This is a genomic window from Acetobacter estunensis (genome assembly GCF_019083805.1).
In the GTDB taxonomy this organism is placed as follows: domain Bacteria; phylum Pseudomonadota; class Alphaproteobacteria; order Acetobacterales; family Acetobacteraceae; genus Acetobacter; species Acetobacter estunensis_A.
Genome location: NZ_JAHRDV010000002.1, coordinates 1 through 57,671, shown reverse-complemented (window position 1 = coordinate 57,671; position 57,671 = coordinate 1). Strand labels below are relative to the sequence as shown.

Sequence of the window (57,671 nt, the reverse complement as noted above, 5' to 3'; positions counted from 1 at the left end):
AGCGCCCGTGCCCGCACCGAGCAGACCACCAGCCACCGCACCGATGGCCGCGCCACGTCCACCACCGGCCAGTGCACCGATGGCCGCGCCGCCGCCGCCGCCGATCAACGCGCCGTTGGCGGCCCGAATACCGGGGCTATAGGGGTCGCCGCAGCCAGACAGCAAGCTGGCAAGCGCAAGGGCGGCAACAGTGGTTGTAGTCTTCAGCCTCATCATATTCCTGATATCCGACGTTGCGGTGCATACGACACATAGACGAGAGTCGCAGTCTTGTCCTGCTCCCCGCCCATGGCGCGAATATGGCGCAAATGTATCGATCAACGACTACGATAGCCACCGCTGTTGGGACGATTCGGTGTCGTTGCCGCTCCCACAGCGGCTCCCGTGGCTCCACCGGCCAGCGCACCGATCGCAGCCCCGCCGCCCCCACCTGCCACCCCACCGATCAGTGCGCCACCACCCGCTCCGATTAATGCGCCCGAACCAGCCCGGGCTCCAGGACTATAAGGACTCCCGCAGCCGCCCAATAACAGCAGTGGCAACAGAACCAGCAGGATGCTCCAGCCGCCGCGTTTCCGTTCATCTGTCGATGCACAGTCCATATAATATCACCTCTGAATTCCTCTCATGCCCACGTCCTGAAAACTGCGGCACGAAATTGTCTTGGCAGAGCAGAAACGAAAGGAAGGTGAGGCAGTTGCCGATAGACACACGTCAAAAGATGAACACTCTCAGCACAGCACTTCGTCTCCCATCCTGAAACCGGAAATTTTTTCTTCCGCCTCTTTTCTCAATTTCCATGAAGCTTTCTCGATCATGGACCTTGCGGGAACGGGGCGGCCTCGCTAAGCCACCTTCGGCCCAGCGCGTGGCCAGAAATGACGCACGACACCATCGGGTCTTTAACCGGATGCCTGAGTGCCCGTCGGCAGGCCATGCGGGGGTTTCGGGAATGTCCGTCCGCGCAACGGGGCGCGTGACGCACTTGCTGGCCAGGAGTTGTGGATGTTCGCTCGCCTGCTGGGTCTCATGTCCGCTGACATGGCAATCGACCTCGGCACCGCCAATACGCTCGTATATGTCAAGGGCCGAGGCATTGTCCTCAATGAGCCCTCTGTTGTGGCGATTGCGGAATCTCGCGGCAAGAAACAGGTGCTCGCCGTTGGCGAAGAAGCCAAACAGATGGTGGGCCGCACGCCCGGCAACATCACCGCCATCCGTCCTATGCGCGATGGCGTGATTGCGGATTTCGAAGTCGCTGAGGAAATGATCAAGCATTTCATCCGGCGCGTTCACAACCGCAGCATTTTCACCAGTCCGCAGGTCATCATCTGCGTGCCCTCCGGCTCCACGGCCGTGGAACGTCGGGCCATTCAGGAAAGCGCCGAAAGCGCGGGTGCCCGTCGGGTGTTCCTGATCGAGGAGCCTATGGCCGCCGCCATCGGAGCGGGACTACCCGTGACCGAACCTTCAGGCAGCATGATCGTCGATATCGGCGGCGGCACGACCGAAGTGGCCGTGATCTCGCTCGGTGGCATTGTCTATGCCCGTTCAGTACGCGTGGGCGGCGACAAGATGGATGAGGCGATCATTTCCTATATCCGCCGCATGCACAGCCTGTTGATCGGCGAGAGTTCGGCCGAGCGGATCAAGATGTCCATCGGTTCCGCCATGATGCCCGATGATCCGAACGATCCCGGTCCCCTTCAACACGTAAAAGGTCGCGATCTCATCAGCGGCGCCCCACGCGAAGTCGTGGTCTCGCAGGCCCAGATCGCGGAGAGTCTGGCTGAGCCCATCACTCAGATCATTGAAGCCGTAAAGCTGACGCTGGAAAACACACCGCCCGAACTTGCGGCCGACATTGTGGACAAGGGCATCGTCCTGACCGGCGGTGGAGCGCTTCTTTATCGTCTGGATGAAGTTCTGCGGCTGTCCACAGGCCTGCCTGTAACGGTTGCGGAAGACCCGCTTTCCTGCGTGGCGCTGGGCACCGGCCGCACACTGGAAGAGATGAAGCGTCTGCGCGACGTCCTGACAACGATGTATTGACGAAAAATGTCCATGCATTGCCCGCAACTTTTTGCCAATATGTGGATTGAGACCGCCAGCCTGCCCATGCGGGCGGCGTAGGCCGGGGACCAAAAGCCTCGGAAGGCGGGAGGTTCCTTGGCTGAGAAAGAGGCAATGAAGCGGGCATATCCCTGCGTGACGAACTCGGCTCGTGAGCACGAGGACTGGATGTCGAAACGGTGATTCCCGTCTCCATCCAGATACGTCAGGCACTGGACCGGCTCTGGTTCCCTGCGATGCTGCTGCTGTCGATTGCCACCATACTGCTCGGCTGGGCTGACCAACGGGCAACGGTGGCCGCCCGCATGGCTGTGGCGGATGTGCTGTCTCCCTTGTGGTCGCTGGTGGCCACGCCCGGAGACGAGATGTCAGCGGCGCTGTCCGAGCTGCGCGGCATCGGGCATCTGGCACAGGAAAACGCGCGTCTACGTTCAGAGAATGAAACCCTGCGAGGATGGTATGACGTCGCCATTTCCCTCACGCAGGAAAATGCCACGCTCAAGGAAAACCTCCACTGGATGCCCGATCCTGTGCCGTCCTTCGTAACCGCACGGGTGGTTGGCGATATAGGAGGGCTGTATTCTCACGCCGTTCTCATCAATGCCGGGCCGGACAGTGGCGTGCGTGTCGGTAATATTGCGCTGGCCGCTGATGGCTTTGCGGGACGTGTCACCGAAACCGGGCATCATTCAGCACGTGTCCTGCTGATCAATGACGTGGCAAGTCGTATTCCGGTCATGCTCGAAAGCAGCCACGGTACCGCCATCATGGCAGGGGATAATTCCCCTATGCCCCGCCTGATGTTTTACGCTCAGGATAATCATCCCGTGGAAGGCGAGCGCGTGGTTACGTCTGGACAGGGCGATCTTCTGCCGGGAGGTCTGCCTGTGGGAACGGTACATTACATCCGTGCGGCAACCCCCATCGTCATGCCCTATGCCCGACTGGATCATCTGCACATTCTGCGCGTGTTCGATTTCGAGACAGAAACCATCGATGCGCCAGATGCACCGGGCCGCGTGCCGGTGGCTCCCCAGCGCGGCCACATGGCCAAACACAGCAATCCCATGGAAGGCATGACTCTTGATGGCGTGGTCGGCGGCATGACGGGACATCAGGATGATCGTCCTGTCCAAACACCCGTTCCCCACCACGAAGAGACGCCCACTCCTGCGGATACGGCTCCCGCCACCTCCCCGGAAGATCAGGGTGAGGCCACCCCTGTCATGCCGGCGTCCCCTCTTCCTTCCGGGCGCGGATAAGAGTCCGGATCATGACAGCCAACCCGGGTTCATCATGGCATCGCAATCAGGATTCCAGCGTCGCATTGGCCCAGCGGCTGGACCGGTTGGCGCGGCGTCTTTTGCCGGGTGGCATTACGGCGCTCGTCATCGTTCTGCTGGCCGCACCAACGGGTTTTCCGGCGGCGACAGCCCTGTTGCCGGGCCTTGTCATGGCCTCGGTCTTTTTCTGGTCCGTCTGGCGCCCTGCCTCGATGTCCGCGCTGATCGTGTTCGGGCTCGGCCTTCTGATGGATCTCGTGGGATTTGCCTCTCCCGGTGTGGACGCCTTCGTGTTTCTGCTGCTGCATGGAATTGCCGTGCATGCCCGCTTTGGCCTGATGCGCCTGAACTTTCTCGGGATGTGGTGTATCTTCGCCGTGCTGGGGTCCGCGGCCTGCTGGCTGCTGTGGTTCCTGATTTCGCTTTTGGCCTTCCGGCCCATGCCTCTGGCCCCCGTCATCTTCGAATGTCTCCTCGCCATCGGCGTCTATCCCCTGCTGGCAGCCGCAGGGACATGGGCACATCATCGGCTTGCCAACCCGGAACCGCAGTCATGAGGGAATGGAGCATGACTTTCCGCCACGGGGAGATGTTTCCATGATGTGGAAACCTCGCCGGAGAAAGCGCGACGGGCTTCGCAGGCTTCTGCCCATCCGTGAGCAGAAAGACTCCGGACGTGGCGTCTTCACCCGTCGTGCTCTTCTGATAATGGCCGTGCAGACAGCCGCGTTGGGTGAGTTGGGACGACGCCTGTACGATCTCCAGATCAACAGCGGCGATCACTTCGCAAAACTGGCCGACCGCAACCGCACCAGCACCCGGCTGCTCGCACCGCCCCGCGGCCTGATTTCCGATCGTTTCGGCACAGTCGTCGCCGCCAATCGCACGAACTGGCGCGCGCTGCTGCTGCCGGAAGAAACCACGGACGTCGAAGGTACCATCGAGCGTTTCTCATCCTTCATCCCTCTGGAAGAGCGCGACAGCACACGTATCGCCCGTGAATTGCGACACAAGCGCAAATTTGTGCCCGTCATGCTGCGCGAGTTCCTGTCATGGGACGAGATGGCGCGGATCGAACTGAACTCCCCTTCTCTCCCCGGCGTCATGATCGATGTCGGCACCACACGTTCTTATCCGCTCGGTCCGCTGCTGGCGCATACGGTCGGATATGTCGGGCCACCCAACGAACAGGACGTGGCGAAATCCACCCTGCTGGCGCTTCCCGGCATGCGTGTCGGACGCGCAGGCATCGAGCAGAGTCAGGACCAGCTTCTGCGCGGACAGGCCGGTTCCGTGCAGATGGAGGTCAACTCCGTTGGGCGCGTGATGAGCGAATTGGACCGGCAGGACGGCACGCCAGGCGACGAACTGGCGCTCACGCTCGACGTAGGGCTGCATCAGGCCGTGCAGAACCGCATTGGTGACATGGCGGCCTCCGCCGTGGTGATGGATTGCCGCAACGGCGAAGTGCTGGCCATGTGCAGCACGCCCTCCTTCGACCCGTCCCTGTTCGACAGTGGTGTCAGTCGCGCCCAGTGGGCCGAGTGGACGTCCGACCAGCGCACCCCGCTGATCGACAAGACCGTGGCAGGTGTCTATCCGCCCGGCTCCACCTTCAAGCCCGCCGTGGCGCTGGCCGCCCTGAAAGCGGAGGTCATCACTCCCACCGACCGTTTTTTCTGTCCCGGTCACTACGACCTCGGAGGGGCGCGCTTCCATTGCTGGGCAAAGCATGGACACGGCTCGGTCGATCTTCATCTCGCACTGAAATATTCCTGCGACGTGTATTTTTACGAAGTCGCGCACCGGCTCGGCATGGAGCGGCTGGCGGACACTTCGCATGCGCTCGGGCTCGGCACGAAACTCGATATCGAACTGCCGCATCAACGCGCGGGACTGATCCCTACGCCTGCATGGCGGCAAAAGCACAAGCATCACTGGAACGGGGGTGACACCATCGTCAGCGGCATTGGACAGGGCTTCGTACAGGTCACACCGCTCCAGCTTGCCACTTACACCTCTCGCATCGCCACGGGTCGGGCGGTACAGCCTCATCTGGTGCGAGCCGTGAACGGAGAGATCGGTGCGCAGATCGACCCACAGCACTGGCCGGAGATGGATCTCAATCCTCACATGCTCAAGGCCGTGCGCGAAGGCATGTACGCCGTGGTCAACGAACAGCACGGCACCGCTCCCAAGGCGCGCCTCAACCTTCCCGGCATCACGATGGCAGGCAAGACCGGTTCCGCGCAGGTCCGGCGTGTGTCGCGGGCCATGCGCGAGAGTGGCCACTTCAATTCCGCCAACCTGCCGTGGGAATATCGTCCGCACGCCCTGTTCATCTGCTTTGCGCCCTACGATGACCCGCGCTATGCGGTTTCCGTGGTGATCGAGCATGGCAACGCGGGCGCTGAAGTCGCCGCACCTCTGGCCCGCGACATCATGACCGACACGCTCCTGCGCGATCCCGTCAATCACAAGACGGCTCCAGGACAGACTGTGGCAAACGCAGACTGACCCCTTCATCCGCACCACGAGTTCCATCCTCGGGAGGACCGCCTTGACCACGCCCGCCCCGGCAGGACGCTTTCGCAAACGCCTCCTGCGTGCCGAGCCGAGCTTTCGCATCTTCTCCAAGCTCTGGCAGGTCAGCTGGCTTTATGTGTTGCTCATCTGCGCGCTGGCGGGGGTGGGCTATGTCGCCCTGTATTCCGCAGGTGGCGGTTCTGCGCGTCCGTTCGCGGGACCGCAGGCCATGCGCTTCGGGTTCGGCGTGGTGACGATGATCACGCTGGCCATGCTGCCGCCGCGCATCCTCACCAAGCTGGCAATCCCCCTCTATGGAATGTCCATCATTCTGCTTGTGGCCGTGCTGCGCATGGGACATGTGGGAAAAGGCGCCGAACGCTGGATCATGCTCGCGGGCACGCAGGTGCAGCCTTCCGAATACGCCAAGGTAGCGCTGGCGCTCATGCTCGCCACGTGGTTCGCACGCGTGCCTTACGCGAAAATGGGGAACCCGCTGCGGCTGATCGTCCCTGCCATACTGGTGCTGATTCCTGTCGGACTGGTTCTCAAGGAGCCCAACCTCGGCACAGCGGTCATCATCGGTGGCATCGGCGCATCCATGTTTTTCGCTGCCGGGATGCGGCTGTGGCAGATCGCTCTATTGGCCATTCCCGTGCCGTTTCTGCTGAAGCTCGCCTACGCCCATCTGCACGACTACCAGAAAGCCCGCATCACCACCTTCCTTCACCCCGAGAACGATCCTCTCGGCGCAGGTTATAATATCATCCAGTCCAAGATCGCGCTGGGTTCGGGCGGTATGTGGGGACAGGGCTACCTGCACGGCACTCAGGGGCAACTCAACTTCCTGCCTGAAAAACAAACCGACTTCATTTTCACCACCATCGCCGAAGAGTGGGGCTATGCCGGAGGCGTGGCTGTCATTGGATTGCTGCTGGTGCTTATTCTCGGCGGCATGATGATGGCCATTCGGAGCCGCAACCGCTTCGGACGGCTTCTTGCGCTGGGTATATCGGTCAACTTCTTTCTCTACTGCCTTGTGAACCTCTCCATGGTCATGGGGGCGATCCCGGTCGGGGGCGTGCCGTTACCGCTCGTGTCCTATGGCGGGTCCGCCATGCTCAACGTCATGATCGGGTTCGGGCTGCTGATGTCGGTGTGGGTGCACCGCAATTCCCGCTATGGCGAGGAAACGGACGAGGACGCATGACCGCCCGCATCCGGCCTCTCACACCAGCCCTGCTTCGTGCCTATCGGCTGACCATTTACCGCGCGGGGCCGCTGGAAGTGAGGATCGGGCAACGTACATCCGGGCTGAAAGGACAAACATTCATCTTCCTTGGTGCTGCCAATCCCGGTGGACGACGCTACCCAGACGCGTGGAATGTCCGCATGACTCAACGGCTGTGTCGCCACCTGCGCCATGTCACATTTTTCATCGGGGAGGGACGCCTGGGTCAGTGGTGCGAACCCATGATCGCCGCCGCCCTGCCTCTTGCGCGCGCCTTCAGACTGGCGCGGCTGTTCCGACAGAACGCCGTGGTCGTGGCTGCGCCCGACAGGCCCGCCCGACTTGTACCCATCAGTCCACACAGCCCCTGAAACCTCAGACGTCCCGGCGGATCGTCATCGGGATTCCCGCGACACACAGCACAACCCGGTCCGCCCTTGCCGCCACGCGCTGATGCAGTCGTCCTGCTTCGTCACGAAACCGCCGCGCCAACGCGTTATCCGGTACGATTCCCAGCCCGACCTCGTTGCCCACCAGCACCAGCGGCGCCACGCGACGTTCCATGACCTGCATGAGCGCGTCCGTGGCCGTTGCGATGTCCTGGTTCTCCAGAAGAAGATTGGTCAGCCAGAGAGTGAGGCAATCCACCAGAACGGGCTGACCCTCCACTTTCTCCAACGCACCCGGCAGATCCACCGGCTCCTCCACCGTCACCCAGCCGTCTCCGCGGTCGGCCCGATGCAGGGCAATGCGCTCGGCCATCTCCGCGTCCCATGCGCGGCCCGTGGCTATGTAGGTCCATGGCCCCGGACAGGAACGGATGACCGATTCCGCGTGGCGACTTTTGCCCGAGCGTGCGCCGCCCAGCACAAGTTCGATCATTGCTCTCCCTCTCCGAAAACGGCATGGAAATACCCCATGACCGCCATCACATTTTCTGACATCTCCGCCCTCCGCAGCGCCTGCCTCACTCCATCCCATGCGGACATGGCCGTCATTGAACGGATTACCGCACGGGACGCGACACTTACCAAACCGCCCGGAAGTCTGGGCCGTCTGGAGGAACTGACACGCTGGCTTGGAGGCTGGCAACGCCGACCGACGCCAACGCTTGAGAGCGTGCAATGTATCGTCTTCGCCGGAAACCACGGCATTGTCGCACGCGGTGTGTCCGCGTGGCCGCCTGAGGTGACGACGCTCATGGTGCGTAATTTCCACAATGGCGGGGCTGCCATCAATCAGCTTTCCGCCTGCGCTGGCGCCAGCCTCTCCGTCGTAGAAATGGAAAATCTCCAGCCAACTGCCGATTTTACACAGGCTTCCGCAATGGATGAGGCCACGTTTCTGCGCTGCGTGAATACAGGTGCCGCTGCGGTCGATCCTAAAAGCGATCTGCTGTGCGTGGGCGAAATGGGAATCGGCAACACCACCGTCGCGGCCGCTCTTGCCGCTGGTCTGTTTGGCGGCACCGGGCGCGAATGGGCCGGACCGGGGGCCGGTAGCGACGATGCTTCAATGGTCCGCAAGATCGACGTCATCAATGACGGCCTGAACACGCACCGTGCCGTGCTGGACGATCCACTGGCGGTGGCACAGTGTCTCGGCGGGCATGAAATGGCCGCCATGCTGGGGGCCGTGATCGCTGCTCGACACCTGAACATTCCGGTCATGCTGGATGGTTACGTTAGCACGGCGGCCGTGGCTCCCCTTTATGCATTGCACGCGGAGGGGCTTGATCATTGTCGCATCGGCCACAATTCAGCCGAACCGGGACATACGCGTCTGACAGCAAAGCTGGGCCAGAAGGCATTGCTCGATTTCGGACTGCGGCTGGGAGAAGGATCGGGAGCCGCGTTGGTCGTGCCCCTGCTGCGAGCAGCGATTGCCTGCCACAACGGGATGCACACCTTCAACGATGCCGGTATTGGCAATTAGACCATGCGCGCCCTTGCCGCTGATCTTCTCGCCTCGCTGGGACTGTTCACCCGGCTGCCCCTGAGTTGGCTGGAGCGCTGGGCGGGGCCTGTCGATCTGCGGCGCTCGATCCGCCTATGGCCCCTTGTCGGTGCCGGTATCGGCGCCCTGACGGCGCTCATCATGCAACTGGCGCTGATGGCGGGACTTCCCCCACTCGTCTCAGCGCTCCTCGCTGTAAGCGCGCAGCTTATCGTCACCGGGGCTTTGCATGAGGACGGACTGGCCGACAGCGCCGATGGGCTGGCGGCGGGGCGCACGCTCGCACGTCGTCTGGAGATCATGCGTGACAGCCGTATCGGTTCCTATGGTGCCGCAGCTCTCATCATGGCGCTCGCCCTGCGGACTGGCTGCATCGCCGCTCTTCCGTCCGCACATCTGCTTGCCTATCTTACGGTGGCAGGGGCATGCGCCCGCGCCTCCGTGCTCATAATTGCGGGCTGGACGTCAGCGGCACGGCAAGACGGCTTGGCGGCAGCGCTCCTTCCGCTTCCGGTCGGTCCGCTCAGACTGGCTTTGCTGACGCTCCTGCTTCTCACCGCTTTTCTGTTGCCCGACCGCGTCATGGTCATGAGCCTTCTGGCCAGCATGGGAGCGACACTTGTTGTCCGACGCATCGCATTACGCGCCATGGGCGGATTTACCGGTGATCTTCTGGGGGCGACGGCGGTTCTGTCGGAACTGGCTGTATTGCTGGTGCTGGTGGCGACATACGCCCAAAGGTGACGATATCTCCCAAGGGAGGTGCCGGCTGTGTCAGATCGGGTTTTTGTCCTTGTGCAAGAGCCATCAGAACCCGCAATGGACCGCCATGCGAAAGAATGGCGATGGGTCCGTCTGAGAGACGTTCACGCCAGAACTCCGTTACTCGCGCGATCAGACTGTCGCCACTCTCACCGCCCGGTGGGGTGAAACCCGCAAGGTCTCCGGCCCATTCATCCAACTTGTCGCGGGGAACAAGAGACCACGGCTGTTCCTCCCACTCTCCGAAATCCAACTCCATCAGCCTGTCGTCGGGAAAGACCTTCACAGCGCCCTGTGTCGCGATCCATTCCGCAGGCAGGCGACACCGTGTCAACGGAGAGACAAACATCCTCTGCACGCCCGTTGCAGCCAGTTCCCCGGCAAGGCGGGCGGCGAACGATTCCCAGCCTTCGGCCAGCGGCACATCGGTCTGCCCGTAGCACGTTTCGGCGGCCACACGGACGGCCGGATGGCGGGCAAGAACGCAGAGCGGTCCCTGCCCCACTTTCCGCCTCAGAAACGCGAGAACGGCATCTCGAAGTGATGGTCCGGCTTGTCGCCCGTCATGGTCAGTTCAGCAAAATTGTCGGACTTCAGCTCGAACGTGAGAGTCGCGTGATGATCGTCCTGACCCACCCACAGATTGCCGCTCTTGTGCGCAAGCGTGAAGCGGGCTGTTCCCGATTTCTGAAGCATGTGCGGCAGTTCGATCATGATCCGACTGGCCGGACCGGCGGCGCGATTGGCCATGACCGTTATCTCATTGCCCATGGACGTCCATTTGCCGGACAAAAAGCTGGCGGGCCGCTCGGGGATCTTCTCCTCCGCCACAGGTGCGGCCTGCGCCACAGCGGGAAGAAGTGGCGCGCAGGTCGCAGCCACAAGAGCAAGAGCGGAAAGACGTGCGCGCATGGAGAGATCCTTCATGGGTGTCAGACAAGTCCCGCATGGTGTGCCGGACACCTCGTGCCGCGTCCAGACCCACCCATGCGAACCGGCTCTGCGTTCCTACTGCGGAATGGGATGAAAAAAGCCCGGACTTCCCTGATCGGTTTCCACCCGTTGAGCTGGACGGTCCACCCGCAGGGTAAAGAGCTTGGGCAGCGAACCATCGGGCACCGGACATGAGCCGGAATGTTTTTCCATAACGTCGATCAGGGTCGCTTGCGGCGGTGTGTCGCCATTGACGATGAACAGAAGGCAGTCAGCCCGGTCGCCCGTCATGCCGTTATGGGTGACTGTCACACGCAGATGCTGGACGAGCGCGTTGTTATCGAACCAACTCATGGGCTTGAAGGTGTAACGATCCAGCATCCGGTCCAGCGCGCCGGTCTTGGCCAGCACAATCATCAGCACAGTCAACGGAAGGACCAGCACAAGGCGCCGGCCAATGTGCTGCTTGAGCGAGCGTCCTTTAAACGGTCCGCTGCCAAAGCGACGCGGGCCGCTTGTGTTGTCGTCCGTCATATCGCCGATTCCTTCCATGCAAACCCGTCCCGTGCCAGCAGGGCATCCGAAGATGCCGGCCCCTGCGTCCCGGCGGCATAGGTTTCCATCGGGCGCACATCCGCCGCCCATCCTTTGAGAATGGGCTCCACCCATTGCCACGCAGCCGTCACCTCGTCACGGCGGATAAAGAGCACCTGATCGCCCGCGACGGCCGCCATCAGCAGATCTTCATAGGAATCCGGATAACGCACGCCGAAAGCCTGAGGATATGAGACATCAAGCTGTGCCTCACGCAGGCGGAAGCCTGGAGCGGTGGGATCCTTGGACGAGAGCGACAGGGAAACACCCTCATCGGGCTGGATGCGCAAAATCAAAAATCCGGGCTCGGGCGTGTCCTGAAAAACCGGCCAAGGTTGCGGACGGAACTGGATGACGATTTCGGTTTCCTTGCGCGCCATCCGCTTGCCTGTGCGAATGTAGAACGGGACACCCGCCCAACGGGGCGTGCGGATTTCAGTCCGCAGAGCCAACCAGGTTTCCGTGTGACTGGCCGGCGCCCCCAGATCCTCCAGATAACCCGGGATCTGTTCGCCGTTCACCGCCGCCGCAACATATTGCCCACGTACTGTGTCCCGCGCGACGCCTGCAGATGTCATGGGTTTGAGGGCGCGCAGAATCTTGAGCTTTTCGTCGCGAAGATCGGTGGCCGAGAGCGCCGTTGGTGGCTCCATGGCGACAAGACAGAGCACCTGAAGCAGATGGTTCTGCACCATGTCCCGCAAAGCGCCCGCCGTGTCGTAATACGGACCGCGCTTGCCCACTCCTACCGTCTCGGCCGCCGTGATCTGGACGCAGGCAATCGAATCGGCGTCCCAGATACGTTCCAGCACGGGATTGGCGAAGCGCAGGGCGAGGATGTTCTGCACCGTCTGCTTGCCCAGATAATGGTCGATCCGGAAAACCTGCTCCTCACGGAAATGCTTCCCCACCCCGTCATTGATCGCATCGGCGCTGGCCAGATCCGTGCCGATCGGTTTCTCCAGCACGAGACGGGTGGTGTCCGTAATGAGACCGTTATGCGCGATGGCTTCCGCTGTCGGCACATACAGACGCGGAGCCGTTGCGACATAAAAGACGCGCGACCGCTCCGCACCCGGATCGAGAAGCGATGTCAGTCGGGTCCAGTCCGCGTGACGGTCGGACATGTCGAGAGAGACGTAGTGCAGAAACGGCAGGAACGCCTCGATTTTCTCGGGGGCGCTCTTTGCCGAGGCGGCGAACTGTTGCAGCCCTTCTTTCGCCCGCTGCCGATATGCCTCGTCGGTCAGATCGGAGCGGGCCGCACCGATGATCTTCGTGCCGCCCGCAATGCGACCGCGACAGAACTGCTCGAAAAAAGCGGGCAGCAGCTTGCGCATCGTCAGGTCGCCCGTGGCGCCCACAATAACAAAATCGAAAGGTGCTATAGGAGGCTGCACGCTGGAAGCATCCCGTGTGGAACCGGTCGTCATGTCGTTGGTCGTGGTGTCGATCATCGCTCCCGCCTCCCTGAACGCCGATCAGGTATGACACTCCGTCCCCCTTGACCAGATAGAAAGCTGGAAGGGGATGGCTTCATTCATTTGACCGCAAGGGTTCTGACAGGATAATCCCGCGCCTTCGCACCGGCCTTAGCGTCGGCAGAACAGACAAACTCCCGAGGAGGAAGACGTGATGTCTCAAGAGGATGATCCCGCCGTTGGCGGCATTGCGGCAGACCGTCTGCGCAGCATCATCGAGCGCGTCGAACGCCTTGAAGAAGAACGTAAGGCGCTCGCGGGCGATATCAAGGATATCTTCGCTGAGGCGAAATCCGCTGGTTTCGACGTGAAGGTGATCCGCCAGATCATCAAGCTCCGCAAGCAGGAGCCTGCCGAGGTAGAAGAACAGGAAACACTTCTCGACATCTATCGTCGCGCACTGGGCATGTAAGCCTGCCCGGATGGCGTCTCCTTCAATGGCAGTTGCGGGAGATCGACGCCATCCGGCATCATGAGCCGGACTTCACAACCGTAAGACCGTGGATGTCGAGCCGTCATTGGGGAGCATTCGTCCTATAATGTCTATTGTCCTTCCCGACTGGCTGCCGATATGGGCGCTGGTTCTCCTCGCGGGACTGGCTGCGGTCCTCGCAATCGCTTTCCTGCTCATGCCTTTTGCCGTTTTCGGCGTAAAAGGGCGCTTGGCGGAAATCGAACTGCAGCTTGAGGACGTGCGTGCAGATCTACGCGTGATCGCCATGCGGGTTGGCTCTCTCGTACCGGAAACCTCCGCTACGAACCGTGAAGCCGCTGTCGCACCACGCCGGGAAGAATGGGTGCCACCACCTTCGGCTCCCGCGCCCGCAGACCCAGAATTCCGTCCTGCGGCTCCCCGCACCCGTACGGCCGGAATGGCGCCTTCTCCCCTTCTCCCACCGGATATTCTGGAAACGAAAGAACCTCCCTTCTCGAAGGCCAATGAATCGACTTCTGAAGATCCTTCGGAGCAGGCGTTCCCGCGCACAGAAACACCACATCCCGCCCAACGGGCAACTCCTTCGCCAGCCACCAGTCCCGTTCCCCGGGTATCCGACGCTTATGAACCCCGCGTCACGCGCCCACATGAACCGAGAATGTCGGCAGAAGAACCGCTGATCGGTCTCCGCACGCCACTCGGGCGCATGCCGTGGCATGAAACGGAGCCTCGCCCTGAACCCCGTCGTCCCGCTCCTCGACCAGAAAACGAAGCAGACGGTGGCCGCACCGAACCCGTCCTGCGCTGGCCATCACGTCGCAACGAACAGGATCCCGCATAAACGCACACCGGCATCAGAAATGCGCAGCCGCCTTTCCCTGCACGCGGTGGTCACGCCTGTCCCCATCCAGTAACAGATTACAGTTTCATGACCGTTGGCTGGACGTCCGGCCAATGCGTCCCCACTGAGGAGCCATCCTGACTTCATGTCCGTTTCCAGTCCCATTATCGCTCTCGTCGGTTCGGATGGGAGTGGCAAAACCACGGTCGGCACAGAACTTCTGGCCTGGATGCGTGAGAGCCGCCCTACTGAGATGTGTCATCTGGGCAAACAGACGGGCAACTGGGGACGCGCCATCGCAAAGCTGCCGCTCATTGGACAAAAGATGGACCGCAGCGTGCTGCACACCACGCGCAAGGCACGCAAGGAAAAGGAAATCCATTTCCCACAGGCCGTCATAATATTCGCGCTGTCCATGCGGCGGGTCATCCGCTTCCGCCGCATGCTCCAATTGCATCGGCAGGGGCTATGCATTCTGACGGATCGCTATCCGCAGACTGCCGTGCCGGGACCGATGGATGGTCCATCGCTTACTTTTTCGAGACGCAACAGCTCTATCGTGCAGGCGCTGGCCATGGTGGAATTCGGCCTCTATGGCTGGATGGCCAGTTATGTGCCCGATCTTGTGATCCGACTGAACGTCGATCTGGAAACGGCCGTCAAGCGCAAACCCGATCACCGCGTAGAATCTCTTGAACGTAAGGTCGCGGACGTTCCGAAGCTCAGTTTCAATGGCGCGCCCATACTGGATATCGACGCGACCCAGCCACTGGACACTGTACTGGCTCAGGCCAAGGCCGGGATCGAGAACGTATTCCATCAGTATGACGCCCGCTCCGCAGAGACACCTGCAGCATGTTGAGCATGACCGGCTCGTCTTCGCCTGTCCCGACGCTTGGTCCTCTGATCGCGCTCATCGGCTGTGACGGAACGGGAAAATCGACCCTTGCGAATGAACTGGCGGAACGCCTAAACCAGTATCGCCCGGCCCGCACCTGCTATCTGGGACTTGGCAGCGGTGACCTTGGTCGGCGCATCGGCAAGTTGCCGCTGATCGGTCCCGTTCTGGAAGATCGCCTCACCCGCAAGGCGAAGAAAACACGCTCGCCCGGCGAAAAGATTCCCGGCCCGCTGACAGCGCTTGTGGTGTACGTTTTTTCACTGCTGCGCTATCGCCGGTTTCTTCAGATGCAGCACGCCCGCAAGCTTGGCATTGCCGTCATCACGGATCGGTATCCCCAGACAGAGATGGCGGGCTTCTACGATGGCCCCGGTCTGTCCGCCGCGCGGCCCGGCAGTCGGTTCGTGGCATTTCTCGCACGGAGCGAATTGCGTCTTTACAGGAAAATGGCGGCCGTAAAGCCGGATCTGGTGATCAAACTGGATGTTGATCCGGAGATTGCCCTCAGCCGCAAGCCAGACCATGACCTAGCCGCCCTGAAAAAGAAGGCCGCCGCCACATTAAAGCTGACATTCGGCGGCGCGCGCACCGTCACGGTCGATGCGCGTCCGTCCTATCCGGTGGTGCGCGATGAAGTGATCCGCCTGTGCAAGCCCATCCTTCTGGCTGAGCCTGCGACGTCCTAAACTCTGTTTCGGACGGCCGAGACCCCAAAGCCTCGGCCGCCAAAGATTTTTCTCAGACTTCTTCCTTTCCAGCGTCTCCTTTTGCGGTCGCCTCGCCGTGCGTGCTCAGGAACTCGCGCAGCGCGTCATCGGCCTTGCCCACATGCACTTCCAGCGTGACATACAAATTACCTGCGGGATGCTTGCCATGCTCCTTCACCCCTCGTCCACGCAGGCGCAGAACCGTGCCCGTATCCGAGTTGGCTGGCACGTTCATCTTCACCGCGCCGGAAGGCGTCGGTACGGTAATTGGGCCACCAAGAACAGCCGTGCGCAGATCCACTGGCAGACGCTGCCGCAGATCCTGGCCTTCCCGCGTGTAACGCGCGTCGGGTGTCACAGTGATGGTAATCAGCGCATCACCCGGCGGACCACCCTGAACGCCCGCACCGCCTTTGCTGCGCAGTCTCAGAACCTGTCCATTCTCAATTCCGGGTGGGATTTTCACATCCAGCGTGGCGCCACCGGGAAGCGAAACCCGTGATGTCGTGCCCTGCACCGAATCAAGAAAGGACACGGTCAGATTATAGGTCCGGTCCTGCCCCGCTCGCGGCCCAGCCGACCGGCGTCCTCCGCCGCCCCGATTGCCAAACATGCCGCCGAACAGATCACTCAGATCTTCAGGGGAAAAACCCTGCGCTCCGCCCGCGTGCTGGAACCCACCAGCACCTTCACCGAAGTCCCGGTAGCCTCCATGCGCTCCGTACCCCGGCGGTGCGCGCTCCTGCCCGTTCTCATCGATCTCGCCCCGGTCGAACCGCGCACGTTTGGCTTCGTCCGAGAGGATATCGTTGGCGATTCCGATCGCCTTGAACTTTTCCTCCGCCTCCTTGTTATCGGGGTTGAGGTCCGGATGGTACTTTCGCGCCAGCTTGCGATAGGCCTTGCGGATTTCGTCCTGACTCGCGGTTCGCGCGACTCCCAGTACCTTGTATGGATCGCCTGCGCTCACTCGTCTCCTCCTTCTGGCGTTGTCACGCCAAAGCTTTCCGTATCAAGCAGATCGAGCAGGACAGCCACACTCACATCCGGCGTAATGCCATTTTTCGACGCCTCAGCCACAAGTGCTTCCAGCCTTGGTCTGAGAAACTGTGCCGCCGGACCTTCCTGTGCCATATGTCCCTGCGCTCCCCACCTGCGCGGTGTATCTCACCGCGAAATTTCATTCTCTGCCGGCAGGGAAAACCCGCACAGGCCTCCAGACCGACCGTCAATCGCAGAACACAGGCAACGGCTGCTCACGCAACGCGCGCTGTCACTACAATCTCTTAATGAAAATAATGGGAACGCCCACTTGCGGGGTCAATGGGAGAGCCTGACAAACCATCAAGGGGCTGGTCTGCAAACGCTTTCCTGTCCATTGAGAACATACTGCACAACTCTGCCCAACCGTACGGTCACCCGTGCTGCGAGACCCGATGTATCCCACTCTCATTGCCATGACGCTGCTCACCATGACGGCCCTGAGCGCCATCGTCGGCCGCGTGCTCCCACGTATTGTCCCGCTTCCCCTGATCCAGATAGCAGCCGGGATGATCGCCAGCCTGCTGGGCTTTCATCTGCCGCTCTCCTCCGAGCTTTTCCTGCTTCTGCTCATTCCTCCCCTGCTGTTCATGGACGCCTACAGCATTCCGCTGCGCGAATTCGGTGAACTGCGGACGATCATTCTCTCGCTGGCCATCGGTCTTGTCGTCTTCAGTACGATCGGCGGCGGTTACGCCGCCCACTGGATCATGCCCGCCATAACCCCTGCCGCCGGCATGGCTCTTGCCGGTGCCCTCTCGCCCACGGACGCTGTTTCGGTGGGCAGCATTCTCGCCACGTCGCAGGCGCCCGCCCGCATCGTGCAGATCCTCACGGGAGAAGCGCTTCTCAACGACGCCTCGGGTCTCGTGTGTTTCCGGGTGGCCGTAGCAGCCGCCACGACGGGGCTTTTTTCGCTCAAGGCGGCGTCGAGCAACTTCGTTTATGTCGCAGTGGGCGGTCTGATTGTCGGCATCACATTGGGATGGCTGTTCGCACAGATCGAACTGCGCTTTATCCGTCGCGGTTACGACGATGCACCAAGCCACATCCTGATGTCGCTGATGATGCCTTATCTCATCTATCTCGCTGCGGAAGAGATAGAATGTTCAGGCATTCTCGCGGCCGTCGCGGGTGGCATCACCATCCGTATCTCGGGTGTCATGAGCGAGACACGGATCGAGACACGGCTCAGAGCGTCGATGACATGGGAGGAAGTCGGGTTCACGCTCAACGGGCTGGTGTTCGTCGTGCTCGGGCTTCAGCTTCCCCAGCAGATTGGCGAAGCTGTAGACATCGTGAAGTCCGAAGGGCTGTCACCATGGCTGCTTCTGCTGACCATTCTGGGGCTTCAAGCCGCGTTATGCGTGCTGCGCGCCGTCTGGATCACGGCCAACGCCACGATCCTTCATTTCATCGGCCGTTTCACGCACAGGGCGCAGGCCATGCCGTCATGGCGTGGTGTGCTTGTGCTGACCCTCGCCGGGACACGAGGCGCGGTGACTCTGGCCGCCATTGTCTCACTCCCTCCTGAAAACGAATTTCCGGGACGTACCGTTCTTGTCGTTCTGGCAACAGGCGTCATCGTGGTGTCCCTGCTGATGGCGACCTTTCTGCTTCCTAGCGTGCTACGCCTTCTGCCCCAGCAGGAAGGCGAGACTCCTGCTCAGCATGAACTGAACGAAACACGCATCGCCCTCACCCGCTCGGCCATTGCCGCCCTGCAGGCCGAGCAGGCACGCAGGCCACCCAACGCCGCGCGCGGCAACGACGCCGTCACCCTGCTGATGGCGGAATATACGGACCGCCTGCGTCGCCTCGACACCTCAGCGGCCGACCCCGATGGCAGTCGCATGGCCAGCGTGAAGAACAAGCGCGAGGAAATCGCCCTGCGCCTGCGTATTCTGCGGCTTCAACGTCGCGTGCTGAATTCTTTGCTGAACGACAACTCCATCAACGACGTGACAGAGCGCACCATCGGGCGACAGCTTGATTTTCAGGAACAGGAACTTCTGATGGAAGCAGCCGACCTGCCGCGCCCCGGAACCGCTGCGGTCGATCTGTCTCCGCCTGAGGATGTCGAAGACGAGGAAGACGATGTCTCCCTGCTTCCGCTCCCTCCACTAACGGAAAAAGTACCAGCGGAAAAAGAAAAGGCGACCGGAAAGGCCGCCTCTTCCTGATGAACTCAGCCCTTGGGCTCTTCGGGCTTTTTGACGACCGCTGGCTTCGGCTTTGGAAGAGCCAGTGCAAGCGACAGTTCCTTCAGCCGTGATGCCTCGACCGTGGACGGCGCGCCCATCATCAGATCCTCGCCCTGCTGGTTGAGCGGGAAGAGGATCACCTCACGGATGTTCGGCTCATCGGCCAACAGCATGACCATACGGTCCACGCCCGGCGCAGCGCCACCATGCGGCGGCGCACCGAAGCGGAACGCATTGAGCATGCCGCCGAACTGCTCTTCCACCACACTAGCCGGATAGCCCGCGATCTCGAAGGCGCGGATCATCACGCCCGGAAGATGGTTACGGATCGCGCCGGAAGACAGTTCAATACCGTTGCAGACGATGTCGTATTGATACGCCTTGATCTCCAGCGGGTTCTGCATGTTCAGCGCCTCAAGACCACCCTGAGGCATGGAGAACGGGTTGTGGGAGAAGTCGATCTGCCCGCTTTCCTCGTTCATCTCATACATCGGGAAATCGACGATCCAGCAGAAGCGGAACTCACCTTCCTCAATCAGTTCCAACTCGGTCGCGATTTTCGTCCGCACAAGACCGGAGAACTTCGTCACCTCATCGCCCTTGCCAGCGGCGAAGAACACGGCGTCACCGGCTTTCAGACCGAGCTTGTCCTGAATGGCCTTCACACGATCGGCTTCGAGGTTCTTGGCAATCGGCCCCTTGCCGCCTTCCTCATCGAACTGGATGTAGCCCAGACCACCGGCACCGTTATCACGCGCCCAGGCGTTGAGCTTGTCGAAAAAGCCACGCGGCTTGGGACCGGCGCCGGGTGCCGGGATGGCGCGGATCTCGCCCCCACCGGCCGCGATCTTGGCGAACAGACCGAAGGACGATCCTGCGAACTGCTCCGTCACGTTGGCAATCTTGAGCGGGTTACGCAGATCGGGCTTGTCGGAGCCGTAAACCGCCATCGCCTCGGCATACGGGATGCGGGGGAACGGCGCCGGGGTCACGGCACGGCCATTGCCGAACTCACGGAATACACCTTCCATGACCGGTTCCAGCGTGGCGAAGACTTCTTCCTGTGTGGCGAATGCCATCTCGAAATCGAGCTGATAGAACTCGCCGGGGCTGCGGTCCGCACGGGCAGCTTCGTCACGGAAACACGGCGCGATCTGGAAATAGCGGTCAAAGCCCGCGACCATGGCCAACTGCTTGAACTGCTGCGGCGCCTGCGGCAGCGCGTAGAACTTGCCCGGATGCAGGCGTGACGGCACGAGGAAGTCACGCGCGCCTTCGGGCGAGGACGCCGTGAGGATCGGCGTCTGGAACTCGGTGAAGCCCTGCTTGATCATGCGACGGCGCAGACTGGCGATGATCTTGGAACGCAGCAGGATGTTGTTGTGAATCTTCTCGCGGCGCAGATCGAGGTAGCGGTATTTCAGCCGCAGTTCCTCACCGTAATGCTCGTTGCCCGCCACCTGAAACGGCAGCACGGCAGCCTCGGACTGGACCGTGAACTCCTTGACCTGAAGCTCGATGTCACCTGTGGGCAGGTTGGGATTGCGCGTGGACGGCTCGCGCAGCACCACTTCGCCCGTGATGGTGACAACGCTTTCGACGCGCGTGTTTTCGGCCAGTTCAAGGAACGGAGAGCCAGCGGGAATGACGATCTGCGTCAGACCGTCCTGATCGCGCAGATCAATGAACAGCAGGCCGCCGTGATCGCGCTTGCTGTGAACCCAACCGGACAGACGCACGGTTTTCCCGGCGTCTTCGGCCCGAAGGGCGGCGCAGCTATGGGTGCGATACGGATGCATGATGTCGTCCTGTCCGGATGAAAGCGGGGCGCACGCGGTTCGCGGTCGTTCCCGCTTACCGGTACGTGGTGGAAATCAGGGGTCGGAGGAAGCCGCCCACGGCCCGTCCTGTCAAGCCCGGAACGCCTTTCCAGAGCGTGAAGATACCTTTGCTCCCCATTGATTGCCACATGTGATGGCAGCCTCGTTGCGACCTCAATGGCCTCATGCGTTCGTGGCCGATAAGAGAGGTATCAATCTGTCTCACTTTATCTCACCGGATTGTCCGCGATGCCCGACGCTTCCATTGCCTCTCCCGCCGCCCGTGTCGAAAAGGTGCTGAGCGCCCTGCGCAAGACACTCCCCCAACAGGTGAGCACCGTCACCTCCGTGCGGGAAGAACATAGCCATGGTGAGGCGATGGATGCCGCACGGCTCCCCGAAGCCGTCGTGTTCGCCCAGAGCACCGACGATGTCTCTCGCGTGCTGTCCCTGTGCCACGAGCACCGTCTCCCCGTGGTGGCGTTCGGTGCCGGCACATCCGTCGAAGGGCACGTCACTCCGCCGGAACACGCCATCAGCCTCGATCTGTCGCGCATGACGGACATCGTGCAGTTCAACCCCGAGGATCTCGACTGCCGCGTGCAGGCGGGTCTCACACGGCAGGAGTTGAACAGTCGCATCCGGGATTCCGGCCTATTTTTTCCCGTCGATCCGGGCGGAGAAGCTACGCTGGGCGGCATGTGCGCCACCCGTGCGTCCGGCACGGCAGCGGTGAAATACGGCACCATGAAGGAAAACGTGCTGGGTCTGACCGTGGTGCTGGCCAGCGGCGAGATCATCCGCACCGGTGGCCGCGTGCGCAAATCCTCCACGGGGTATGACCTAACCTCCCTGTTCATCGGCTCCGAAGGCACGCTGGGCATCATCACGGAAGTGCAACTGCGGCTCTACGGTCTGCCCGAAGCCGTAGCCGCGGCCGTTTGCCAGTTCGAAACCGTGGACGAAGCCGTGCGCACGGCGGTCGAGGTGATTCAATACGGTATCCCTGTCGCCCGTGTGGAACTGGCCGATGAAGTGCAGATGGCCGCCTGCATCGCGTATTCTCATCTGGATGAACTGCGCCCGTTGCCGACCCTATTCTTCGAGTTCACGGGAGGCCCCGCCGCCGTGCGCGAGCAGGTGGAAGCGACCGAAAGCCTTGCCCGAGAAAACGGTGGTCTTGGCTTCGACTGGGCGGATACACCTGAAGAACGCACGCGGTTGTGGAAGGCGCGTCACAATGCCTACTGGGCCGCACGCGCCATTGAGCCCACGGCACTCGTCATCTCGACCGATTGCATCGTGCCGATCTCACGTCTGGCGGAACTGATCGACGGTGTGCGTCACGACATCAGGGAATCAGGACTGCGCGCCGCCATGGTGGGCCATGTGGGCGACGGCAATTTTCACACGCTCATTCTCACAGAGAACACGCCGGAAGGCCGCAAAAGACTTCTGGACCTTGACCGCAAGATCGTGGCACGCGCGCTGGCGCTGGATGGCTCATGCAGTGGCGAACATGGTGTTGGACTTGGCAAACTGGAGTTTCTGGAAACCGAGCATGGCGCGGGCGCCCTAAACGTGATGCGGGCGATAAAGAAAGCGATGGACCCGCTGAACATCCTCAATCCCGGCAAGCTGATTCCGCAGGAAAAAGGAACGTACGCCTGAAACGGACGGTCTCCGTCACAGCACGCGGCAAGGGCTGAGGAACCGTCTTGTGCCTTGACACTGTCCGCTCAGCGCGCAACAGCAGACGGCATTGTGCGCAGGCGTTTCCTCGACATTCCCACGACGGGGTTCCCGCCCAGAGATTTCCAGTGACCTGAAAGCCTGCATGTCCGGGAATTCCTCCGTCTTCCGCTCCATCTTCCGTAATGTCAGCCTGCTGACGGTGGGGCGCATCCTTAGCGCATTGTGCAGTTTCGTTCATACGGCTTTTGCCGTACGGGCGCTGGGGCTTGCCGATTTCGGACTGCTGATCCTCATCCACTCGCTGGCCATGACGGGCTCGACGCTTTCGCGTCTGCAAACATGGCAAACCCTCATCCGCTTCGGCAGCGATGCCTTTTTCAACAAGGATGCTGACCGGCTGAACCGCGTCACGTCCTTCTGTGTGCGTCTCGACACAATGTCAGCCGGCGCAGCCTTCGTGTTCAGTCTTGTGGCCGTGCAGATCTATGCCGGCATAGCTCACTGGACGCCTCACACACGCCTGTTGGCCACGCTTTACGCATGTGTCGCACCATTCATGTACACGGGCTGGGCGCAAGGCGTGCTGCGCATGGCCAGCCGCTTTCACTACGTGCCCATCACCGAAGGGCTGACAGCGCTGGGAAAAATGATCGGCGTTCTGCTCGCCTATGCACTACACCTGTCACTGGGATGGTTCCTGCTCATCTGGGCAGCGTCCATCCTGTTCGATCATGCCTTTTACAGCCGTGTGGCGCTGTCTATCCTGAAAAAACGGATCGGATTTCGCTATCTTCATGCGTTCCGTAACTGGCAATGGGCTGGCGATGGGATGTGGTCCTTCACGCGTGCCGTCAGCGCCAACCAGACACTCGGGAACGCTTCGGCGCCAATCGCAACATTGCTTGTCGGCAAGGGGCTGGGGGCAGCGGAAGCCGCCGTTTTCCGCGTTTGCCGCCAGATAGCCTCAGGGATTGTCACGCCTGCCCAGCTCATTTCGCCCGTGCTTTATCCCGAACTGGTCAAGATGCGTGACCGGCAGGACTGGGACGGTCTGAAGAAAGTCACGCTCCGTATCTTCGCCATTCTGACGGCGCTCTCGGCTCTGCTGCTGTTCCTGACGGGCACGGTTGGCTCGAAGATTTTCCGCTACATGCTCGACGTGCATGTGTCACACACGTCCTTCTACATCACGATCATGCTGCTGGCCGCGATCTTCAGCCTCCTGATCGTCCCGCTCGAGCCTCTTCTGATTGTGGCAGGACACCTCAAACTTCTGGTCCGCTCACGCATTCTGGTGACGCTGCTTTATTTCCCAGCGGTCTATTTCCTCACACTGCGCTTTCACCTGACGGGCGCATGCCTCGCCACGGCCGCTGCCAGCATTGCGATCTTCCTCACCTGTCTGGTGGGAACGCGCCGGTTCGCCAGAAAGGTTCGCGTCCTCAAGAAACAGGCCGCGTCAGGACAACCCGGCGCGGATAGCCCGTCCGATAAGGCGAAAGCGACGGACAAAGACAGGGGCTGAACGGAAACGCCGTGCCATGGCACCAAGATTGGCGCCGATCACCTTAACACCCAGATAGAGCGCCATGTTCACCATATGGAGGCCCCGTGAACGCGCCACCGGACGTTCCAGCCACAGACGATTGCGGATCGTGCAGAAGATACGACGCTCTTCCGTGGCAGGCTCCAGCCATGGGTGGATTTCATCGCGGTTTGCCTGCCACGATATGTCGATGTCATTGAGGCGGCTGTCCGGACACAGCCATATACGACCGCCATGTTCGGGAATCTGGTGGGAAAAAGCATAATCGTCGAAATAGAGATGAAAGCGTTCCGGCGGCAGGGCAATCCGATCCAGCCATGACCGCGCAAACCACAAACCACCATAAGCCGCCACACCCAACTCGATGCAGCCTTTTTCAATGTGCGCCTGGCGCTTCCCGCCATTCCACAGATGCGCAAGATTGAAGTCGAAAAACGCATCTGGTTCGACCCAATGCAGCGTTTTTCGGGCCAGCACCTTGCGGTAGGCCCGCTTTTCCTTTCGAAAACACATCATGGCGTCCGTCTCATGCGCGCCAAGCTGGGTCCATTTGTCCATCAATACGGAAAGAGCATTTTCTTCCGGAAGATTATCGTCATCGAGAACCCACACAAAGCGCATGTCGCGTAACTGTGCCGCTCTGCGCAATCCCGCGTGAAACCCGCCCGCCGACCCCTCATTGCGGGGGAGCGCGATAATCTCCATCGCCTCGCGGCCCAATTCGTTTTGCAGGTCAACCAAAGCTTTTTTCGAAGTCGCGGGCGTCCCGTTGTCCACGACCACGGCATAGCGCGCCCCACATTGAAAAGCCGCTCGCAGCACGCGTGCCAACAGCGGCACGCGCTCGCCATAGGTTACTGTCACCACACAAGTGGCGATTTCCTCAGGATGAGACATCAGCCCATCGTTCTCCTGTAAGTCCTGCTGACCGTGGACCTGTTTCCGGCGCAAGGAAAGACACTCTCCAAACGTGTCCGCTCACCCGGTCGTCGTTGCAGAACCCATATATCCTGCGGCACCTCGTTCGGTCAGAATACGAAGCACCCTGTCCCGACACACGGCCAGATCCCGATCGTGGACCGCATGCATCATCCGCCATCTCGGCCTCGATAGCCCCTGCTCCGTCAGCGGACGTATCCAGCCTCTATGCACAATCGTCCGATACCATCTCAGGAAATCCGTTCCTCCTGCCAGCCAACCACGACGGATCAGAGAATGACGCACTTCCGGCGAAAGGCGATCTGCCATCATTTTCAGTCGTTGCACCGGAGGAAGACGCGGTTTGAGGGGATAAAGCCATGTAGGACACCCGCTCCGCCACGCATCCGCCACAAGAGAAGCGCTGTCCGCTGTCACGACAAGCCGTGAACTACGGGCAAGAATATCGGGCAAAGGACAACGCTGAATAACGTCTGGCGTCTTTTCGTAACGCTGCTCAAGATATCTCTGAATATTCTGAGGGGTGCGCGGTCCGGGCACCACATACAACCGCTCACCGTTAGCCTCGGCAAGTCTGTGCGCTCGGTCCAGAAGAACGGAAATATCCTTGTCTTCAGAGAAAAAATGCCGCGTTGGACCACCAAGAAGGACAGAAACCACGCCATCTTCGCGCGGCCCGCGGGGAGAGACGATCCCCTCTGTCATATCCGCGCCATTCAGTGGCATGGACAGACGGACGACATTCGGGCCTGACGGGAAATCATCCTGCGGCATCAAGATGATCAGATCCAGCCGATGGGGAGCCATGAGACGCGGACGACCGAGTTGGACAATCGCTGGTCTGCCGCCAAAAACTCCCTTGATACGGCAAGCAGCTTTCAGGGCGCGACCGAAGGACAAAATAGCCGTCGGCTCCATGGCTGGGACGCCCTCCGGCGCCACAAACGCCCATGACACTCCACAGGCATGCGCCAAGGCTTCACATTGCCTCGTCTCTCCCTTTCGCCCTGTATCGACAATGCACAGGAACGGCCTCTTTCCCCGGGCCGACAGGACAGCATGTCCAGAATGCGTCATGCCGGAAGGAAAATCAGAATGAGATAACAAAGAATTATCTTATGCGAGCCGAAGATACACAATGTCCTGCACCGCCGGAACATGTTCCCAGATCAGATTGCTGTATAACTGCCTGTAAGCATTTTCCATGACATGATCGGGCGTAATCCCAGCTTCACACTCACGTGTGAAGGCACAGGGTCGCCAATGCACGACCGAAGCTGAAGGACGCATCGTCCGCAATCTTTCACCCCGTACAGCCCGGAACAGGCGACGCACATCCCCTGTGTCAAAGGCGCAGATCATCTGAGGCGGGCATATTTCGACGTCTGGAAAAGTGTTGAGGGCCAGAAGAGAGGAAAGAAGACACGAAGGACTGTCCTTTCCCGTCCCGTCATGCGCAATCAGCCCGCGCAACCATGTCGCAAGAAAAGGCGCATGCTGCACAGCGCCAAAAACGGCCGTGCTGGGAACGGTGCCAGTAAAAGCGGGTCGAGCAGCCGGGACTGGTGAACTGCTTTTTCTACGTGAAGAAAACGAGACGCCGTCCTTCACTCGCGAAAGGAAGTTCGCAATGGGCGTATGGCTCGCTATCCGCTCACATCCGAAAAACGTCTGACATGATGAAGAAAGATGCAATTCCCCGATCATCATGGAGTCGAATGACAGAGAAATGCCGCCAAAACGGTAGAGAAGCGCGGCACGCAGGATGCTATCGCGAATAACGGGATCCGTCGTCAGCCTATACAGTTCCGCAAAACCGGGTATTTCCAATGCGCGTCCAACCCGACGCAGCGTATCGCCCACATCCAGTCTGCAAATTGAGACGGTCGATTGCCCCAGAAGAAACACACATTGCGGAGAGTCCTCCAACGAACCGGCATGATGCACGATAACTTTTTTCATGCCGTGCCGTGTTGCCGAGGCAATGGCGAATGCCTGCGCCCACGATATTTTCCGTCCGGTCGTCACAAAATGCGCGACCGAAGGAATGGATTCCAGCTCAGGCATATCGGACTCTCCGTTCGCGGTCAGCCGCGATATCAGGAAGCGTTTCTTGAGGCAGATTGCCGGGAATGACCTGTCGCGGACGCAGCCAGCACACACATCCGGCGTCTTCGAACGCGCCCGTTTCCGTCATCTGGCGACGGGTGAGTTCGATGCGCCAGTGTTCCCTCTCCGCCACGACAGTAAGGGCGTTCCACCCAGCACGGGAATCCCGCTCGGTCGAACGCAATGCCGCCGAAGGGGCGCCAACCAATGGGATCCTCGTTCCGGGAACCGTACTGGCCGCTGCACAATGCGCGTGGCCATGCAGCACCATTTCGGCTCCCGCCTCACGCAGAACGCGCGCAATGCGCCTCCACCCGAGCAACGATTTCCGCCATGGTACAAGCCCCGGACCGACAGGATGGTGAATCAGAACGATCCGGCACAGGCCGCGCGTGGCTTCAAGGATTTTCCGCAACCGTTCGGTCTGCCCAGTGCCCACGCGCCCGCATGCCATGAAAGGTGGAGAAGCAATCGCGGAACACACGCCGATGATAGCCACATCGCCCTCACGGCGGACAAAGGGAAAATCCTCCGCTCGCGCAGAACTCCAGCGTTTCCAGATCGGCAACCCTTCCTTCAGCGAGGAAGGCATCATCGCATCGTGATTGCCCGGAACCACAACGGCCGGCGCAGGCAGTGTTTCCAGCCACGCGGCGGCTTTTCTGAATTCCTGCGGCAATCCGAAATTCGTGAGATCACCTGTGTCCGTAACAAGATCGGGGGCAAAACGGGCGATATCCGCCACCACGCCATCGACCGTTTCCTGCCGATAAAGACCGGCCCGTCGGCGACGCCATGACATGACGCTCAGTGCGCGCTTTCCAATCAACGTGCGCCACGGGAGCGGCCCATCAGGGGGCAAATGAGCGTCCGAAAGATGAGCAAAGCGCAGGAGATGGCCGGAAGCACTCATATCAGCCGCCCTCACGTAAGGAGAAACGCACAACCATGATCCAACTCTCCATCCAATCGGTGCCACGATCCCCGATGGATATTCACTCACCCGAATTGACTTGCCCCGCTCTCTACCATGAAGAATCGAACAAATATTCGGTGCAATTAAACTTTAATATTGCTGACACATAACCTCAATAAAGAGGTCATCGAAAAATTACGATACAATTATCGAGTTGAAATAAGCCATTTTTACTGCACGATAGCGACCGTCGTCAGGTCACGTGCGGATGCCTTCCAAAATGTTGCAAATTGTATTTCCGTTCATTGCCCAGCCTCACCAGACATTTCATTCGCTCCCCATCGCGCTGGAAATGGCTGCCCGGACACCGGATGTGCAGGTGCATGTCGCGTGCCTAACAGAAAAGCAGCTCGACTTCGTCCAGTCTCTCGCTGTTCACTATCCTGACGCACACGTGACCTATGACGTGTTGAACATGCCCGCTGTGCTGCGCCGTCGGATCGAAAAACATGGTCCCGGTCCTCTTGAGAAGATTGCGGTCCTTGGCCTCAACCGCTCTTACTTCTCAAAGTTCCATGCCATTGTCGTACCGGAGCGCACTTCTCTCTATCTCAAGCGGATGGGGGTGAAAGGACCACGCTTCATCTGGACACGCCACGGTGCCGGAGACCGTGCCATCGGTTTCGCCCGCGACACACGGATGTTCGATTTCGTCATTCTGTCCGGTTCCAAGATCGAACAGCGCCTGCTCGAGCAGGGAGCCATTCGACCGGGCCACTATCACCTTGGCACTTATGCCAAATTCGACCTTGTGCAGCGTATGAATCGGACTCCGCGTCGACTGTTTTCCAATGACCGTCCAACGGTGCTGTACAATCCTCACTTCTCAAGCAACCTATCCTCATGGCCCGCAATGGGGGAACGCATCATCGCGTTTTTTGCGCAGCAGGATCGCTACAACCTGATTTTTGCGCCCCATGTAAGGCTCTTCGACCGTGACAAAGCAGCCGGGGAGGCTCTCCGCCAACGCTTCGCCGACTGCTCGCACATCATCATCGATCCCGGCAGTCAGCGAAGCGTGGACATGACCTACACGCTGGCAGCCGACCTCTATCTGGGCGATGTCAGCAGTCAGGTGGCCGAATTTCTCATCCGTCCCCGGCCCTGCATCTTTTTGAATGCGCACGACACGACATGGCAGAACGACTGCAACTACAGCTTCTGGAATCTGGGAGAGGTCGTGAATGACGTGGACCAGCTTGCTGACGCTCTGGCCCGTGCTGATTCACAACACACCGCTTTCATCGCTCGTCAGAAAGCATATGTCGCGGATACATTCGAACTGACGGGGCAAGAACCCACCGCGCCCGCCGCCGCCGATGCCATCGTGGCATTTCTCCGCAGCAGTCTGCGCCCAGCCCTGTCCCGACACAGTCTCAGAAACACCGGCGTTTCTCTGCCAACCTTTCCACGCGTGCCACGACCGCCTGTCCTGTCTCGTCAAACCGCTCTGCGCCAAACAGATCCAGCACACGCTCACGCGCCTTCTGTCCCATGACTGCAAGGTGCTCCGGCGCACCGAGCAGTTCGGCCAACGCATCGGCCAGAGCCTGAGGATGTTGGGGCGGTACGATCCGCCCCGTCTCCTGAGTAATGGTGAACGGCAGTTCGCCGGCGGCTGACGCCACAACAGGCAATCCCGCCAGCATCGCTTCGTGCGCTCCCAGACACAGCCCTTCCCAAAGTGAAGGCTGCACATACAGATGCAAACCGCGCAGGAACACGGGCGGCTCGTTGACATAGCCCACCAGCCTCACCGGCAGATCATGGCGCGCAATCGACGCTTCAAGCCTTGAGCGCTCTTCGCCCTCTCCGGCAATCAGCACTTCAAAAGGTGGCAGATCCGCTTTCTCACGTAGAAGCCCGACCGCCTCACACAACGTGTCGTACCCTTTGACGGGGTGCAGTCGTCCCAATGTGCCGATCCGCACCACGTCACCCGATTGCCAAGGGCGTGCCACCGGGAACTCCGGGTCCGCGCGGAAGATCGGCCAACGTGTCAGTCGGTCTGCGGACAAACCGAGTTTCTCGCGCGTCTGCGCCTCCACGCAGCAGGAATCCGCAATCCACAGCGCGGTGCGCTCGTGCAACAGCCGCAACAGCCGCGCATTCATCGGTTTGAGACGTGCGGAATGCTGCCAGCTCACTACCGGACAATGCCGCCGCCATCCCACCGCCTGCCCCATCAGCGTGGCGCGAGTGAGCGATGTCCAGATCACGTCGGGCGCATATGTCCGCATCTGCCGATCCAGCCAGCGCAGGGCCGCCAGATGATCCGTCCGCTCCCCTTCGCGCACATGCACCTGCAATCCGGCTGTTTCCATGGGCGCCATGGCCCGGCCATCACGTCGTGCCAGCGCAAAGACTTCCACATGGTGCCCACGCTCACGCATGACCTGCGTCACGGCTGGAACAGGAAGCGCTGCGCCACCGCCTTCAACGGAGTTGATGACATAGGCAATCTTCATTTCGCGTGGCTCTTCATATCCGTGACAGCCGGTGCCGCACATCCATGAGCAGACGGCGCGGCGCATTGCGCACGATCTGCTTGGTGTCGATCAACGTGACATCTCCCGCGCTCGACAGAGTGTGCATCCCCTCGACAAATGGACTGGCTGAGAAAGGTGCTGTCAGCCGTGGTCCCATCATAAAAGACGGTCGATCCGCCAGCGGCAACGAAAGACGCAGCAGTTGGACGGCTCCGCCGTATGTGTCGCGGCAATCCTGCATGGGCAATGTCATGCTATCTTTTTCCACGATGGGCGTACCACCCAGACGACTGCTACCCACATCCAGACGCACTGGCAGAGGAAACATGTCTTCCCATGGTCCCATCAGTGAATCGGCACGCGCCATGCGAAGGGCTGTCGTCCGTTCCGTTTTCGGAAATGGTGGCGCGTAGAACATCCACCATCCGTCTTTCACGCGAACAGGCGTGGCGTCTATGGCCGCACACGGGAACAAAAATTCCGGCACCGGCTCCCATGTCCATGGAAAGCGACGGGCGCGATAGAGCGTCAGACGACCGGAGCGATGGGCCTCCGGCAGCATCCATGTTTCCCCCCCAGCCTCGAACACGAAGGGGTAGGAGAGGTGCCACGGCTCCGACAGGACCGTGCCCTGCTCCAGAACATCCAGATTCTCGTTGAGGACCAGGAGATTTACGATGCCTTTGCGTGTGCGGTAATCATAATGCTCCACAAAGACATGCAGCTTTCCATCGCGCCAAAGCCCGAATGGGTCCGCCAGAAAACGGAACGATCCCGGATTGGGCAGCCAGCGAATGGAAAAGGACGCCAGTGAACCTACGTCACGGATCGCAGCGATGGGCGCACGAACAACCCCGGTCCGCCAGATATCGGTTCTGAAAATGCTCATCGGCCAGCGGTCATGTCTCGGATCGATAGGGGCGAACGCCAGCATCTGATCCAGAGCTTTTCTTTCTGGCAGGAATGTCCATTTCCAGATTGCATGAAACGGGAAAAGTTCGGCACGCTGCGGAACCGCATACAGTGAGGGAGGCGATCATGCATCCGCATTCCAACCAAGACATTTCATCCACATCCTTGCCTGAATGGCAGACAGAAGGAAACCACGCGACCGTCTGGCTCACCGCCTCAGACGGGCAGAAACGCGCAGTAAGACTGGATCATCGGGACGCTGCGTTTATCAGAAAGATATCTCAAGACGGCCGCTTTCTGGCTCTTTCAAAACTGGGCCGCCATGGCGAAGAAACGGTCATCTTGCCTTCTCCTACCTCTCAATCCAGTGAAACACCGTTTCCAGACGCAGGCTTGCCACTGGGTCAAGCGCTTGTGGGAGAACACGAAAAAGGCCGCTACCTGCACTTCATCAATCACGATCATCATGATTTCTGTCGCGACAACCTTCAGTGGGACAAACCGGATAGCACGCCGCGTTACAGTCCCATCGACTGGCAGACAGCGGAAGCGAAACGAGAAAAGCTGGCGGCCGCTTCATAGACAGCCCATGACTTTCATTCGTCCAGTCTGACTTTTCTTGCCCGCTTGATCGTGCCCCGGTGCGTCTTGTCATCCGCCCGCTTTTGCCGCGCGGATCGGGACGGACGTGTCGGTACGCGAAAACGCGGTTTTTCGACGGCTTTGCGGAGCATCTCGACCAAACGCATCTTCACATCTTCAATGTTACGCATCTGACTGCGAAAGCGCTGCCCAGTCAGGATAAGAACGCCTTCCTGCGTCATACGGCTGCCAGCAACACGCTCCAGACGCTGGAACATGGCGGGAGACAGTGCAGCACAACTGGCCGCATGGAAACGCAACTGCACGGCAGAAAAGGTTTTCTGCACATGCTGTCCACCGGGACCGGAGGCGAGAAGATGCGTGATCTCGATCAGGTCTTCGGAAATGCTCAGGCCAGGCTGGATATCGAGTGCCATTTCGCCCTATCGCTTGCCTACGCCGGTCAATTTCTTATCTGCGACTGGATGAACAGCGCCACGAAGCGGGAGCCGAAAATCATGATCGCGATGGCCGAGCCGGTCAAAACAAGAAATTGGGCAAGTCTTCCAAATCTGGAAAAGAAGACGTTATTCTTATGTGTATATGGATAATTTATTGTATTACAACAAACCTTAATAAAACAATCCGACACAAGCAAACATGAAAAACCAATTCCTATAAAAAGAAAATAATAGTTATGATCCTTTCGCCACAGGGCGAACACAGGCACGAGAACGGCAGACCGCTCAAGCATTTTGAATATATAGTCTATGAAGGCAGAATACGCTGATAAAGACTTTATACTATCGGAAAAATCACCCGGATCAGAAAAGATGTTGCGCATCAATGGACCTTAGCGGTCCATCTTCAATGCTGCGAGGAATGCACTCTGCGGAATCTCGACCTTGCCGAACTGTCGCATCCGCTTCTTGCCCTCTTTCTGCTTCTCCAGCAGCTTCCGCTTACGGGAAATATCGCCGCCATAGCACTTGGCCGTCACGTCCTTGGACATCGCGCCAATCGTCTCACGCGCAATCACGCGCGCACCGATCGCCGCCTGAATCGCGATTTTGAAAAGCTGACGGGGAATAAGATCCTTCAGACGTGCACAAATGGCCCGACCGCGACTCTCGGCGGCGGAACGATGGGCAATGAATGCTAACGCATCCACCGGCTCCTGATTGACGAGGATGGAGATACGCACGAGATCGCTCTCCTCGTATCCGTCCATCTGATAGTCAAAGCTGGCGTAGCCGCGCGTGAGCGATTTGAGACGGTCGTAGAAATCGAACACCACCTCGTTAAGCGGCAGACGATAGACCGCCATCGCGCGATTCCCGACATAGGTGAGATCCTGCTGCACGCCACGCCGTTCGGTGCAGAGCGTCAACACCGCGCCGAGATATTCATCGGGCACCATGATGGTAGCCTTGATCCAAGGCTCCTCGATCGACTCGATCTTGGACGGATCGGGCATGTCGGCCGGGTTGTGCAGTTCTTCTTGCGTGCCGTCATTCATCTTGAGGTGATAGACCACCGATGGCGCAGTCGCGATCAGATCGAGATCGAACTCACGCGACAGACGCTCCTGAATAATCTCCAGATGCAGCAGACCGAGGAAGCCGCAACGGAAACCGAACCCCAGAGCAGCCGAGGTCTCGGCCTCATAATGGAACGAGGCATCGTTGAGCCGCAGCTTGGCCAGACTGTCGCGCAGCTTCTCGAAATCGTCCGCATTTACAGGAAACAGGCCACACCACACCACGGGGATGGAGGGCTTAAAGCCTGGAAGCGGAGCCGCAGCGGGACGCCGATCATCGGTGATGGTGTCACCCACGTTACAATCGGCCACGGTCTTGATGGCGGCGTTGATGTAACCCATCTCGCCCGGGCCTAGATCATCCACGGGGATCATGCGGGGCGCGAAAATACCCACCTGATCGACCAGATGTGTTGCGCCCGAGGACATCATGCGGATACGCGCGCCTTTCTTCAGCCGTCCCTGCTTGATGCGGACAAGGATGATGACGCCCAGATAGGCATCGTACCAACTGTCCACCAACATGGCCTGAAGCGGTGCGTCCGCATCGCCCGTCGACGGCGGAGGCAGGCGTGTGACCACGGCCTCCAGCACGCCTTCGATGTTAAGCCCGGTCTTGGCCGAAATCTCCACCGCGTCCTCAGCGTCGATGCCCACCACTTCCTCGATCTGCGCCTTCACACGCTCCGGCTCGGCTGCCGGCAGATCGATCTTGTTGAGGATTGGCACGATCTCATGATTGGCATCAATGGCCTGATAGACATTGGCCAGTGTCTGCGCCTCCACCCCCTGAGACGCATCGACCACCAGCAACGATCCCTCACACGCAGCCAGCGAACGGCTCACTTCATAGGCGAAATCCACATGGCCCGGCGTGTCCATCAGGTTGAGGATGTAGGTCTTGCCGTCCTTGGCGGGATAGGTCAGCCGCACGGTCTGCGCCTTGATGGTGATCCCACGCTCACGCTCAAGGTCCATGTTGTCGAGAACCTGATTGGTCATCTCACGGGCGGTCAGGGCACCGCAGGCCTGAATCATCCGGTCGGCAAGCGTGGACTTGCCGTGATCGATATGAGCGATAATCGAGAAGTTGCGGATCAGGTTCAGGGGCGTGTCGGTCATGCCTGCTGCATAGGCGATACGCAGCCAAATGTCAGCGGGGGAAAATGCACTCTGCCTGCGCTTTTCCGACAGACCCAACGGTCTCGCCACCCACGTCCGCTCACGCTACAGTTCTTCCATGGTTGATATGGCATCTCTCCCCTTCCCGTCTTTCCGCCCGCTCTCCCCGATGCAGGCCGCCGATAGTAGTGCAGTGGCAGCCACGACGGGCGATGACACACCGCCGCGCTGGGATCTGTCGGATCTCTACGACCGTCCCGACTCGCCGCAGGTGAAAACCGATCTGGAGCGCGCGGCGGCTGACGCGAAAGCATTTGCCAAACGCTACAAGGGCAAGGTTACGACGCTGTCGGGAGCAGAACTGGCTGCCGCCATCGAAACCAGCCAGTCCATCAACGAAAGGCTAGGCAAGGTCGGGGCCTATTCTTCCCTCGCCTTCGCGGCCGATATGGCCGATGCCGAAATCGGCAAATTCAGCCAGTTCGTGCGCGAGACCCTCTCGGATATCTCGGCCGATCTTCTGTTCTTTCCGCTGGAACTGAATCAGATCGCGGAAGACGATCTTCAAGCGAAGCTGGCCGATCCGGCGCTGGCGCACTGGGCGCCCTTCCTGCGCGACCACCGCATGTTCCGCGATCACCAGTTGCCAGACGACATCGAACAGGTGCTGCTGGAAAAATCCGTCACGGGGGCATCAGCCTGGTGTCGTCTGTTCGATGAGCAGATGAGTGGCCTGCGCGTGTCGCTGGACGGCCGCAAGGTTACGGTGGGCGAAGCGCTGAACGTCATGTCCGATCCGGACCGTTCGCGCCGTGAAGCCGCAGGCCGTGCCGTGGGCGAGACTTTGGGCGAGAACATCCGCCTCTTTTCTCTCATCACCAACACGCTGGCCAAGGACAAGGCCATCGGTGATAAGCTGCGCCATTACCCACGCCCTGAATCCTATCGCAACGTCTCCAACATGGTGGAAGACAATGTGGTGGACGCGCTCGTCTCCGCTGTGGTGGCGGATTATCCACGCCTGTCGCACCGCTATTACAAGCTGAAGGCCAAGTGGCTCGGGCTGGACAAGCTGGAACACTGGGATCGCAATGCGCCGCTGCCCGGCATGCGTGAGAAAAACATTTCGTGGACCGATGCCAAGGCGATCGTACGCCAGTCCTATGAAGGCTTCGATCCTACTCTGGGCGCCATCGTGGGGCGGTTTCTCGACAATCCGTGGATCGATGCCGCCCCCGTGCCCGGCAAGGCCTCCGGCGCGTTTGCCCATCCGGTTGTCCCATCTGTGCACCCCTATGTGCTGATGAACTATCGCGGCCGCACGCGCGACGTCATGACGCTGGCACATGAATTGGGACATGGCGCGCATCAGGTGCTGGCCGCCAAGCAGGGCTATTTCATGTCGTCCACCCCGCTCACACTGGCTGAGACCGCCAGTGTGTTCGGAGAAATGCTGACCTTCCAGCATCTGCTGGACACGGAAAAAGATCCTGAGCAGAAACGCCTGCTTCTCGCGGCCAAAGTGGAAGACATGCTCAACACGGTGGTGCGCCAGATCGCGTTCTACCAGTTCGAGAGCCGCGTCCATCATGCCCGTCGTGACGGTGAACTGCTGCCCGAGCAGATCGGCAAGATCTGGCGTGACGTGCAGACAGAGAGCCTCGGCCCGATCTTCAATTTCACGGCGGATTACGACATCTACTGGTCCTACGTGCCGCACTTCATCCACTCGCCCTTCTATGTCTACGCCTATGCGTTCGGAGACTGCCTCGTAAACGCGCTGTACGGGGTCTATCAGCAGGCCGCCGTGCCCGATTTCCGCGACAAATATCGCGCCATGCTGGAAGCCGGGGGCACGCTGCGTCACAAGGAACTGCTCGCGCCCTTCGGCCTGGATGCGAGCGATCCGGGATTCTGGCGTCGCGGACTGGACGTGATCTCGGGCTTTATCGATCAGTTGGAAGTAGGCTGAACCATGGCGGAACGCGATCTCGACGACAGCGGCCTGTTCGGTGAGTTCCGCCGCATGGTCCGTACGACCGGCACGGTGAGCGGCATCGCCGCGCGGCTGGCTGGCCACAAGTTCGGCATCAACACGGGCGGCAGCGCTCATGCGGAAGACCTCAAGGGGGTGCTCGGAGGCCTCAAGGGGCCGTTGATGAAGGCCGCCCAGCTTCTGGCCACCATCCCCGGTGCCCTGCCGGATGAATACGCCACCGAACTCGCCCAGCTTCAGTCCAACGCGCCGCCGATGGGCTGGAGCTTCGTGCGTCGCCGCATGGCCGCCGAACTTGGACCGGACTGGCAGAAGCACTTCCGCTCTTTTGGGCGTGAAGCAGCAGCAGCGGCCAGTCTTGGGCAGGTCCACAAGGCCGTGCTCCAGAATGGCGAGACCGTGGCGTGCAAGCTGCAATATCCCGACATGGCGACGACGGTGGAGGCGGACCTCAAGCAGTTCCGCATGGCCATGGGCGTCTATCACAAACTCGATAACGCCATCCGTCAGGATGACGTGGTGGAGGAACTGACCGAACGCCTTCGCGAGGAACTGGATTACACCCGTGAAGCGGCCAATCTGCGCCTCTATGGAGCCATGCTGCGTCATTCCCCCAACGTGACCATCCCCGCTCCGGTGGACGATCTGTGCACGCGCAAGCTTCTGACCATGCAGTGGGTAGACGGACGCAGCCTTCAGAAGGTGCTCGACTCCAACCCGTCACAGGCCGAGCGCGACGCGATGGCGAAAGCCCTGTTCGAAGCGTGGTACGTGCCGTTTTATCGCTACGGCGTGATCCACGGTGATCCCCATATGGGCAACTTCACCGTGCGGCCCGATTTCGGCTTCAACCTGCTCGATTTCGGCGCGATCCGCATCTTCCGACCGCGTTTCGTGCATGGCGTGATCGAATTGTGCGAAGCTCTGCGTGTGGGAGACGAAGACCGCGCCGCTCATGCCTATGAAATGTGGGGGTTCGAGCACCTTTCCCGCGAGACGATCAAGGTGCTCAACGAATGGGCGAGCTTCCTCTACGAACCGCTGATGCAGGATCGCGTGCGGACCATCAACGAGAACGCGGAAACCATCTTCGGACGGGATGTTGCTGGCCGCGTTCATACGGGGCTGCAACGCACGGGAGGCGTGAAACCACCGCGTGAGTTCGTGCTGGTGGACCGCTCGGCCATCGGGCTTGGCTCGGTTTTCATGCGATTGGGCGCCAAGCTCAACTGGCATCAAATGTTTCAGGAACTGGTGGCAGATTTCAGCGAAGAAGCTCTTGCGGCCCGTCAGGCTGAGGCCATTCGGGAAGCCCGCCTGAACGTGCATCTCTGAACGCAAAAAGGCCCGCATTTCTGCGCGGGCCTTTCCGTTCATGACGTCAAAAGAGCCAATTATTCTTCTTCGGTGGTCTCATGATCGCTGCTTTCATGGGCGTGATGTGCGCCATGTTTACGGACATGGTGAGACTGCTTATCCAGATGGCTGCGCCCCTGCGGATCGCTGTTGGCGGGCGGTTGCGTGCCGGGCTGCTCATGAACAGTGCGTGGGTTGTTCCACAGCTTGTCGGAAGGCTCGACACGCTGCCCGCTCTCCGACGTGGCGGAGGGCGGATTACGTCCGACCTGTGCCGCGGCGTCACCGGCCGTCGGCGGGATATTTCCCTCACTGGTCGCCTGAGCCATGGCCATGACCGGTTGGCCAAGAGCAAAGGCGGCAATCAGAGCAAATTTTGTCGTGCGGTTCATGAAAGAATGGTCCTTCCTGTTTGAACACTCTTCCATCCGTAATGAGTGAAACACGGAAAGGTTCCGATATCTCTCCGGTAAAGCTACGTGGTGTCAGCCTTCTTTAGAACCCGATCATCATGTCACCGCCGAAGGTAAACATCCCCGAGTTCCGGCCGTCGTTGAACGGCGTGGTGCCATTGAGCGACCGGTCGAAACGCACTTCGGGGCGAATGGCGAAATACCCCAGATCCTTCGTCAGCGCCTTACGCCACGTCACCCCAAGCGTCAGCGCGCCATAAGTCGTGGGTGGCGCGGATTCCACAGGCGTTGAGCGACCGGCCACGCCATTCATATACCCCTCATCCGTCAGGGCATTGGACACAAGCTGACCGGTGTTGTCGCGATAGATCTCCCCCCGATAATTGAAGGTGAACTCCGGAGCGAACTTCCACGAAAGATAGGACACGAAACTTTCCGCATCGGCGCGCAGACCGTCATCGTGCAGATAATTGAACTCTCCCGTGAGCGTGACGGTTGGCGTGACTTGATAGACGGCCATGATGTCGTTCCAGAACCGCATCGCGCTGTTGGCTTCGCGGTTTCCCAGAACACGCCGTGAGTTCTCCGGTCCGAAGCGGCTCAGTTCCGTGATGGTCAGCTTGCCATCGGCGAGATTGTTCAGCGCGATCCCGGCATAACCCGCAGGCTCGTCGTTGTTGTCGGAGCGTCCGAACGTGGTCTGGTTGCCGGTGTCGATGCCCGTGAGCACATCGATCATCGGCGAGACGTGGATGGTCGCCATCATACCTACGTGTTCGAACGGCACGGAATACTCGCCCGTATAACTGAACGTGTAGAACGGCCTCGCGGTGGGATCGAACGCTTCCGGCCCCATGGGTGCCTGCAGAATGCCCGCGTGCATTTCCACACCCAGCTTGGTGAACCACGGCAGATGCGCGTCCACATGCGCCTGTGCCGGGATAATCTGATAGCGGGAATTCAGCGCACGGTCCGAAATACCAAGGAGATGGTAATAACGCGAGTCCGAACCGTAACTGGCTTCCAATGTGAAGCCGAAGCTGTAGCCCCCGGACGTGTCCACGGGATGGGCCAGTTTGAGAGAAAACTGGTTGAGCTGCGGCTGGTTGGCATGATCGCCAATGAAATTGCCGAAGTTGATGCCGTTGTCAGGCCGCGCCGGATTAGCGCTGATGCCGCCCTCGATATGCCCGGCCAGTGTCGTTCCCCGCAGCCAGTTCTCGAACTCGGAAGCATCGGTCTTCTGCTCGAACAGAGAGACTTCGGCTCGTGCCGTTGTGGCAGCCTCTGTCGCCATGACGGCCAGAACACCTGTCGCCACAAGGTATCGCACTTTTTCCATCCATCCCTCCCGCAACGCTCTCCGCGCCAGATATGGAGCCGCGCTGCGTTACAGAATGAAGATGATCCGGCTCCGCAATCAACAAACAACGCACCACGCTTGAGCTACCGCCCAAGTCGTTTCACCTATTGTGTCCCGCCCGCTACACAGTGACACCCACTACTTTTACGGCGCCGCAGACGGCGTCTCCCCCTCCTCCGGAGGCGATGTTTCGAGCGAGGCCCTGCCCACCAGACCACGCGCAAATTCCTGTGCCGAGAAAGGCCGCAGATCCTCGGCTTTCTCCCCTACGCCCACAGCGTGAATGGGTAACTTGAACTCTTCCGCCAGCGCCACGACAATGCCGCCCCGTGCCGAACCATCCAGCTTGGTCACGATCAGCCCCGTCACATTAACCAGTTCACGGAACACACGAACCTGCTCGACGGCATTCTGCCCCGTCGTCGCATCCAGCACGAGCAACACGGAGTGGGGTGCCGTCTCGTCGAATTTCTTCATCACGCGGATGATCTTGGCCAACTCTTCCATGAGAGCGCCCTTGTTGTGCAGACGCCCGGCCGTATCGATCAACAGGAGATCGGCCCCGTCCGCCTTCCCCTTGCGCAACGCCTCAAACGCAAGCCCCGCTGCATCCGCACCCGGCTTGCCCGCGATGACCGGCACGTTCGTCCGCTCACCCCATACCTGAAGCTGCTCCACGGCGGCCGCGCGGAACGTATCGCCCGCCACCATGATGACCTTCTTGCCCTGCTCACTGAAATAGCGGCCCATCTTGCCGATGGTAGTCGTCTTGCCCGACCCGTTCACCCCCACCATGAGCACGACATGCGGCTTGAGTTCGGGGTTGGGCTCGAATGGAATGGCGACAGGCTCAAGCACCCGCGCGATCTCATCGGCAAGAGCGGTGCGGATTTCCTCATCCGTCACTTCCGTGCCGAAGCGCGTGCTGCGGAAGCTCTCGATCACACGCTCGGCCACCTCTGGTCCGAGATCGGCGGCGATCAGGTGATCCTCAAGATCTTCAAGCGCCGCTTCATCCAGCTTGCGCTTGGTGAAAACCGCGCCGAGTTTCTGGGTGGAGCGTGACAGCCCCTGCTTGAGACGTGAGAAAAATCCGAGTGCCATGTCACACGCTCTCCGCCACGATGCCGTCCGCGTCAACCGCTACAGCGCGCAAAACCTCAATGCGTCCTGTCTCCGACTTTTCCTGAGCCAGCCGCACAGGCGCGAACTCCTCTGAATGACCGCTGCGCGGCGTCTCCATCAGAACCCGCAGTTCCCGGCCAAGAAGGCTTTCATAATACTGCTGTGCGGACTCCGCCCCAAGCGCCCGCACCCGGGCCGCTCGCGCCTTGCGCTCAACGACGGGAATGGCGGGCATACGCGCGGCTGGCGTGCCGGGCCGGGCGCTGTACGGGAAAACATGCAGATAGGGGATCGCCGCCTGCGCCAGAAACGCCAGTGTCTCCTCAAAAAGCATCTCATCTTCCGTTGGAAAACCCGCAATGAGGTCCGCACCCAACCCGATTTGCGGACGAATGGAGCGAGCGCGCTCAATCACGGCCGCGGCGTCCGCCACCAGATGCCGCCGCTTCATCCGCTTGAGGATCATGTCCGATCCTGCCTGCAAGGAGAGATGCAGGTAGGGCATGAAACGCGGCTCGTGTTCCAGAAGACGCCACACGTCCTCGTCAATCTCCACAGGATCAACGGAGGACAGCCGCAGCCGCTCAAGCTCCGGCACGAGTGCGAGAAGACGACGGCAGAGTTGCCCCAGTCGCGGCGTGCCCGGCAGATCCCCGCCCCATGACGTAATGTCCACGCCCGTCAGCACCACTTCGCGGTAGCCTGAAGCCACAAGGGCGCGCACCTGTTCCACTACCACGCCCACCGGCACGGAACGCGAAGGTCCGCGCCCGAAAGGAATGATGCAGAACGTGCAGCGATGATCGCAGCCCTGCTGCACCTGCACGAAGGCCCGCGTGCGCCCGGCGAACTCCGTGATGAGATGCGCGGCGGTTTCACGAGCCGCCATGATGTCGGACACGGCATGACCGGATTCCAGCGCAGGCAGGCTCCAGCTCTCAGCCTTGAGCTTGTCCTCGTTGCCGAGAACTCGGGTCACGCCGGGAAGTGCTGCCCAGCGCTCCGGGTCGATCTGTGCTGCGCACCCCGTCACAACAATCCGCGTGCCCGGACGCTCCCGATGCGCGCGTCGGATTGCCTGTCGGGCCTGTCGCTCGGCCTCCCCCGTGACAGCACAGGTGTTGACGATGATGACATCGTCCAGCGCGGCCGCGTGGCCACGCATCACTTCGCTCTCATACGTGTTCAGCCGACAACCGAAGGTGAGGATGTCCACCCCTCCAGTCGGGTCGGTCTCATCCTGAGGCAGAATCGCGCGCTCGCTCATCGCGGATAAGCGTCGAGATCGACGCTCCCCCTAAACGCAATCCGGGCAGGCCCTGTCATCCGCACATGATCGTCCTCACCCCAGTCGATGACCATTTCGCCGCCATCGACCTCCACCGTCATCCGACGATCACCCAAGTCACGCCGCGCCGCATTCACGACCGCAGCGCAGGCCCCGGAACCACAGGCCAGAGTAAATCCGGCACCGCGCTCCCAAACACGCAGACGCATCCGGTCTGGTGCATCGATCCGCGCAAAGCCAATATTCGCCCGCTCGGGGAAGAGGGGATCGACTTCCAGTGCTTCCCCCCGCCGTGCCTCTGCCAGATCCTTCACAAAGAACGTCGCGTGCGGGTTGCCCATCGACAACGCGGCCGGACGACCTTCCAGCGGCAGTTCCAGCGTGTCCATCTCGCGCGCCAGCGGCACGGAACTCCAGTCTAGGCGAGGCTCGCTCATATCCACCGTCACGATTGCGCCGTTTGCGTGCTGCTCCAGGACCTGCGCGTGCAACACGCCACCTGAGGTGGTGAAGGTGACATCGTTTTGCCCTGTTTCGCGCGCCAGAAGGTCCGCCACACAACGCGAGGCGTTCCCGCAGGCGCCGGCCTCACTGCCGTCAGGATTGAAGAACCGCACAAACGCGCCTTCTCTCTCAGCGATACGAGAAAGCGTCACGAACTGATCGCAGCCAATTCCGCGCCGGCGATCGGCCAGGGCTGCAATCCGCTGAGGCGTGAGATCAAGCGGGGTCACGCGTTCATCCATGATGATGAAATCGTTCCCCAGGCCGTGCATCTTCAGGAAAGGCATCGTCATGCCCGTCTTATGACGATTCCTGCTGCCTGCACGCAATGTTCATCTGCAAAAGATGATCCTGCCTGCTCCGATCGTTACGTATTGTTTAAAAAAATTCTGCATGACATTCTTGCAGAATTCGATTGCCCCCATTAGGAATTCTAGACATACTTTGTCGCAATCCTTTCGCCCTCGCCCACGGATGTGCCCGCCCCCATGCCCGTTCGCCCGACGTTTCTCCGCCGGACCCGCTGTTCTCATGTCTTCGCTCTGTGCGCAGGCACGATGCTTTTTCCCTTCAGCGCTCTGGCGGATGACCAGAGTGAATCTCTTGAGCTTATGGAAAAGCAGATTGCCCGCATTCAGGAGCAGCAGGCACAGCTGACCCACGCTCTTGTCGGGCTTCAGAAACAACTTATTGCAAAACGGGGGGCATTGGGCAGTTCTTCTCACGGCGCTCTCAGTACGGAAACGCGCCGGAAAATCACAGAAGCAAACCGCGCACGCTCCCCGCTTGCCGAAGACGGAACAACGGAAGGGACGCAGCACGTGATCGTGCCCCGGCATCACGCTGGAGCGGAAACGGAAATCACACCCACCTTCGTCACGGATAACCAGCCAACACGCACAACGGTTATCGCCCACCGCGCGGAAGACATCATCGCCCATACGGCCGACAATAATGTTGGGCCGCATTCACGAGAGACCGTCGGCGCACAGGCCACCGGCGCCGTTGGCGATCGCGGCGTGTTTCATCTCGGCCCCATCATGCTGGCGCTTGGTGGATTCATCGACACAGGTTCCGTGTTGCAGAACCGGCACACTTCAAGCGGCATCTTCAATTACTGGAACGGCATTCCGTACAAGAACGATCCGAATCATCACACCAACAGCTTTGAGGGCAGCGCGCGATACAGCCGTATATCCCTGATGGCGCGAGGCGATATCAATCGGAAGGAAGCCGTTTCGGGCTTCTTCGAAATGGATTTCGGCGCGGGGGCCGCCACGACCGACGCCTATGAAAGCAACAGCTACGCTTTCCGTCTCCGGCAGGCCTACATGGCCTACGACAACAGCGACTACAATTTCCATGTGCTTGCCGGTCAAGCATGGAGTCTACTCACGCCCGGTCGCGCCGGTATCGTGCCACGTCAGGAAAGCCTGCCCGAAACCATCGAATCTTCCATGCTTGCGGGCCAGACCTGGGCACGTCAGTGGCAGGTCCGCATCACGAAGGATTTCTTCAAACATCGGCTGTGGGTGGGTCTGTCCATCGAAAATCCACAGACGCTCTATGACGCGAGTGGCTTTACCAACAACGACGGCACTGTCTCCCTTCCCAATGGACATTATGCCACCATCACTAAAGACGGTACAGGTCTGACCAACGACGCGCCGTTTTCCAACGAAATTGCACCTGACGTGATCGCCAAGGTGGCTTACGACCCCTCATGGGGCCATTACGAAATCGAAGGCATCGCGCATTTCGTTCATGATCGCGTCTCGTGGGTGGGCGGAGGCCACAATTATACCGCTCCCACGGGCGGCGGTGGCGGTTCCATGATTCTGCCCCTCATCCCGCACAAGGTGGAACTCCGCCTTGCCGGGCTGGCAGGCTATGGGATCGGCCGTTACGGCTCGGTCATGCTGCCCGACGCCACGCTCTCCGCTCTTGGCAAACCCAAACCGCTGCTGTCGATACAGGGCACGGCCGGGATCGTCGCGCACCCGGACCCAACACTGGATGTGTACGGATATTTCGGCACGCAATGGGCGGGAAAAGGCGGGTCGGAATATGGTGGGCAGGCTTACGGTTACGGCAACCATCTGTTTTCCAACGCGGGTTGCAACATCGAGATGTCCTCCCTCCCCTGCGCGGGCAATACCCGCAGTGTGATGGAAGCCACGGTTGGTGCATGGTGGCGTTTCTTCAAGGGACGGTTCGGCACGGTGGAAGCCGGCACGCAGTTGGCATGGTCGCAGCGGGAAGCGTGGTCGGGTGAAGGTGGCAAGCCGTCCACCTCCATGAGCCAGATTTTCTTCGATTTCCGCTACCTTCCTTTCCAATAAGCCTTCCTCATCGCGCTCACCCGCATGGCCCATTCAGGTGCCATGCGGGTCTTTTGATGTCAGGACGCTGGCGTTTCCTGCTGTTTCTCTCTATGCCCGGCATTCGACCTCGTTCAGGATCTTCTCTCCCTATGCCCTTTCCGGATACCGTTTCTACCCTTGCCCACGCTCTGGCCGAACGTGGCTATGAGGAGCCGACAGCCGTTCAGGCTGCCGTACTGGCCGACGACGCGCAGGGCCGCGATCTGCTTGTGTCCGCGCGCACCGGTTCTGGAAAGACCGTGGCCTTCGGACTTGCCATGGCCAGCGAACTTCTCGACGAACACGGCAAGGCTCTGCCCACGCAATTGCCGCTGGCCATTGTCATCGCTCCCACGCGCGAGCTGGCGTTGCAGGTCAAGACCGAGCTTTCGTGGCTCTATGCAGGCACAGGCGCGAAAATCGTCTCCTGCGTGGGTGGCATGGAACCTCGTCGGGAAGCACGGGCTCTCTCGATGGGCTGCCATATTGTCGTGGGCACACCGGGACGCCTGTGTGACCACCTTGCGCGCAAGAACCTGAATCTCTCTGGGGTAAAGGTTGCCGTGCTGGATGAGGCGGATGAGATGCTCGACCTCGGTTTCCGCGAGGAACTTGAGACCCTACTCGACGCCACGCCCACCGAACGACGCACTTTTCTTTTCTCAGCCACCATCGCGCGCGAAATCGCGCGACTGGCGAAGCGTTATCAGCGTGACGCGCTACGTATCGATACCATCGGGGACAACGCTCCCCATGCAGATATCGAATATCGTGCCGTCGTCGCTGATCAGAGCGAGATGATCGGCGCGATCATCAATGTTCTGCGTTTTGTGGAAAGCCCCTGCGCAATGGTGTTCTGCCACACACGTGAGGGTGTGCGGCAGATGCAGGGAGCGCTCCTGCAAAACGGTTTTTCTTCTGTAGCGATTTCGGGCGATCTTGGGCAGAACGAGCGCAGTCGCGCTCTGGAGAGCCTGCGCAACGGTCAGGCGCGCGTCTGCGTGGCCACGGATGTTGCCGCGCGTGGCATCGACGTTCCTTCACTTGGGCTCGTGATCCACGCAAGTCTTCCCAGCAATCCCGCCACTTTGCTGCACCGCTCCGGTCGAACGGGCCGGGCCGGACGCAAGGGACTGTGTGTTCTGGTGACGACGCCAGCGCGTCGGCGTCAGGCCGACCGGCTTCTCCATGCCGCCGGTGTAGCGGCAACATGGATGCCCGTGCCGTCACCTGATGCCATTCGGGAAGCTGATGCCGAGCGTCTTCTTGCGGATGAAGCTCTATCCCGTGAGCCCACCGCGGAACAACTCCAACTGGCCGAACGGCTGGTCGCGGAACGCACACCCACACAACTCGCTACGGCCCTTGTTACGTTGTGGCAGAATGGACTGCCAAAGCCTGTCTCTGTGCGGGCGATTGTTCCCGGTGCCCCCTCTCCTCGCCCGCCGCGTGATGCCGCTCGACGTGAACGTCCCATGCGTGAGCGTGCTGAACACAATACGGGCGAAAGCGGCGAGTGGTTCAAGCTGTCCGTCGGGCGTAATGACAAGGCCGATCCCAAGTGGCTCGTGCCCGTCATCTGCCGTCTGGGTGGCGTGACGAAGAAAGATATTGGAGCCATTCGCATCGCCCCAGCTTACACACTGGTTGAGATCGCCTCATCCAAGGCAGCACGTTTTGCTGAATGTGCGTCCGCTGCCGATGCAGATGAAATCACTATCACGCCTACCACCGCGCCAAGCGGAAACGATGCGCCTCCGCCCGCTCGCGGCAAAACACCGGGAAGCGGAAAACCTTGGAAAAGAGGCCCCAAGCCTGCTGCGGACGGTGCACGTTCCTCTCGTCGGAAACCACCACGCAGCTAATAAAAAAGGGGCCATTGGCCCCTTTTTTATTATATATTTTCAGAGCGTATTAAATATAGCTTGCCAGTGTCATGCTCTTAAGATCAGAAATCAAGGTGTAGGACGCTTCCAGCTGATCCTGAACGGCACTTAGTTGGACGGAAACCGTCGCTGCGTCAGCCTCTCGTGCATCGCCAAGCTGCGTGGAGAGCATCGTACTCATGGTTGATAGCAATGTTGACTGGGAGGTGAGCTGTGTCTGCTGAATGCCAAGCGATCCCTCCTCCGCCGACAACGAAGTACTGATGTCGCTGGTAGAACTTTTCAGAGACGTCACCAAATCTGAAAAGCTGGAACTTGACGTGCTCGCATCACCAAGTGACGCAACGATCATTAAGTTACGCATGAGGTCACGAATTGGCGAACCGGTGGACGTATCGCTTGCGCTCATCCCTTCCGTGCTTTGCGTCGCAACCATACCGACATCTACCGTATCTCCATTTCCAACAACGGCTTTCGATGTCAGATTTTTTGCACTATCGGCACTAACCGAGAGTGCCGAAGAAAAGACGGAAAGAGACGCAGAGTCACCGGTACCACTGGCATCGCTGGTGGCCTGCTGAAGCACAGTAGCCGCGTCATCCGACGAGGTGCCCATATTGCTCACCAGCGTGCCGATGCTTTCCGCCAGATCGCTGGATGATAATCCGCTCGTGCCCGTTACCGGCGCTGTGTAGGAATCCGTTCCGGCAAAAACATAATCCGCACCGGACTGCGTATTGAGCAAAGTACCCAATGTATCCAGTGCCGATTTAGCCGACGTCGCGATTGTATCGACCTCATTCTGTCCAAGATTTCCCTGGAGGCTGAGCAGGTTCGTGGAAAGCGTTGTCGCAATAGAGGAAATCTGCGTCAGCGCGGACTGCGTCACCGTGAGAGTGGTCTGAGCCGATGAAATCGACGTCTGCCATGTCGAAATGGCCGTGATCTGCGGACTAAGATCTAGAGCTGCCGTTCGGGAAGAACTATCCAACCCGGCATAGCTGCTTGATTTCATGCCCGAACTGGCTTGCGCCGTCAGATCAGTTTCTTGATCGCTAAGCTTGTCGATGGCTTGATCGAGAACGTATGAAACGCCACTGGCGCCGTAAAGTCCAACAGAGGTACTCATTTTTCTTATACCGCATCCAGAAGGGCTGTGAACATCGACTGCACAGTCGTGACAATCTTCGCATTTGCCTCATAAGCATTCTGCAAAGCGACGATCTTCGACATTTCATTATCAACACTCACGCTCGACACACTCGACACGCTGCTGGTCAGGCTTGTCTGTACCGTCGTGGCTGAAGTCAGGTTGGAAGAGGTATCCGATGCCACCTGAGCTTGGGCGGACGTGAGTGTCGTCGCTAAATTCGCCAGCGTCAGATTGCCGCTATATCCAGTGGAAATATTACCATCAACACCAAGATCGGTAGAGGGCGCTGCCGTTGTATCCGTGAATGCGGTGGACAATATGTTTGTTGCCACCGAGGTCGATCCATCGGGCGCAAGCAGAGACGTGTCGGCTGAAATGGTCGGGCTCACCTCAATGGTGCTCGATAGGCCAACAATACCCGTTGGTGTCTCTGCATTCGTTGTCGATGATGGCACATTTCCATTGGCATCTGTGAACAATGACAGGCCTGCGGTCGAAAATCGGCTGGCCAGTGCATAGGAAAAAGAATCCAACTGAGCCTGCATTTTCGGGTAAACCGTATCACGCAGTTCGATATTCGCTCCTAGACTACCGCCCGTCAGATCTGAGGTGATGTTGGTGTCGGTGCCATTAATATCTAACGTAATTCCAGGTATGTAACTACCGGTCGCCGTCCCTGACGTCGTTGATGTTACCTGCAACTCTTCAGATGAAGTACTTAAAGGCCACGTCGAGGTCGGCTGGTCTGTCTTGATTGCGGTCGTTGAAGACGTATCGCTATCACTGGTCGGATAGGTTGAAAGCGTCTGTCCATCCTGTGTTGGATACGTGGGCAACTGTGTACCATTGGCAGTCTTTACCAGCATGTCACCTTGAGACGTTTCGGTAAATGTCACTGACAGTTGGGACGACAGATCCGACATGGCGCTGGCACGTTGATTTTCCAGATCGGCGGTACTTTGCCCCTGCACTTTGAGCAACATGATCTGCTTCGACAAGACACCAATAGTCGTCAAATCCGTATTGACTGTAGCTACATCAGAAACAATCGAGTCCTGAGCTTGCTGCCTCTGCGTCTGATACGCCGAAGAGAGATCATTGATAGTACTGACCACCGTTCCAGCGTCACTGATAACAGTATTGAGCGCTGTTGAATCATTTGGTGTGGAGACAAGCGATGAAAAAGCATTAGAAAGATTTCCCAGTTCGTCCGACAAGGTCGCCGTTGAACCAGAATCAGAACTCGTCGATCCTTGGAGGGCCGTAATAGACGCTAGGGAGTTGCTCTTTACCGTAAGCGCCTCGACAGTCGCATTCTGCGTATACAGACTGGACTGGAGCGCATCGTTGACCACGCGGGTGGTGAGGCCGATCTTTACGCCGCTTCCCGTCCCAGCACTATCACGCGAATTGAGCTGCGCCGTTTCCTCAACATAGCCCGTGGTGCTGGCATTGGACACGTTCTGTGAAACGACGCCGAGCGCATATTGCGTGCCTTCCAGCCCGCTGGTGGCAATTGAAAGGGCTGCATTCAGATCCATGACCGCGATCTCCGGCGAAACTCCATCCCCTTGGCACATCTGGGTGGAGGGCATCAGCCCCGTGGATTTTCACGGATCGATGCACATATTGTTCTGGACGAGAAAAGGTTCGGCCTTTTGCAAACCTGCTCCCATCAGATGAAAAACGAGTAAAGAAGCTTTTACTGGATCATCGCGATTGTGGCCTGAAGCAGGGAATCCGCTGTCGTGACGACCTTGGTGTTGGCCGTGTAGGCTTCCTGCGTAACAATCAAACTTGACAGGTCGGACGTCAGATCAGTCGTGGAAGATTCCGTCGATGCTGTCTCCAGTGTGCCCGTGCCGTTGTTGCCCACGACACCAACCGTAGCCGAACCGGAATCGGATGTAGCGACATAGGCCTGCCCATCAACCGCCATCAAACCATCGGCATTATTGAACGACGCTAGAGCAATCTTGCCCACCAACTGCGTGTCACCATTGCTGAAGGTCGCCATGATCGACCCATCCGTCTGCATGGTGATGCCTTCATAGGTGGCGGACGTCGCACTGTCGCTGGTAATTGTCGGGGTCGTAGAATTGGCGGCAGATGTCGTAAGACCACTGGAAGAACCGAAATCTCCCAGACTGAGGGCGATACTCTGACCCGCAGGCACGGTCGATGACGAGGACGTACCCGTATAAGACAAGGTGATCGGAAGGGAAACGGCCGAGCCGGAATACCCGTTTCCTACTGCGGCACCCGTCGTGGCATTCGTTACACTCTCCAGATTACCACTGGAATCGAATGTTACTTTGTAAGATGAAGTATCAGAATCGACACTTACCGTCGAATTCGTGGAATCGCCATTCGCCGTACTGTCAGCTCCCGCCACAGAAACATCCCACACAGGATTAGTAGTGGTAGAACTCGAGTCCTGCGTCCAGTCCAACTGGAGTGTATGCTTTTGCCCGGTGGAATCGTACACGGTCTGGGTGGTTGAGTAACCACTATCGGAAAGACCGCCTGACATAGTCAGGGTCGTCGTCTCCGTGGGCCGAAATGCGATATTCGATACATTGATCTGAGTGAGATCGCTGCTGAGCGTGCCGGTTGTCGGGTCGGCCATATAACCATTCAGGTAATAGCCGGACGTATTGACCAAATATCCGTCTTTATCGGTCGAAAAATCACCATTCCGAGTAAAATATTGCTCTGAACTGAAAGAGGTTTTGCCAGAGGTCGCCTGACCAGAAACCTGCGAAACGTCGAAGAAACCATTACCGGAAATGGCCACTGCCAATGAATTGGTACTGGTCGAAATTGTGCCCTGCTTCTGCGTCTGAGACGTAGAAACCGCTCCAACTCCATCGGACACAGCCTGCCCTGTGTAAGAAGACAGTGAGTTCGCGACAAAATCCTGGAAGCTGGTGTCGGTTGCCTTATAGCCCGTCGTCTGGCTGTTGGCGATATTGTTACTGAGGTTGGTAAAAGCCGTGGACTGCGCATTCATGCCTGAATCGGCCGTGTACAGTGCATTGAAAATCGACATGGATCACTCCTGCAGGGTGGCCGCGAAAGCGAGGCCAAAAACTCTGACAGCCTAGAACCATGCATGTTCCGTGCCATATCTCTCCTTCGCGTCAAAAATCTGCGAAAAACCTACTGATCAAGACCTGTATTCACCACATCGTCTCGCGCAAAGTCTTTTTTAGAATGTGAATACCCTCATCGCCTCGGCACATTCTGCCCACCCGGCACTTTCGATCCGGCAAGATAAGCGTCGCGCACCTTATTCCTCTCTTCGAAAACAGGAAAAACGCGACCAGACCCCATGTGGCCCGAAACTTGCATTGTAGTGCTGTGCCTCAAACTGTCTGGAACCCATCATGGTGCCCCTGTCGACATCGAGCCTTGTGACGACCAGCCCTTCATCTTCCACGTCACCATCGACCAAAGCGCCCGGACAGCCGAGTTCCGGGGCTACAGGGCCGCAGTCCACACCAGATACTCTCTCGTCTGGGCTCAGACGCTTCCATGATCTCGTCGCACACAAAACATCTTTGGCATCGAGTGCCACAGATATGAGCTTCAATGTCAGCAGCAGTACCGTTCCTTCCCCAACCACACCCGTTATCAGTGGAGGAGGCGTTCTCTCCACCACATCAACAGCACAGCCTGATGAACTCCTCGATTCAGGAAGTGCTGCAACCGCCGTAATGTCCGGAGCAAGCGTCGTTCCTTTGGCTTCAGCTTCCTCCTTTCCGCAGCCTGTCCTTCCTCATGTGCAGACCACGTCATCTCATTCGCAGACTGCTACCAGTTCAACAAACAATGACGACGCATCATCATCTTCTGTCGTGTCAGGTTCGGGTGACGTGGGACTGCCACAGGATCTGACTCTTCTCGCTCAATTCTTACCGTTCGCGGGAGCCAGTCTGACTGCGACATCCATTTCCAGCGGTGAATCACCAGCCCTCTTCACCGTACAAAGGGGCAGCACGACTGTTACGACTTCTTCTCTGGATACCGGTCTTGCGGAATCCGCCTCCGTTTCTGGAGGCGCGACCGCCACCTTCGACAGCCTTATCAATTCAGGTGCAACACTGACGTCTTCCGTAACGGACGCCTCAATTAGCGCAAACACTACTCCTGAAGGAATGTCTGGCTTTCTGCCCCTCTCTGGCGGTTTTGTAACAGCACTCAATGTGCAGGGCGGAGCTCTGTCACAGACTGCCAACCTTTCCAATGGTGCCGCAATCACGTCCGCCTCGTCCGGCGGTCTCATCAATTTTGATGCAGCGCCGGTAGTTCCTGTGACGACCGCAGCGATTGAGACAAATGCCACACCTAAAGCGACGTCAGATGCCACTCTGCTCGTCGGCGGTTACGTAACGGCACCCAACGTCGGTTCCGCTATGCCTCCTGAGAAAACAGCCTCCATGAAGGATGTTCTTCCTACTGGCATGACGATGACGATCAACGCAGCCACTTCGTCAACGCTGAACACTCCAACGAGCCTGAGCACGTTGCAGGCCCTACAGGATCAGAGCATCACCCCTTCTCTGCCCATAAGTTCTGATACGCAGAGCGCTGAAGAAGCGTCCTCACCGGTCGCCGTCCATTCATCGAACATCGTAGCTTCGGGCACAACCGCCTCCTTATCGCAGCCGCTTGCCGGCGGTAATATTTTCCCAGCCACCCCTGCAAATATTATCGCTCCTTCCGCGACCAGCATCTCGTCAAGCGGCATGACGACGATCTCGGCATCCTCCTTGCCGAGAAGCGCCGCTTCTTTGGAAACCACTGCTGGCAATGTGGACACGTCCACCAAACTTTCACAAGCTTCACGGACTGTTTCGAGCGACGAACTGACAACCCGGACAGAATCTGCTCACACGGTAAAAACGACCGGCGATCAGAGCGAAGAACAAAACGACAATTCCCACTCATCCAGCCATGAGAATGAAACATCTTCCCTCACGACACCTTCTGCGCCCCAGATAACCTCTTCCTCACCCTTTACTTCCTTGCTGGAAGTTCCCACGCCAACCTCAGCGGTCAACACCTCTGCTGAAGTTACATCCCTGTCCCCTGCCGCCAATCTTTCTTCAGCTTCGTCAGATTCCTCAACGGCCTTAAACTTGACGTTGCAAATGGGTGATGATCCAGCCTCGGTACAGGTGACGATTGATCGCAGTGCCGACAACTCTCCGCTTTCCATTCATATCGGCACAAACGCTCTTTCAACTCTCAACGAATTGCAGACGCGCCAGCACGAACTGGTTCAGACGTTGGAAAACGCCGGCATTTCCACCGACGGCTCCCAAATTTCATTCGCTCTGACCGACGCATCGACTGGTGAGTTCTCACACCACACTCCGCAGGCTTCTGTGGAACAGATTATCAACAGCGCTTCAACAAATGACGCATCTTCAGATTTTGCAAACGCTTTCGGCGGATCCTTGTCCAATGACAGCAATAGCAACGGAAACTGGAACGGCACAGCGTCTCAGCCACCACTCGCTTCCACATTTTCCAATGCTTCATCCGATCAGGAAGCCGATATGTCAGTTTCTCTTCCCGTATCCCACACGACTGCCCGCTCAGGCAGCGTCAACATCACAGCCTGAAGGATAACTCTTCATGGTCAGCAGCACCACGTCCACATCCTCCACCACGAGTCTCCTATCCGCCACTGTCACGGCAGCGCGTTCCGCCACGGCCACCAACGTCGCCACCAACACGTCCTCAACGACAAGCGACGATACCGACACGACCGACAGCAACGCCCTCTCTTCTCTGGCGAGCAATTACACCACCTTCCTGACTCTTCTGACGACGCAGCTGAAAAATCAGGATCCAAGCAGCCCTATGAGCAGCGATAGCTTCACCACGGAACTGGCGCAGTTCGCTGGAGTGGAGCAACAGGTTGCGACGAATACGAATCTCAAGACCCTCATTTCTTTGACAGAAGATGGTCAGCAGTCTTCCAACATGTCTCTTGTGGGTAAGACGGCCACAGCCACCACTTCCGAGTTGCCCTTGCAAAACGGCAGCAGTCAGATTTCCTTCACCACAACATCCGCGGAACCCATCGCCATTGCCGTCACAGACAGTAGCGGCAATGTGGTGCAGACAGCCGAATATACCTCTACGGTTGGCACAAATACGTGGACATGGAACGGAACGGACACAAGCGGCAATCAGCTCTCGGATGGCTCCTACAATATTGCCGTGGAAACGGCGGATTCTTCCGGCAACACGTCTGCGGTTCCCTTCCAGGTCACCGGTTCCGTCACCGGTGTCACGCGTGATGGCACGACACTGTATGTCGAAATGGGCGCGTCAAAGATCGATATGTCCGATGTGACATCATTCTCGGACGCCTCATCTTCAAGTTCTTCATCCAGCTCCAGTGCAACCTCATCAGGCTCCACAAGCAGCTAACGCACTTTTCTCGCAGTCCGGGTCATCTTTCACAGATGCCCGGACGTTCCAGTTTCTACGAATACATTTGAAACTCCTTGTTCTTTCAGTGACCTCATCCCTCACGAAAGCTCCCGGATCCGTGATCTTTCCTTCCGGCTCGGCAAAAAGTGCCGAGCGATTAACCGGGAAGTAATCCGCCGCCTCCACTGTCACCAAAGCTGATTGACACGGTAGCGAGACGAGGAACCTGTTGCCTTCATGACCACTTCCCACTCTGTTTTCGCACCCATCTCATTTCTTGGGCGGTAATCCTTGAAAGCTACACTTTCCGGCCTCAAATCTCTGGGGCTTCCGCGACTTATCGCCCTTGGCGCCGTAGGTCTCGGTATTCTGGGCATCCTGGCCACGGTCGCATTTCATGGCGGTCCACGTTCTACTACTCTGCTATATCGCGATCTCGATCTGCGTGAAGCCGCACAAATGGCAGAAGATCTCGAAAAAGCCCATATCACGCACAAGGTCTCTCCACAGGGAGACAGCATTTTCGTGCCGCAGGATCAGGTTGCTTCCGCGCGACTTCTTCTTGCACGTGATGGCCTGCCTTCAGGAGGCTCCGTAGGATACGAAATCTTTGATCATGCAAGTACGCTGACGACCACGCAGTTTGAGCAGCACATTGAAGAGACACGAGCGCTCGAAGGAGAGTTGGAACGCTCGATCCGGTTGATCCACGGCGTTCGCAACGCTCGGGTGCATCTGGTTCTTCCGCACCGGGAAATGTTCTCTACAGAACGTCAGGCTGCACAGGCAAGCGTCCTGCTGACTCTCAATGGCGGTCGCCCAGACAAAGAGAACATTCAGGCCGTTCTCAATCTTGTGTCCGCAGCCGTGCCCGGTCTGCCGGCTGATAACGTCTCCATCATCGACAGCCGAGGAAATGTGCTTGCGCGACCGGGAGAAAAATCCGGCCCTCTCGGCATCACTCAAACCATTGAAGAGCAACGTCAGGCAATGGAAACGCGGCTTGCCCAAGCCGTGGAAACCATGCTCATTCCCACTCTCGGTGCGGATCACGTGCGAGCGGAAGCGTCTGTCTCCATGAACCTCGATCAAGTTCATGAAACACAGGAAAGCTACGATCCCGACCAGCAGGTGCTTCGGTCTCAGCAATCGACAAATGATAAAAGCGTCAATACCGAGGGACAGGGCAGTACGTCCGTCGCAAATAATCTTCCTAATGCCAATGCCGGACAGCCTCGTTCAGGAAGTCAGGATGATCGACGGGAAGAAACGAACAATTATGAAATCGGCAAAAAAGTCCGCACAGTCGTTCAGGAGCAGCCGCGGGTAGGAAAAATCAGTCTCGCTGTGATGGTTGACGGCACCACCCATGATGGCCCCGATGGAAAACCTGTATGGGCTCCTCTCGATCAAACTGAACTCGATCGGATCACCACGCTTGCCAAAACAGCTATCGGGTACGATGAAAAACGTGGTGATACTGTCAACGTAGTTTCAATGCGTTTTGCTTCCGAACCTATGGACAATCCCACGCAGCAACATGGCTGGATGGGCCTCCCGGTAGATCGCGCAGACATTCTCCAGACTATTCGCAGTCTGGCACCGGGTCTTCTCATCTTCCTCGCCCTCATCTTCTTTGTTCGTCCTCTTCTGAAAAAAGATGGAGTTGCCGAAGATACAGCAGAAGAAACAGATGGAAGCCTTATCAGTTCTGAAACTGAACGTCCTATTACGTCGCTGTCCGAAACAACATCTTCGGTCCTTGGGTCGGCCCCCTCAGGCCAGTTGGCACTGGAAGGTCCATCTGAAAATGCAAATGATTTCATGAATCTTTCTGGGATTGAAGGGCGCCTAAAGGCATCGGCCATCCGTCATGTCCGTGACCAGGCCACAAGCAATCCAGAAGAAAGTCTTAACATCATACGCAGTTGGCTCACACCGCAGCACGAGGGATAAAATATGCTCACCAAGACGGATATCTCGGGTGCGCAGAAAGCTGCCATCCTGCTTCTCGCGCTGGGGGAAGAAAGTGGCACCCAACTTTTCTCTATGATGCAGGAGGCAGAAATCCGTGAAGTTTCGGCAGCCATGGCAACAATCGGCATGATTCCGGCCGAAACGGTCGAGAGTGTCTGTAATGAATTTTCGAAATCATTTGCATCGAGCGACACGCTGATTGGGTCTTACGAGAGTACGGAACGGCTTCTGCGTAAGGCACTTCCTCCGGATCGGGCCAATCTCATCATGGAAGAGATACGTGGCCCCGCCGGACGTACGATGTGGGACAAGTTGGGGAATGTTCCCGAGACCGTACTCGCTAATTATCTGCGCAATGAATATCCTCAGACTGTGGCCGTTATTCTCAGTCGTTTGCAGCCTGCTCAAGCAGCCCGGGTTCTCGCATTACTTCCTGAAGATTTCGCCGTGGATGTGATGATGCGAATGCTTCATATGGAAAATGTGCAACGTGATGTCATCGACAGTCTGGAAACGACTCTTCGTTCTGAATTCATCGCAAGCCTGGCCCGTACATCGCAGCGTGACAGTCACGAACTCCTGGCCGAAATTTTTAACAATTTCGACCGTCGTATCGAAGGGCAGTTCATGAATGCACTTGAAAAGCGCAATTTCGAAGATGCCGAGCGAGTGAAAGCTCTCATGTTCACGTTCGAGGACATCCAACGTCTTTCCCCTGAAGTCATTATGCGTGTGATGCGCGACATCAATCGGGAAAAACTGCCACTGGCCCTCAAAGGGGCATCCGAAGAACTGCGCAATCTGTTCCTTTCATCCATGACAGCGCGTGCGGGAAAAATCCTTCAGGATGAGATCACATCACTGGGCCCCGTAAGAATCAAGGACGTAGACGCAGCGCAGGCAGAAATCGTATCCACTATCAAGGAATTAGCCAATCAGGGCGAGATCGACATCAATCCCGGAACAGATAGCAACGAGCTACTTCCGTGACGGAAATGGATATCGTCCCCGGAATGAATATGACGGGGATTCTTTTCGCAGAGGATTTCGATGCGCTACCTGATGAACCACCTCCGGTGGAAGAAATAACAGAAG

The 57,671-nt window shown here is 58.9% G+C and carries 50 protein-coding genes and 1 pseudogene (1 of these 51 running past the window's edge); 25 read left to right on the top strand and 26 right to left on the bottom strand.

The features are described from left to right. Both KUA11_RS03050 and KUA11_RS03045 read right to left on the bottom strand, forming a co-directional pair. Positions 1–216 carry the 5' portion of a hypothetical protein gene (locus KUA11_RS03050; protein ID WP_217408942.1) on the bottom strand. 186 nt of this gene lie to the left of the window's left edge, so 216 of the gene's 402 nt are visible here — the first part of the coding sequence; the start codon lies at positions 214–216; its stop codon lies beyond the left edge, outside the window. A gap of 101 nt (positions 217–317) precedes the next feature. Then, entirely contained in the window at positions 318–602 is a 285-nt protein-coding gene (locus KUA11_RS03045) for a hypothetical protein (protein WP_254454622.1), read from the bottom strand. A 403-nt stretch (positions 603–1,005) separates the two neighbouring features. Between KUA11_RS03045 and KUA11_RS03040 the strand changes: the two genes are divergently transcribed. The 6 genes from KUA11_RS03040 (at position 1,006) to KUA11_RS03015 (ending at position 7,484) form a co-directional block, all read left to right on the top strand. Then, the gene (locus KUA11_RS03040) at positions 1,006–2,052 is read left to right on the top strand and encodes a rod shape-determining protein (protein WP_217408941.1); all 1,047 of its coding nucleotides are present in this window, start codon (positions 1,006–1,008) and stop codon (positions 2,050–2,052) included. A gap of 200 nt (positions 2,053–2,252) precedes the next feature. Continuing rightward, entirely contained in the window at positions 2,253–3,335 is a 1,083-nt protein-coding gene (gene mreC / locus KUA11_RS03035; protein WP_217408940.1) for a rod shape-determining protein MreC, read from the top strand. Positions 3,336–3,346: 11 nt separating this feature from the next. Continuing rightward, on the top strand, positions 3,347–3,913 hold the full coding sequence (locus KUA11_RS03030; RefSeq protein ID WP_217408939.1) for a rod shape-determining protein MreD: 567 nt from the start codon (positions 3,347–3,349) through the stop codon (positions 3,911–3,913). 43 nt (positions 3,914–3,956) lie between these two features. Further along, positions 3,957–5,873 (top strand): penicillin-binding protein 2, encoded by a 1,917-nt coding sequence (mrdA, locus tag KUA11_RS03025; protein WP_217409193.1) that lies wholly within the window; start codon positions 3,957–3,959, stop codon positions 5,871–5,873. 43 nt (positions 5,874–5,916) lie between these two features. Further along, complete coding sequence (rodA, locus tag KUA11_RS03020; RefSeq protein ID WP_217408938.1) at positions 5,917–7,092, top strand: rod shape-determining protein RodA; 1,176 nt, start codon at positions 5,917–5,919, stop codon at positions 7,090–7,092. Further along, positions 7,089–7,484, top strand: a complete 396-nt coding sequence (locus tag KUA11_RS03015) for a DUF3293 domain-containing protein (protein ID WP_217408937.1) — start codon at positions 7,089–7,091, stop codon at positions 7,482–7,484. The genes rodA and KUA11_RS03015 overlap by 4 nt, the downstream gene beginning before the upstream one ends. A gap of 4 nt (positions 7,485–7,488) precedes the next feature. On the opposite strand, the gene cobU is transcribed toward KUA11_RS03015, so the two are convergent. Further along, on the bottom strand, positions 7,489–7,995 hold the full coding sequence (gene cobU, locus KUA11_RS03010) for a bifunctional adenosylcobinamide kinase/adenosylcobinamide-phosphate guanylyltransferase (protein WP_217408936.1): 507 nt from the start codon (positions 7,993–7,995) through the stop codon (positions 7,489–7,491). Between the two features lie 36 nt (positions 7,996–8,031). On the opposite strand from cobU, the gene cobT reads away from it, so the two are divergent. After that, on the top strand, positions 8,032–9,048 hold the full coding sequence (gene cobT / locus KUA11_RS03005) for a nicotinate-nucleotide--dimethylbenzimidazole phosphoribosyltransferase (protein WP_217408935.1): 1,017 nt from the start codon (positions 8,032–8,034) through the stop codon (positions 9,046–9,048). A gap of 3 nt (positions 9,049–9,051) precedes the next feature. Next, the gene (cobS, locus tag KUA11_RS03000; protein ID WP_217408934.1) at positions 9,052–9,813 is read left to right on the top strand and encodes an adenosylcobinamide-GDP ribazoletransferase; all 762 of its coding nucleotides are present in this window, start codon (positions 9,052–9,054) and stop codon (positions 9,811–9,813) included. Here the strand turns inward: cobS and KUA11_RS02995 are convergent. The 4 genes from KUA11_RS02995 to zwf form a co-directional block, all read right to left on the bottom strand. Then, positions 9,728–10,336: a histidine phosphatase family protein gene (locus tag KUA11_RS02995; protein WP_217408933.1), complete on the bottom strand. Its 609-nt coding sequence runs from the start codon at positions 10,334–10,336 to the stop codon at positions 9,728–9,730. The two genes, cobS and KUA11_RS02995, sit on opposite strands and share 86 nt — an antisense overlap. A gap of 8 nt (positions 10,337–10,344) precedes the next feature. Next, complete coding sequence (locus KUA11_RS02990; protein WP_217408932.1) at positions 10,345–10,743, bottom strand: hypothetical protein; 399 nt, start codon at positions 10,741–10,743, stop codon at positions 10,345–10,347. Between the two features lie 96 nt (positions 10,744–10,839). Continuing rightward, entirely contained in the window at positions 10,840–11,298 is a 459-nt protein-coding gene (locus KUA11_RS02985) for a hypothetical protein (RefSeq protein WP_217408931.1), read from the bottom strand. Next, a complete protein-coding gene (gene zwf / locus KUA11_RS02980; RefSeq protein ID WP_217409192.1) occupies positions 11,295–12,791 on the bottom strand; it encodes a glucose-6-phosphate dehydrogenase in 1,497 nt (498 codons plus the stop codon). Before zwf ends, KUA11_RS02985 begins: the two co-directional genes overlap by 4 nt. A 202-nt stretch (positions 12,792–12,993) precedes the next feature. Here zwf and KUA11_RS02975 point away from each other — a divergent pair, with 202 nt between their 5' ends. The 4 genes from KUA11_RS02975 to KUA11_RS02960 all read left to right on the top strand — a co-directional run bounded on the left by KUA11_RS02975 (position 12,994) and on the right by KUA11_RS02960 (position 15,703). Then, positions 12,994–13,251: a DUF2312 domain-containing protein gene (locus tag KUA11_RS02975; protein ID WP_217409191.1), complete on the top strand. Its 258-nt coding sequence runs from the start codon at positions 12,994–12,996 to the stop codon at positions 13,249–13,251. 127 nt (positions 13,252–13,378) lie between these two features. Next, on the top strand, positions 13,379–14,116 hold the full coding sequence (locus KUA11_RS02970; RefSeq protein WP_217408930.1) for a hypothetical protein: 738 nt from the start codon (positions 13,379–13,381) through the stop codon (positions 14,114–14,116). 145 nt (positions 14,117–14,261) lie between these two features. Next, positions 14,262–14,978: a nucleoside/nucleotide kinase family protein gene (locus KUA11_RS02965; RefSeq protein ID WP_254454621.1), complete on the top strand. Its 717-nt coding sequence runs from the start codon at positions 14,262–14,264 to the stop codon at positions 14,976–14,978. 2 nt (positions 14,979–14,980) lie between these two features. Continuing rightward, positions 14,981–15,703 carry a nucleoside/nucleotide kinase family protein gene (locus KUA11_RS02960; RefSeq protein ID WP_217408929.1) on the top strand — a complete coding sequence of 241 codons (723 nt, stop codon included), beginning with the start codon at positions 14,981–14,983 and terminating at the stop codon, positions 15,701–15,703. Between the two features lie 52 nt (positions 15,704–15,755). Here the strand turns inward: KUA11_RS02960 and KUA11_RS02955 are convergent, their stop codons facing one another. Together KUA11_RS02955 and KUA11_RS02950 are read right to left on the bottom strand one after the other, a co-directional pair. Then, a complete protein-coding gene (locus KUA11_RS02955) occupies positions 15,756–16,694 on the bottom strand; it encodes a DnaJ C-terminal domain-containing protein (protein WP_217408928.1) in 939 nt (312 codons plus the stop codon). Then, complete coding sequence (locus KUA11_RS02950) at positions 16,691–16,858, bottom strand: hypothetical protein (RefSeq protein ID WP_166315407.1); 168 nt, start codon at positions 16,856–16,858, stop codon at positions 16,691–16,693. The genes KUA11_RS02955 and KUA11_RS02950 overlap by 4 nt, the downstream gene beginning before the upstream one ends. Before the next feature lie 302 nt (positions 16,859–17,160). Between KUA11_RS02950 and KUA11_RS02945 the strand changes: the two genes are divergently transcribed. After that, positions 17,161–18,948 (top strand): Na+/H+ antiporter, encoded by a 1,788-nt coding sequence (locus KUA11_RS02945; protein WP_217408927.1) that lies wholly within the window; start codon positions 17,161–17,163, stop codon positions 18,946–18,948. A gap of 5 nt (positions 18,949–18,953) precedes the next feature. Here KUA11_RS02945 and aspS read toward each other — a convergent pair whose 3' ends face one another. Beyond that, positions 18,954–20,768 carry an aspartate--tRNA ligase gene (aspS, locus tag KUA11_RS02940; RefSeq protein WP_217408926.1) on the bottom strand — a complete coding sequence of 605 codons (1,815 nt, stop codon included), beginning with the start codon at positions 20,766–20,768 and terminating at the stop codon, positions 18,954–18,956. Between the two features lie 270 nt (positions 20,769–21,038). Here aspS and KUA11_RS02935 point away from each other — a divergent pair, with 270 nt between their 5' ends. Continuing rightward, entirely contained in the window at positions 21,039–22,460 is a 1,422-nt protein-coding gene (locus KUA11_RS02935; protein WP_217408925.1) for an FAD-binding oxidoreductase, read from the top strand. A gap of 166 nt (positions 22,461–22,626) precedes the next feature. Beyond that, positions 22,627–24,009 carry a lipopolysaccharide biosynthesis protein gene (locus tag KUA11_RS02930; protein ID WP_217408924.1) on the top strand — a complete coding sequence of 461 codons (1,383 nt, stop codon included), beginning with the start codon at positions 22,627–22,629 and terminating at the stop codon, positions 24,007–24,009. Here the strand turns inward: KUA11_RS02930 and KUA11_RS02925 are convergent. From KUA11_RS02925 to KUA11_RS02910, 4 genes are all read right to left on the bottom strand, one after another. Then, positions 23,944–24,927, bottom strand: coding sequence for a glycosyltransferase (locus KUA11_RS02925; RefSeq protein WP_217408923.1), 984 nt, complete (start codon positions 24,925–24,927; stop codon positions 23,944–23,946). The two genes, KUA11_RS02930 and KUA11_RS02925, sit on opposite strands and share 66 nt — an antisense overlap. A gap of 81 nt (positions 24,928–25,008) precedes the next feature. Continuing rightward, complete coding sequence (locus tag KUA11_RS02920) at positions 25,009–25,887, bottom strand: ELM1/GtrOC1 family putative glycosyltransferase (RefSeq protein WP_254454620.1); 879 nt, start codon at positions 25,885–25,887, stop codon at positions 25,009–25,011. Between the two features lie 198 nt (positions 25,888–26,085). Then, entirely contained in the window at positions 26,086–27,036 is a 951-nt protein-coding gene (locus KUA11_RS02915) for a hypothetical protein (protein WP_217408921.1), read from the bottom strand. After that, a complete protein-coding gene (locus tag KUA11_RS02910) occupies positions 27,029–27,991 on the bottom strand; it encodes a metallophosphoesterase family protein (protein ID WP_217408920.1) in 963 nt (320 codons plus the stop codon). The genes KUA11_RS02915 and KUA11_RS02910 overlap by 8 nt, the downstream gene beginning before the upstream one ends. Before the next feature lie 283 nt (positions 27,992–28,274). Here KUA11_RS02910 and KUA11_RS02905 point away from each other — a divergent pair, with 283 nt between their 5' ends. Further along, on the top strand, positions 28,275–29,552 hold the full coding sequence (locus tag KUA11_RS02905; RefSeq protein WP_408744135.1) for a sensor domain-containing protein: 1,278 nt from the start codon (positions 28,275–28,277) through the stop codon (positions 29,550–29,552). Here the strand turns inward: KUA11_RS02905 and KUA11_RS02900 are convergent. Next, positions 29,443–30,522: pseudogene (locus KUA11_RS02900) on the bottom strand (glycosyltransferase); the annotation flags it as partial. The gene KUA11_RS02905 and the pseudogene KUA11_RS02900 overlap by 110 nt on opposite strands. Before the next feature lie 13 nt (positions 30,523–30,535). After that, the gene (locus KUA11_RS02895) at positions 30,536–31,432 is read right to left on the bottom strand and encodes a glucosamine inositolphosphorylceramide transferase family protein (RefSeq protein WP_217408918.1); all 897 of its coding nucleotides are present in this window, start codon (positions 31,430–31,432) and stop codon (positions 30,536–30,538) included. Positions 31,433–31,581: 149 nt separating this feature from the next. Between KUA11_RS02895 and KUA11_RS02890 the strand changes: the two genes are divergently transcribed. Then, positions 31,582–32,037, top strand: coding sequence for a hypothetical protein (locus KUA11_RS02890; RefSeq protein WP_217408917.1), 456 nt, complete (start codon positions 31,582–31,584; stop codon positions 32,035–32,037). A 14-nt stretch (positions 32,038–32,051) separates the two neighbouring features. Here the strand turns inward: KUA11_RS02890 and arfB are convergent, their stop codons facing one another. Next, entirely contained in the window at positions 32,052–32,474 is a 423-nt protein-coding gene (gene arfB / locus KUA11_RS02885; RefSeq protein ID WP_217408916.1) for an alternative ribosome rescue aminoacyl-tRNA hydrolase ArfB, read from the bottom strand. Between the two features lie 416 nt (positions 32,475–32,890). Continuing rightward, the gene (gene lepA / locus KUA11_RS02880; RefSeq protein ID WP_217408915.1) at positions 32,891–34,699 is read right to left on the bottom strand and encodes a translation elongation factor 4; all 1,809 of its coding nucleotides are present in this window, start codon (positions 34,697–34,699) and stop codon (positions 32,891–32,893) included. Positions 34,700–34,817: 118 nt separating this feature from the next. Here lepA and KUA11_RS02875 point away from each other — a divergent pair, with 118 nt between their 5' ends. Together KUA11_RS02875 and KUA11_RS02870 are read left to right on the top strand one after the other, a co-directional pair. Then, a complete protein-coding gene (locus KUA11_RS02875) occupies positions 34,818–36,671 on the top strand; it encodes a M3 family oligoendopeptidase (protein ID WP_217409190.1) in 1,854 nt (617 codons plus the stop codon). Between the two features lie 3 nt (positions 36,672–36,674). Then, positions 36,675–38,030 (top strand): ABC1 kinase family protein, encoded by a 1,356-nt coding sequence (locus tag KUA11_RS02870; RefSeq protein WP_217408914.1) that lies wholly within the window; start codon positions 36,675–36,677, stop codon positions 38,028–38,030. Between the two features lie 59 nt (positions 38,031–38,089). On the opposite strand, the gene KUA11_RS02865 is transcribed toward KUA11_RS02870, so the two are convergent. The 5 genes from KUA11_RS02865 to dapF all read right to left on the bottom strand — a co-directional run bounded on the left by KUA11_RS02865 (position 38,090) and on the right by dapF (position 43,037). Beyond that, positions 38,090–38,443, bottom strand: a complete 354-nt coding sequence (locus tag KUA11_RS02865) for a hypothetical protein (protein WP_217408913.1) — start codon at positions 38,441–38,443, stop codon at positions 38,090–38,092. A gap of 103 nt (positions 38,444–38,546) precedes the next feature. After that, positions 38,547–39,806, bottom strand: a complete 1,260-nt coding sequence (locus KUA11_RS02860; protein WP_217408912.1) for an outer membrane beta-barrel protein — start codon at positions 39,804–39,806, stop codon at positions 38,547–38,549. Positions 39,807–39,971: 165 nt separating this feature from the next. Then, positions 39,972–40,931: a signal recognition particle-docking protein FtsY gene (gene ftsY, locus KUA11_RS02855; protein ID WP_217408911.1), complete on the bottom strand. Its 960-nt coding sequence runs from the start codon at positions 40,929–40,931 to the stop codon at positions 39,972–39,974. A 1-nt stretch (position 40,932) separates the two neighbouring features. Continuing rightward, positions 40,933–42,219: a tRNA (N(6)-L-threonylcarbamoyladenosine(37)-C(2))-methylthiotransferase MtaB gene (gene mtaB / locus KUA11_RS02850; RefSeq protein WP_217408910.1), complete on the bottom strand. Its 1,287-nt coding sequence runs from the start codon at positions 42,217–42,219 to the stop codon at positions 40,933–40,935. Next, positions 42,216–43,037 (bottom strand): diaminopimelate epimerase, encoded by an 822-nt coding sequence (gene dapF, locus KUA11_RS02845; protein ID WP_217408909.1) that lies wholly within the window; start codon positions 43,035–43,037, stop codon positions 42,216–42,218. Before dapF ends, mtaB begins: the two co-directional genes overlap by 4 nt. Before the next feature lie 195 nt (positions 43,038–43,232). On the opposite strand from dapF, the gene KUA11_RS02840 reads away from it, so the two are divergent. Together KUA11_RS02840 and KUA11_RS02835 are read left to right on the top strand one after the other, a co-directional pair. Further along, entirely contained in the window at positions 43,233–45,086 is a 1,854-nt protein-coding gene (locus KUA11_RS02840) for a hypothetical protein (protein ID WP_217408908.1), read from the top strand. Positions 45,087–45,217: 131 nt separating this feature from the next. Further along, complete coding sequence (locus KUA11_RS02835) at positions 45,218–46,972, top strand: DEAD/DEAH box helicase (protein ID WP_217408907.1); 1,755 nt, start codon at positions 45,218–45,220, stop codon at positions 46,970–46,972. 49 nt (positions 46,973–47,021) lie between these two features. Here the strand turns inward: KUA11_RS02835 and KUA11_RS02830 are convergent, their stop codons facing one another. The 3 genes from KUA11_RS02830 to KUA11_RS02820 form a co-directional block, all read right to left on the bottom strand. After that, positions 47,022–48,122 (bottom strand): flagellin, encoded by a 1,101-nt coding sequence (locus KUA11_RS02830; RefSeq protein ID WP_217408906.1) that lies wholly within the window; start codon positions 48,120–48,122, stop codon positions 47,022–47,024. Positions 48,123–48,127: 5 nt separating this feature from the next. Next, positions 48,128–49,687, bottom strand: coding sequence for a flagellar hook-associated protein FlgK (gene flgK, locus KUA11_RS02825; protein ID WP_217408905.1), 1,560 nt, complete (start codon positions 49,685–49,687; stop codon positions 48,128–48,130). Between the two features lie 161 nt (positions 49,688–49,848). Beyond that, positions 49,849–51,198, bottom strand: coding sequence for a flagellar hook protein FlgE (locus KUA11_RS02820; protein WP_217408904.1), 1,350 nt, complete (start codon positions 51,196–51,198; stop codon positions 49,849–49,851). Positions 51,199–51,730: 532 nt separating this feature from the next. Between KUA11_RS02820 and KUA11_RS02815 the strand changes: the two genes are divergently transcribed. From KUA11_RS02815 to fliG, 4 genes are all read left to right on the top strand, one after another. Further along, complete coding sequence (locus tag KUA11_RS02815; RefSeq protein ID WP_217408903.1) at positions 51,731–53,779, top strand: hypothetical protein; 2,049 nt, start codon at positions 51,731–51,733, stop codon at positions 53,777–53,779. Positions 53,780–53,792: 13 nt separating this feature from the next. After that, a complete protein-coding gene (locus KUA11_RS02810) occupies positions 53,793–54,596 on the top strand; it encodes a flagellar hook assembly protein FlgD (RefSeq protein ID WP_217408902.1) in 804 nt (267 codons plus the stop codon). 294 nt (positions 54,597–54,890) lie between these two features. Further along, positions 54,891–56,555 carry a flagellar basal-body MS-ring/collar protein FliF gene (gene fliF / locus KUA11_RS02805; RefSeq protein ID WP_217408901.1) on the top strand — a complete coding sequence of 555 codons (1,665 nt, stop codon included), beginning with the start codon at positions 54,891–54,893 and terminating at the stop codon, positions 56,553–56,555. Between the two features lie 3 nt (positions 56,556–56,558). Then, entirely contained in the window at positions 56,559–57,566 is a 1,008-nt protein-coding gene (gene fliG / locus KUA11_RS02800) for a flagellar motor switch protein FliG (RefSeq protein ID WP_166317889.1), read from the top strand. Positions 57,567–57,671 lie beyond the last annotated feature (105 nt).

Coding starts and splice junctions, on each gene's coding strand:
- KUA11_RS03045 (WP_254454622.1), bottom strand. CDS start 602: ATGGACTGTGCATCGACAGATGAACGGAAACGCGGCGGCTGGAGCATC.
- KUA11_RS03040 (WP_217408941.1), top strand. CDS start 1,006: ATGTTCGCTCGCCTGCTGGGTCTCATGTCCGCTGACATGGCAATCGAC.
- KUA11_RS03030 (WP_217408939.1), top strand. CDS start 3,347: ATGACAGCCAACCCGGGTTCATCATGGCATCGCAATCAGGATTCCAGC.
- mrdA (WP_217409193.1), top strand. CDS start 3,957: ATGTGGAAACCTCGCCGGAGAAAGCGCGACGGGCTTCGCAGGCTTCTG.
- KUA11_RS03015 (WP_217408937.1), top strand. CDS start 7,089: ATGACCGCCCGCATCCGGCCTCTCACACCAGCCCTGCTTCGTGCCTAT.
- cobU (WP_217408936.1), bottom strand. CDS start 7,995: ATGATCGAACTTGTGCTGGGCGGCGCACGCTCGGGCAAAAGTCGCCAC.
- cobT (WP_217408935.1), top strand. CDS start 8,032: ATGACCGCCATCACATTTTCTGACATCTCCGCCCTCCGCAGCGCCTGC.
- cobS (WP_217408934.1), top strand. CDS start 9,052: ATGCGCGCCCTTGCCGCTGATCTTCTCGCCTCGCTGGGACTGTTCACC.
- KUA11_RS02990 (WP_217408932.1), bottom strand. CDS start 10,743: ATGCGCGCACGTCTTTCCGCTCTTGCTCTTGTGGCTGCGACCTGCGCG.
- KUA11_RS02985 (WP_217408931.1), bottom strand. CDS start 11,298: ATGACGGACGACAACACAAGCGGCCCGCGTCGCTTTGGCAGCGGACCG.
- zwf (WP_217409192.1), bottom strand. CDS start 12,791: ATGACGACCGGTTCCACACGGGATGCTTCCAGCGTGCAGCCTCCTATA.
- KUA11_RS02975 (WP_217409191.1), top strand. CDS start 12,994: ATGTCTCAAGAGGATGATCCCGCCGTTGGCGGCATTGCGGCAGACCGT.
- KUA11_RS02970 (WP_217408930.1), top strand. CDS start 13,379: ATGTCTATTGTCCTTCCCGACTGGCTGCCGATATGGGCGCTGGTTCTC.
- KUA11_RS02965 (WP_254454621.1), top strand. CDS start 14,262: ATGTCCGTTTCCAGTCCCATTATCGCTCTCGTCGGTTCGGATGGGAGT.
- KUA11_RS02960 (WP_217408929.1), top strand. CDS start 14,981: ATGACCGGCTCGTCTTCGCCTGTCCCGACGCTTGGTCCTCTGATCGCG.
- KUA11_RS02950 (WP_166315407.1), bottom strand. CDS start 16,858: ATGGCACAGGAAGGTCCGGCGGCACAGTTTCTCAGACCAAGGCTGGAA.
- KUA11_RS02945 (WP_217408927.1), top strand. CDS start 17,161: ATGTATCCCACTCTCATTGCCATGACGCTGCTCACCATGACGGCCCTG.
- aspS (WP_217408926.1), bottom strand. CDS start 20,768: ATGCATCCGTATCGCACCCATAGCTGCGCCGCCCTTCGGGCCGAAGAC.
- KUA11_RS02935 (WP_217408925.1), top strand. CDS start 21,039: ATGCCCGACGCTTCCATTGCCTCTCCCGCCGCCCGTGTCGAAAAGGTG.
- KUA11_RS02930 (WP_217408924.1), top strand. CDS start 22,627: ATGTCCGGGAATTCCTCCGTCTTCCGCTCCATCTTCCGTAATGTCAGC.
- KUA11_RS02925 (WP_217408923.1), bottom strand. CDS start 24,927: ATGTCTCATCCTGAGGAAATCGCCACTTGTGTGGTGACAGTAACCTAT.
- KUA11_RS02920 (WP_254454620.1), bottom strand. CDS start 25,887: ATGGAGCCGACGGCTATTTTGTCCTTCGGTCGCGCCCTGAAAGCTGCT.
- KUA11_RS02915 (WP_217408921.1), bottom strand. CDS start 27,036: ATGCCTGAGCTGGAATCCATTCCTTCGGTCGCGCATTTTGTGACGACC.
- KUA11_RS02910 (WP_217408920.1), bottom strand. CDS start 27,991: ATGAGTGCTTCCGGCCATCTCCTGCGCTTTGCTCATCTTTCGGACGCT.
- KUA11_RS02905 (WP_408744135.1), top strand. CDS start 28,275: ATGTTGCAAATTGTATTTCCGTTCATTGCCCAGCCTCACCAGACATTT.
- KUA11_RS02895 (WP_217408918.1), bottom strand. CDS start 31,432: ATGAGCATTTTCAGAACCGATATCTGGCGGACCGGGGTTGTTCGTGCG.
- KUA11_RS02890 (WP_217408917.1), top strand. CDS start 31,582: ATGCATCCGCATTCCAACCAAGACATTTCATCCACATCCTTGCCTGAA.
- arfB (WP_217408916.1), bottom strand. CDS start 32,474: ATGGCACTCGATATCCAGCCTGGCCTGAGCATTTCCGAAGACCTGATC.
- lepA (WP_217408915.1), bottom strand. CDS start 34,699: ATGACCGACACGCCCCTGAACCTGATCCGCAACTTCTCGATTATCGCT.
- KUA11_RS02875 (WP_217409190.1), top strand. CDS start 34,818: ATGGTTGATATGGCATCTCTCCCCTTCCCGTCTTTCCGCCCGCTCTCC.
- KUA11_RS02870 (WP_217408914.1), top strand. CDS start 36,675: ATGGCGGAACGCGATCTCGACGACAGCGGCCTGTTCGGTGAGTTCCGC.
- KUA11_RS02865 (WP_217408913.1), bottom strand. CDS start 38,443: ATGAACCGCACGACAAAATTTGCTCTGATTGCCGCCTTTGCTCTTGGC.
- KUA11_RS02860 (WP_217408912.1), bottom strand. CDS start 39,806: ATGGAAAAAGTGCGATACCTTGTGGCGACAGGTGTTCTGGCCGTCATG.
- ftsY (WP_217408911.1), bottom strand. CDS start 40,931: ATGGCACTCGGATTTTTCTCACGTCTCAAGCAGGGGCTGTCACGCTCC.
- mtaB (WP_217408910.1), bottom strand. CDS start 42,219: ATGAGCGAGCGCGCGATTCTGCCTCAGGATGAGACCGACCCGACTGGA.
- dapF (WP_217408909.1), bottom strand. CDS start 43,037: ATGACGATGCCTTTCCTGAAGATGCACGGCCTGGGGAACGATTTCATC.
- KUA11_RS02840 (WP_217408908.1), top strand. CDS start 43,233: ATGCCCGTTCGCCCGACGTTTCTCCGCCGGACCCGCTGTTCTCATGTC.
- KUA11_RS02835 (WP_217408907.1), top strand. CDS start 45,218: ATGCCCTTTCCGGATACCGTTTCTACCCTTGCCCACGCTCTGGCCGAA.
- KUA11_RS02830 (WP_217408906.1), bottom strand. CDS start 48,122: ATGAGTACCTCTGTTGGACTTTACGGCGCCAGTGGCGTTTCATACGTT.
- flgK (WP_217408905.1), bottom strand. CDS start 49,687: ATGGATCTGAATGCAGCCCTTTCAATTGCCACCAGCGGGCTGGAAGGC.
- KUA11_RS02820 (WP_217408904.1), bottom strand. CDS start 51,198: ATGTCGATTTTCAATGCACTGTACACGGCCGATTCAGGCATGAATGCG.
- KUA11_RS02815 (WP_217408903.1), top strand. CDS start 51,731: ATGAGCTTCAATGTCAGCAGCAGTACCGTTCCTTCCCCAACCACACCC.
- KUA11_RS02810 (WP_217408902.1), top strand. CDS start 53,793: ATGGTCAGCAGCACCACGTCCACATCCTCCACCACGAGTCTCCTATCC.
- fliG (WP_166317889.1), top strand. CDS start 56,559: ATGCTCACCAAGACGGATATCTCGGGTGCGCAGAAAGCTGCCATCCTG.